Consider the following 54,554-nt stretch of genomic DNA (forward strand, 5'->3'; position numbering starts at 1 on the left):
CATCATCAATGTGCCGGTCGTCGTCATCGCACTCGTCGCCACCCTGGCCCTCGCTCCCCCGAACGACCCGGACCCCTCCAAGCACTGGGACCTCGTCTCGTCCCTCCTGGCGCTCGTCGCCCTGGTCGGCCTCGTCATGGCGATCAAGGAGACGGCGAAGACCGGCCCCGCTTTGGCCGTCATCGCCGCCGCCGTCCTCGCGGCGACGGTCGGAGGATGGGCCTTCGCCAGGCGTCAACGTCAGCTGCCTCACCCCTTGCTGGAATTCGCGATCTTCCACAACCGGGCGTTCCTCTCGGGGGTGCTGGCCGCCGGGTTCGCCCTGTTCGCCATCTCCGGCGTCCAGCTCGTCACCACTCAGCGCTTTCAGTTGGTGGAGGGGTTCACGCCGCTGCGCGCCGGGTTCCTCGTGGCGGCCGTCGCCCTCGGGGCGTTCCCCACGGCGATGCTCGGGGGCGCCGTCCTGCACCGGGTCGGACTGCTTCCGCTCATCACCGGGGGCCTCGCCCTGGGGGCGGGCGGCACCGTGCTGGTCCTGCTGAACTTCGCCACCAGCATGCCGCTCCTGGTCACCGGGCTGATCGTCACCGGTGCCGGTCTCGGCGCGGCCATGTCCGTGGCCTCCAGCGCGATCATGGGCAACGTCCCCGCCCGCAGGGCCGGTATGGCCTCGTCCGTGGAGGAGGTCTCGTACGAGTTCGGCGGCCTGATCGCGGTCGCGCTGCTCGGCAGCCTGCTGACCGCCGTCTACTCCGCGACCGTCGACCTTCCGGCCGGGGTGCCGGAGCGGGCGCGGGACAGTCTCGACAGCGCGCTCGCACTGGCCGGCGAGGGGGCCGGGGCCGACACGGCGCTGATCACCGCGGCGTCCGAGGCGTTCGACGGCGCCTACTTCGCCGTGATGACCGTGGTCGCGGCCGCGCTCGCCGTGGGCACTCTGGTGACCGGCCTGCTGCTGCGCCGCCACGGCCCCGGATCAGCACTGTCCGGCCCCGCACACCACTGACACGACGGCACGGGAGCGACCATGCGAACCAGCAAGCGGACCCAGATCCTCGACGCCGCCACCCGGGTCGTGCAGCGGGAGGGCGTCAAGAGCGTCACCTTCGACTCCGTCGCGGCGGAGGCCGGGGTGACGAAGGGCGGGCTCCTCTACCACTTCGCCTCCCGGGAGGACCTCGTCCAGGCGATCCACCAGCACCTGGCCGACCGGTGGGAGGCCGATCTCGTGGCGGCGGCCGGCAAATCCGCCGCCGAGGCCACCCCGGGCGAACGGCTCGCCGCCTACACCCGGGTCTCCGTCCAGAGCTCCACGCGCGCCGAACTGCTGCTGATGCTCGAAGGGTCGACGAACCCCGCGCACGCGGCGGTCTGGGACGCCGTGACCGAACGGTGGGCGCCGTCCGCCGCCGGGGCGGAGGGCGAGCGGGAGGCGCTGGACCGGTTCATCGTCCGGCTCGCGGCGGACGGCTTGTGGTTGTACGAGTCGCTGACGCCGGAGCGGTTGGACCCCGAGCTGCGACGGGCCGTCGCGGACCGCATCGCCGAGGCCCTGGCGCGCGACGAGCGCTGACCATCCGTTTCCAGGGCGGCTCGGACCCGTCGCCCGGAGCCGGTGGACTCGGTCCGCGGCGGCCCGGCACACGGGCGGCGGGCCCGGCGCGCCCTGCCCCGGCGCGCGGCCTGACCGGGTGCCCGAACCGCCCTGGTGCGCGGCCGGAACCGCTTGGGGCCGCCACCGCTCAGGCGGCGTCGGCGGTCTCTCCCAGGGCTGTGGTGAGGCGGCGCAGGACGTCCTGCAGCCCGAGGACCTCCTCGACCGACAGGCCGGTGGCGGCCAGTACGCTCCGTGGAACGGCCAGCGCCCTGTCGCGCAGGTCGGCGCCCTCGCCGGTCGGCTCGATCAGGACGGAGCGTTCGTCCTCGCGGCTGCGCTCGCGCCGGACCAGACCGGCCGCCTCCAGGCGCTTCAGCAGGGGCGAGAGGGTGCCGGAGTCCAGATACAGCCGTTCCCCGATGGCCTTGACGGGCTGAGGGCCGTGCTCCCACAGGACCAGCATGACGAGGTACTGCGAGTAGGTGAGTCCGAGATCCTTGAGGGCCTGCCGGTAGAAGCCGCCGAACGCCCGTGACGCGGCATGCAGCGAGAAGCAGACCTGATGGTCCAGTCGCAGCAGCTCCGCGTCGGGGACGGTGGGCAGGTCGGGCCGGTCACCCGGAGTCGTGGTCATGCCACCAGCGTACCGCCGCCCACCCAATCAAGTTGTACACAACTTAGTTGTGTGCAATCTTTATGGCAGTGGCCGCGACCACCCCGGTCGAGGCTCCGTAGGAGGGTCACCCATGGACGCGTTGTACACCGCCGCCGCCACCGCCAACGGCCGCGAGGGCCGTGCCGTGAGCTCGGACGGTCAGCTCGATCTCCCCCTGGCCATGCCCCCGGCGCTCGGCGGCAGCGGCAAGGGCACCAACCCCGAACAGCTCTTCGCGGCCGGGTACGCGGCCTGCTTCGCCAGCGCGATGGCGTCGGTCGGGCGCGAGATGAGGATCGACACCAAGGACGCCTCCGTGACCGCCGAGGTCTCCATCGGCAAGGACGGCGGCGGCTTCGGGCTCGCGGTCGTCATGCGGGTGGAGCTGCCGGACTCCCTCGCGGGCGAGACGGGACGGAAGCTGGTCGAGGCCACCCACGCCTACTGCCCGTACTCCAAGGCCACGCGCGGCAACATCGACGTCGAGCTGGTCATCGAGTAGCCGCACCGCGACCGTCCGGGAGCCGCACGACCGGTTCGGGCGGGGCCGGCCGGGGAGCACCCGCGGCCGGCCCCGCTCGTCATGACACCGCGTCCGGCCCGCGCAACCGGTCCAGGACCGCGTCGACCGCTCGCAGCACCGCCGCGCGCACCGCGTCGGTCGGGTCGAGCGTCTCGAAACCGTGGCGCCCTTCCGGCACGTCGACGATCTCGACGTTCGCCGCACACCGGGCGGCCTCCGCCACGAACTCCTCGACGGTCGCGGCGATCTCGGCGCTCTCGCGCCCCGCCCGGACCAGCACGACGGGCAGATCCCCGGCCTCGGACACCGTACGGACCGGGTGGAAGCGCGACCCCGCCAGTCCCCAGCTCGGCAGCGGCGCGAGGATCGGATAGTTGGCGGCCACGCACCGCAGCCACCGCGGAGGCTCCGCCAGCCAGTCCGCCATGATCGGGCCGCCGCCCGAGAAGAACCACAGGGCGATCCGGTCCGCGTCCACCCGGGGGTCCGCCCGCACCCGTTCCACCGCCTCGGCCACGTCGGCGGCGGCCCGCCCGTAGTCGGTCACCGCGTGCAGGCGGTGGTCGAGGGTCACGCCCGCCGCACCGTGTCCCGCCACGAGGCGCGCGTACCCCGTCAGGGTCGGCCAGTCCCGCGGGGTGGGCCTCGCCCCGGCCGGTACGGGTCCGCCGTGCACGAAGACCACGGCGGGGTGCGGCCCCGGGCCGTCCGGCAGATACAGGTCGGTGTTCCCTGTCCGCTCGCGGGGCCGTTCGGCTACGTCGAGGAGGAACGGCCGCAGATGGGCGGGCGGGTGGGCGGCGTCGGGCGTGGTCAGCCGCTGTCCTTCGCCGGACGCCGCCTCGGCCAGCACGTCCGCCAGTACGGCGGGGCAGGACAGCATCGGCCAGTGGCCCGTGGCCAGTTCGAGGAGGGCCACCCCGGCATCGGCAAGCGCCCGCAGTGCGGGGTCGCCGACGTCGGCCATCATCTGGAGCATCTCGACGCCCGGTCCGTTGCCGGTGCAGAGCACCCCGGTCACGGGTACGGCGGCCACCGCGCCGGTGAGCCGCAGCGGCTGGAGCAGGGTGCCCAGCGGCTGCGGCGCCGCGAGGGCGGTCAGCCCGTCGAGCGCCGCCGCGCTCAGGCCCGCGGTGCTCCCCCAGCGGGACCACGCGTCCCCGGCCGGGGGCGGCAGCTCCCCGCCGCTCCCCCGCTCACCGCGCGCGGTGGCCAGGTTCGCGACCTCTTCGCGCAGGAGCGGGTCGGGCACGGCGGCCAGCGCGGGAACGCCGTCCCGCACCATTCCGGCGTCCAGGTGGATGATCCGGGTGACCACCCCCGCCCGCCGGTCCGCGGCTCCGTACACCGGGTGGATTCCGTAGTCGTGGCCGACGAGCACGATCTCCCGGCCCGACTCGGCCGCCACCGCGTCGATCACCGCGAGAACGTCCGCGATGTGCGTCTCCAGGTCGACGGGCCCGTCGGACGCTCCGGGGCCGCCGCCGAGACCGGTGAGCGCCACCGCTCGCGCCTCGGCCCCGCCCGCGGCCAGCCGGGCCGCGGTGTCCCGCCACACGTGCGGTCCGGTGAACGCCCCTGCCACCAGGATGAATACGGTCATGGTCCCTCCTCGTCACGCTCTCGTCGGCGCACCGGCCCGGTCCTCCGGCAGCGCCCGCCGGTACGGTAGGAACTCCCCTTGGTGGAGGTTCAAGTGTTGTCGTCGCACGACGGGCTGTGCGCCATCGGCGAACTGGCCGAACGCGCCGGTGTCAGCGTCAGGACGGTCCGCTTCTACTCGGACCGGGGGCTGCTGCCGGAGGCATCGCGCAGCGCGGGCGGGCACCGCAGGTACGGTCCCGAAGCCGTCGAGCGGCTGGGCATGATCCGCTCGCTGCGCGGCCTCGATCTCCCGCTTCCCGAAGTGCGCCGTGTCCTCGACGAGTTGGACGGTGCCGGTGACGGTCCGGCCGCCGGTGGGGCCCTGGAGGGCGCGGTGGCGGGCCGGTTGCGGGCTCTGGGGTACGAACTGGCCGCGCTGCGTTGGCGGGAGGCGGCGCTCCGGCTGGTGCAGGAGTGCCCGCCCGCCGAGCGGGCCGCCCGGCTCCGCCTGGTCGGTGCGGTCGCCGCCCCGCCGAGCACCGACTCGCTCGCCCGCTTCTGGCGGGCGTGGCTGCCGCCGCGCATGCCGGCCCGGTCGGTCGCCGCGTTTCTGGAGGCGGCCGTGGTGCGCCCGCCCGACGACCCCGGGCCCGAGCAGGTGCTCGCCTTCGCCCGACTGCACGCGTTCGTGTCCCGGCCGTGCGGTGAAGGGGAGCGCGGTGCCACCCAGCCCCGGGCGCACGCGGTCGGCGGGGCCCGCGCCCCTGCGGTGCTGTACGCGGGGCTCGCGGAGGCGTACGGCCTGGCGGGCGGGGAGTTGCGCCGGGAGACCGCGCCCGCCCCCGGGGAGGCGCTGGACGGATTCGTGGACGCGTACGCGCGTGCGTACGGCGCCGAGGACACACCCGCCTTCCGCCGCGTACTGGCCGGACGGCTGGCGGCCGATCCCCGCATCGACCGGTACTGGGAGCTGACGGCCCAGGTGATCAGCGCTCCCGGCGGCCGCCCCGAGCCGACACCGGGGACCGCGCACGACTGGCTCCTGACGGCCCTGTCCGCTGACGTGGAGGCGTGATCGCCGGAGCACGGGCCGGCCGAGCCTCCGGGGCCGCCCCGGCTGTGGGGTCCGGGGCGGCCCGGCACACGGTTCTAGAAGGCGGTCCAGGTGAAGGCGACCTTGTCGCCCGCGTTCAGCTTGAACTGGCATCCGCCGACCGGGATCGACGTGCCGTTGACGGAGATGTTCCAGTAGGCGACGCCGCCGCCGTCGACGTTCTTTATGGTGTCGACCGTGTAGTCGTCGAACGAGGCGTACCACGTCCGTCCCAGGTGAAGTGTCTCTTGCGGGCGGCGTCGTCGAGGGCCGCGGTCGGGGTCGGTACGGCGCTCGGGTGGGCGCCGCCGTTGGTGCCGTCGCAGGCGTGCGTGCCGCCGGTGGCGGTGGTCACCTCGTGGCCCTTCGTCTTGATCCGGCCCTTGAAGAGGCGGCCGTCCGGGCCCTGTACGGTCAGGACCACCTTGACCGGGGCGTTCGTGGAGACCGCTGTGCGCGGCTGGGCGACGGCGGGGGCGGAGGCGAGCGCGAGGCCGAGGGCGGTCGTGGTGATGAGAGTGCGGCGAACGGATCGCAGGTGCACGGGGTGCCTTCCGGGTTCGGGGCGGCCCGCCGCTCGAACCGGGGACGGCCGTCCGCGAGGTGTACGCGCGACTCGGGGCGCACACACTGCGGTCCGGGACCACGGGCTTCGCGCTGCAGACCATGACAGGGGAAGCGGTACACGCGGCGCACCGGGTGGTCCGACTCGCGGCTCCGGGCCGCTCACGGTTGCAGGTCAGCGCCGGATTTCCACCGGCTTCCCCCAGTCGCGCACGCATTCTGTTGTCGCCCCGGCGGACCGGAGCCCTCGCATGCTACGGCCGACGGGGGCGGCTCCGCCGGGAAACGGGCCCATTGCCGGCCGAGACGCACCCCGGGCGACACCGTCCGGCTCCCCGCTCAGCCACCGACGTGCCGGCCGGGCCGGACCGGGCAAGGGTCGCCGGTACCCCTCCCGGAGGTCGTGATGAACCGCCCCGGCTTCCCGGAGAGATGCCCCGTTCCGGTTTCCCGGTTCCCGGAAAGCGGGCCGGCCGGCCTTTCCCGGCGCAGCCGCCGGCCCGCACTCCCGGCGCACGGACAATCCCCGGGCCGTCATTGCGGTCCGGGGATTGCCGGGCGTATATTGGAATCTTCTGCGCACACGCAGAAAGGCCCCGCTCGGGGGCCTTATGGATACGAATATATCTGGCGGGGAGCCGTTTTGTCAAACCGGGAAAGCCACGAATTGCGGGACGAGCAGGAATTCATCGACCGGCTCCACGCCCGGGTCGACGCCCTGCGCGGCGTGGCCGCCGAGGGCGTGGAGCGGGCGCTGACGCCGGTGGGCACCGGCCAGCAGGCGCGGCTGGAGCGCGACATCCTGGTCGCGGAGCGCTCGGGTCTGCTGGCAGCGCTCAACGCGGTGGACGGGTCCCTGTGTTTCGGCCGTATCGACCGCTGCGACGGAATCGCGCACCATATCGGACGTATCGGAATCCGGGAGGACGACACCGGGCACACTCCCGTTCTGATCGACTGGCGTGCTCCGGTGGCCCGTCCTTTCTATCTCGCCACGGGGCATACGCCGATGGGCCTGCGCCGACGTCGCCACATCACCACCGAGGGCCGCACGGTCACCGAACTCCACGACGAGATCCTCGATCTCGGGGACGAGGACCGCACCGGTTTCGAGGACCCGAACGGCGACGCCGTGCTGCTCGCGGCACTGAACTCCGCGCGCACCGGCCGCATGGGCGACATCGTGCGGACCATCCAGGCCGAGCAGGACGGCATCATCCGGGCCCCGCACCGCGGCGTCCTCGTCGTGGAGGGCGGGCCCGGGACCGGAAAGACGGCCGTCGCTCTGCACCGGGCCGCCTTCCTGCTGTACGAGCACCGGGAGCTGCTGGCCAAGCGCGCCGTCCTCATCGTGGGCCCGAACCCTGCGTTCCTGCGCTACATCGCGGAGGTGCTGCCGTCGCTCGGTGAGACGGGGGTGCTCCTGGCGACGCAGGCGGAGCTGTACCCGGGGGTGCGCGCCACCGGAACGGACTCCCCGCGTGCCGCCGCCGTGAAGGGCGGCGAGCCGATGGCCGAGGCCCTCGCGCTGGCCGTGCGCGACCGGCAGACACTGCCGGAGCCCGGGGCCCCCACGGTGATCCCGCACGAGGACGGCGGGGACCTGATCCTGGACTGGGAGATCGCCTACGAGGCACGTCAGGCGGCACGTGACACGCGGCTGCCGCACAACCTCGCCCGGCCGCACTTCGTCTTCCGGGTCATCGACGCGCTCACCGCACAACTCGTCGAACGCATCGGCGCGGACCCCTACGGAGGACCCAACTTCCTCGGCCCCGACGACGTGGCCCAGCTCGGTCGGGACGTGGCGCTCAGCCGGGAGGTGCACGCGGCCGTCGACGAACTGTGGCCGCCGCTGACGCCCGAGGGCTTCCTCACGGACTACCTGGCCGATCCGGTCCGCGTACCGGAGGCGGACGCCGACGCGATCCGGCGCGCGCCGGGCACAAAGACGTGGACCCCGGCCGATGTGCCGCTGCTCGACGAGGTGGCCGAACTCCTCGGCGTGGACGACAGCGCGGAGCGGGCCGCCGCCGAGGCCGCCCGGCAGGAGCGGGTCGGCTACGCGCAGGGCGTGCTGGAGCTGTCGCGCGGTTCGGAGAGCTACGAGTTCGAGGACGAGGAGTCCGAGGTGCTCGCCGCGCACGACATCATCGACGCCGAGCGGATGGCTGAGCGGCACGAGGAGGCCGATCACCGCACCGCCGCCGAGCGGGCCGCCGCCGACCGCACGTGGGCGTTCGGGCACATCATCGTGGACGAGGCGCAGGAGCTGTCACCGATGGCGTGGCGGCTGCTGATGCGGCGGTCCCCGACCCGTTCGATGACGCTGGTGGGCGACCCGGCCCAGACGTCCGAGGAGGCGGGTGTCGGGTCCTGGGAGAAGATTCTCTCCCCGTACGTGGGCGACCGCTTCGAGCACGTCACGCTGGAGGTCAACTACCGTACGCCCGCGGAGATCATGGAGCTGGCCGTCGGGGTCATGCGGGAGAACGACCCCTCGTTCGCCGCCCCGGTCTCGGTGCGGTCGACCGGCGAGAAGCCGTGGACGCGGGAGTCCGGGGCGGATCTGGCGGGTGCGGTGGCCGATGCGGTGGCGGAGCTGACACCCCGGGAGGGACGGCTCGCGGTGATCGCCCCGCGGCCCCTGCACGAGGAGATCGCCGCCGCGACGGCCGGGATCGCGGCCGGCGGGGAACCCGATCTCACGCGCACGGTGGTGCTGCTCGATCCGCGTCAGGCCAAGGGGCTCGAGTTCGACCATGTGCTGGTGGTGGAGCCGGGCCGGTTCGGTACGAGCGATCTGTACGTGGCGCTCACCCGGGCCACCCAGCGGCTGGGGATCGTCCACCGGGAGGAGCTGCCGACGGCGCTGCGCTGAACGGCCCCGCCACCCGCCCAAGCGCTTCCCGCACACCGTCGGCGTCAACGAGCCGCAGGGGTGAGCGGAAGACGGTTGCCGACCCCATAGGGTGACGCCATGTCTTCGCCATTGAGTTCGACAAAGACCGCGGCTGCCCTCCGCACATCGGCACGGGCCTCCGCCGAGGTGCTGCTGGTCCTGGTGGCGGCATGGGTCGCGCTGTGGGTGCTGGGCCGGATGTGGTCGGTCGTGTGGCCGCTGATAGTCGCTCTGTTCCTCACCACGCTGACCTGGCCGCTCGCCCGCTTCCTGCGCACGCACGGCTGGCGTCCCGCCCTCGCGGCGTCGGCGGTGACGGTGTTCGCCCTGCTCGTGGGGGCGGGCATCGTGGCCCTGATCGCGGTGCCGGTGGCGGATCAGTCCGGGGAACTGGCCGAGCGAGTGGTCGCGGGGATCGACAAGCTCCGCGAGTGGGCGGCGGGTCCACCGCTGAACATCGGCGACGACCAGATCACCGGGGCTCTCGACACCGCGACCGCCAAGCTCCAGGACAGCGTCGGCAGTGTGGTCACCACCGCCGTCACCGGGGTGAGCACCGTGGTCAACGGTCTGGTCACCGCGGTCCTCGCGGTCTTCCTGATGTTCTTCTTCCTCAAGGACGGCCCCCGCTTCCTCCCGTGGCTGACCCGTCAGCTGCCCGGCCGGCTCGCCGTGGACATCCCCGAGGTGGCGGCCCGCAGTTGGGACACCCTGGGCGCGTTCGTCCGGTCGCAGGCGGCGGTCGGTCTGCTGGACGCGGTCTTCATCGGGCTCGGCCTGTGGATCCTCGGTGTGCCGCTGGTGCTTCCGCTGGCGGTGCTGACCTTCGTGTCGGCGTTCGTTCCGATCATCGGGGCGCTGTTCGCCGGGTTCGTGGCGGTGGTGATCGCCCTCGTCTCAAACGGGCTGATGGACGCCTTGCTCGTACTCGTGATCATCGTCGTGGTGCAGCAGCTGGAGGGCAACGTCTTCCAGCCGATGATCCAGAGCCGTGGTCTGGGACTGCACGCGGCGGTCGTCCTCCTCGCGGTGACGCTGGGCGGCAGCCTGGCCGGTGTGGTGGGCAGTCTGCTCGCGGTGCCGTTGGCGGCGTTGATCGGGGTGTTCTGGAAGTACCTCCGCGAGCAGCTCGCCGAGGACACCCCGGAACCCGAGGTGGTGGACCTGTCCGACGGAACGGGCAGTTCACCCGCCCCGTCGTAGGCCGGGGCCTCCGTCGGCCCGTGACCCCGGCCTCCCCCGGTCCGGCAGCCGTGTCCTCCGGGAGGACGCGGCTGCCGGACCGGGGCGACGGTTCAGGGCGTCCGACCGCCTCGCGTGCTCAGCGGGCGGGCGGCGGGAGACCGGAGCCTGCGCTGCCCGCTCCGACTCCGTCTCGCTTCACGCCTCCGTCTCACTTCACGCCACCGTCTCACTTCACGCAGGTCTCGTCCTCCTTCGGCAGGCGGCCGCTCGCCAGATAGCGGTTGACCTTGGAGTCCACGCACGCGTTCCCGTACTCCCCGTACAGGCCGTGGCGGTTGGCGTTCTTCAGGGTGAGGAGCTTGGAACCCAGCAGTTGGCCGCGGAGCGTGGTGCTGCTCCGGTAGGTGGTGCGGGGGTCGCCGGTGGCGGCGACGAGCAGGGCCGGGGCGCGGTGGGTGATGCGGGTGGGCGCTTCGCGCGGGGTGTTCCAGAAGGCGCAGGGTCCTATGTTCTCCACGAGGGGACCGAACAGGGGGTGGGCGGCGCGACTGCGCTGGATGTCCCGCCAGTAGAGCTCGGGATCGCGCGGGGCCGGGACGTCACCGCAGATGATCGCCGTCTGGGCGCTGCCGTAGGACGACTGCGCGCCGGTGAGCGTGAAGTGCAGCGTCTCCGCGAACTCCGGTGACAACGGGGCGGGTCGCCCCTCCGCAGCCTTGGCGAGGGTCGCTGTCTGCTCGGCCAGGACCGCCCGTGACTCGCCGGTGTCGTCGGCGATGCCCATGAACAGCAGCATCGGTATGTGGGTGTCGTCGACCCGGTGGAGGTCCGGTGCGGTGCCGAGCGTCAGCGGATCGCGTGCCGCCTTGGCCATGACGCGGTCGATGGTGGCGAGGACCGCCGTACGGGAGCGGCCCAGGCCGTACGTTGTGTGCCGCTCGGCCGCCCAGGCGGCCCAGTCGGAGAGCGCCTGTTCGTTCTCCCGGACCGTGCCCTTCAGCAGGCGCGGGCTGTAGGCGTCCGGCCCCACCGCTCCGTCCAGGACCATCCTGTCGTAGCGGCCGGGGAACATCTGGGTGTAGACCGTGCCGAGGTAGGTGCCGTACGAGTAGCCCAGGTAGGAGATCTTCCGTTCGCCCAGCGCGCCCCGGATGACGTCCATGTCCCTGGCGGTGTTGCGGGTGGAGATGTGCGGGAGCACCGATGCGCCGGCGGCACGGCACTTGGCGGCGAGGCTCTTGCTCAGGGCCACCTGTCTGTCGAAGCCCGCGCGGCTCGCCCCGGCCGAGAACCAGGTGGCGCTGACGGGCCAGCCGCAGTCCAACGGGGTGCTGCGGCCGACGAAGCGCGGGTCGAATCCGACGATGTCGTACCGGGCGCCGACCTCTTTCATCGCCTTGCGGATGACCGGCGGGGAGTCCACGGCCGGGCCGCCGGGGCCGCCGTTGTTGAGAAGGATCGCGCCGATGCGGTGACGCGTGTCGGTGGCCTTCAGGCGCGAGACGGCGACCGTGATCGTCCGGCCCCGGGGATCCTCGTAGTCCAGCGGGACCGTGACGTCCGCGCACCGCACGCCCGCCCGGTCGAGGTCTCTGCCCTCCGTGTCCTGCGGGGTCCGCATGCACGTCCCCCAGGCGAGGTGCTGGTGGTAGTAGCGGTCGAGTCCCTCGGGCGCCGCCACCGGCGCGGCGGTGCGAGGCCCTTGACCGAGCGGCGTCGAGGCGAAGGACGGTGCCGCGGTGATGCCCACGGCCAGGGCGAGGGAGAGGCCGACGGCAGCGGTCCGGGCGGCGGTTCTCGCCGGAGCCGGGGCGGTCGGAGGGAGATGGACGGCAGCCGGGCGCTGGATGATCTTCTCTGCGTCAAGTGCGTAGGTCACCCGACAGACGCTAGAAGGGCGGACGTTCGGGATCACTGGTGCTGGCCCCCCAATGCGTACGGGGGCGGTCTCCCCCTTCCATCGGGGGGTGTTTCCCCTTCTCCCGGGCCATGGACCGCTGGGACGATGGTGCGGGGCGCGGTGGTCCGACCATCGAGGTCGGCAAGGCGCGGGCGGGTTGCCGGCCGCCCCGGCGATCGGCGGTGGGGTCCGATCGGCCGGGGCGGGCCGGGCCGCTCAGGCCTTGGCGGTGCGACGGGCCAGCGCGTAGCCGTACTGCTCGGGCCAGCGCGGTCCGGTGGCGAGGGCGTCGGCGGCGTGGTGGGCCCAGTGCGGGTCGCGCAGCATCTCGCGGCCGATCATCACCGCGTCGGCCCGGCCCGAGGCGACGATCTCCTCGGCCTGTCCGGCGTCCAGGATGAGGCCCACGGCGGAGGTGGGCAGGCCCGTCGTCCGGCGGACCCGGTCGGCGAAGGGCACCTGGTAGCCGGGGTGCGCGGAGATCGCCGCGTCACGGACGAGGCCGCCGGAGGAGACGTCCAGCAGGTCGACGCCGTGGGCGGCCAGCTCCGCGGCCAGGCGTACGGTGTCGTCGCCGGTCCACCCCTCGCGCGGGTCCTCGGGGTTCTCGGTCAGCCAGTCGGTCGCCGAGGTCCGGAAGAGGACCGGCAGTTCGTCGGGCCACACCGCCCGGACGGCGTCCACCACCTGGAGCGGGAAGCGCAGCCGGTTCTCCCAGCTGCCGCCGTAGGAGTCGGTGCGGTGGTTGGCGGCCGGGGAGAGGAAGGAGTTGATCAGGTAGCCGTGCGCCCCGTGGATCTCGACGACCCGGAAGCCTGCGGCGAGGGCGCGTTCGGCGGTCGCGGCGAAGTCGCGGACCAGCTGCCGGATCTCGTCCTCGGTCAGCTCGTGCGGCACGGGCAGACCGTCGAACGCGGCGGCGCTGGGGGCGACGGCGGTCCAGCCGCCCTCGCTCTCCGGCACGTAGCGGTCGGCGAGCCAGGGCCGGTCGGTGGACGCCTTCCGCCCGGCATGGGCGATCTGGATCGCCGGAACCGATCCGTGGGAGGCGATCGCCGCCGCGATGCGGGTGAACGCCTCCTGCTGGCGGTCGTTCCACAGGCCCAGGTCCCACGGGCTGATCCGGCCGTCCGGGCGCACCCCGGTCGCCTCCGCCATCACGAGCCCCGCGCCGCCGGCGGCGCGGCCCGCGAGATGGGTGAGGTGGAAGTCGGTCGGAACGCCTGCCTCCGGCCCCTCGTGGGCAGCGGAGTACATGCACATCGGAGACATCCACACGCGGTTGGGGATCTCCAGGGACCGCAGGGTCAGGGGGGTGAACAGGGCACTCACCGGTGGAACTCCTCGGGTCGGGGGGTCGCCGCAGGCGAGCGGCGCCGAGGAAACAACGATAAACATCGTAGTACGGCGGTTGTCAAACTACGTCGATATTCGTACTTTGGAGGCCGGACCCGAGGAGGCCCCATGTCCACCCCTGAGCTGTCCACCCCCGAGCGCGCCGCAGCGTCCGGACGTCGGATCGCCCATCCGCGCCCGGAGGAGATCCGTCTGGAGGCGGTCCTGCACGCGCTGGCCGACCCGGTACGGCTGCGCATCGCGCGGGAGTTGGCGAACGGACACGAGGACATGGCCTGTATCGCGTTCGACCTGCCGGTGAGCAAGTCCACCAGCACGCACCACTTCAAGGTGCTGCGCGAGGCGGGCGTCATCCGCCAGCACTACGACGGGACCTCCCGGATGAGCCGGCTGCGCGAGGACGATCTGGAGGCGCTCTTCCCGGGGCTGCTGGCGGCCGTGCTGGAAGGGGCGCGCCGCTCGGCCGCCCCGCCGGATCCCGCCTGACGACGCGCCCCTCTACGAGCCGGACCGCGCCCGAGCCCTCAACCCGTACGCCCCGAGCCGGTCGACGGCTCGGGGCGTACGGGTGTGGCACTCCGCGGCCACCGCCTCAGATGGTCGCGGCGTCGATCACGAAGCGGTAGCGGACATCGCTCGCGAGCACGCGCTCGTACGCCTCGTTCACCCGGCTCGCCTCGATCACCTCGATCTCCGCGCCGAGCCCGTGCGCGGCGCAGAAGTCCAGCATCTCCTGGGTCTCCCCGATCCCGCCGATCATGGAGCCGGCGATCGCCTTGTCACCGCCGATGAGCGAGAAGAGGTTGAGCGAGATCGGCTCCTCCGGGGCGCCGACGTTCACCAGGGTCCCGTCGGTCCGCAGCAGGCCGAGGTAGGCGCCGAAGTCCAGCGGGGCCGAGACCGTGGAGAGGATGACGTCGAAGGTCCCGGCCAGTTCCTCGAAGGTCGCCGGGTCGCCGGTCGCGTAGTAGTGGTCGGCGCCGAGCTTGAGCCCGTCCTCCTTCTTCCGCAGCGTCTGGGAGAGGACGGTGACCTCGGCGCCGAGCGTGTGCGCGATCTTGACGGCCATGTGGCCGAGGCCGCCCAGACCGACGACAGCCACCTTCTTGCCGGGGCCGACGCCCCAGCGCTTGAGCGGGGAGTACGTGGTGATGCCCGCGCACAGCAGGGGCGCGGCCTCGTCGAGGGCGATGCCCTCGGGGATCGAGACGACGAACGCGTCGCGCACGACGATGTGCGTCGAGTAGCCGCCGTACGTGGGCTCGCCGCTGCGGTCGAGCGCGTTGTACGTCTGGGTGTTCCCCTCGGCGCAGTGCTGCTCCCGGCCCGCGCGGCAGGCGTCGCACTGTCCGCAGGAGTCGACCATGCATCCGACGCCGACGCGGTCGCCGACCTTGAACGCGGTCACTCCGGGCCCGGTCTCGGCGACGATCCCGGCGATCTCGTGTCCGGGCACCATCGGGAAGATGCCCTCGCCCCAGCCGTCGCGGGCCTGGTGGATGTCGGAATGGCAGATACCGGCGAACTTGATGTCGATCAGGACGTCGAACTCGCCCACCGGGCGGCGCTCGATCGTGGTGCGCTCCAGCGGGGCCTTGGCACGGGGAGCGGCGTAGGCGGCAACGGTGGTCATGCCGGAGGTTCTCCTCTGGGTGGTGCGGTGGGTACGTCTTCGAGCGTCACACCCTGAGCGCCGTTCACCCAGGCCACCGCTCTGCCTACGTCCGGCGGTCCTACCACTGACGGGGACAGGCTCACCGGTCCGCGGCCGGGAATCGGCGGAATAATGGAGGGTATGGACGATCAGCCGGAGGCCGCCTCCCCCGAGCCGCTGGACCGGCGCGCCGAGCTCAGCGAGTTCCTGCGCACCCGGAGGGCCAAGCTCCAGCCGCAGGACGTGGGACTGCCGGAGTTCGGGCGGCATCGCCGGGTACCGGGTCTGCGCCGGGAGGAGCTGGCGCAGCTGGCCGGGGTGTCCGTGGCGTACTACACGCGTCTGGAGCAGGGCAACGGACGCAACGTGTCGGCGGAGGTGCTGGACGCGATCGCCCGCGCGCTGCGGCTCACCGACGCCGAGCACGCGCATCTGACACATCTGGCGAGGCCGGCGCGGCACAAGAAGAAGCGCCGCCCGGCGAGGGCGCAGCGGGTGCGGACCGGGCTGCTGTACCTCCTGGAGAGCATGGAGGGCGTTCCCGCGTACGTGACCGGGGCGCGCTCCGACATCCTCGCCTGGAATCCGATGGCGGCCGCGGTGTTCGGCGACTGGGGAGCGCTGCCGCCCGGCGAACGCAACTGGGCGCGTCTGGTGTTCCTCTCGCCCGCCTACCGGGACCTGTTCGTGAACTGGGACTCCAAGGCGTCGGACATGGTCAGCTACCTGCGGCTGTACGCGGGCTGCCACCCCGACGACCCGGAGCTGTCGGCGCTCGTGGGCGAGCTCTCGGTCAAGAGCGAGGAGTTCCGACGGCTGTGGGCGACGCACAACGTCAAGGAGAAGGGCCACGGCACGAAGCTCGTCCGGCATCCCCTGGCCGGGGACCTGACGCTGTCGTACGAGACGCTGAACCTCCCCGACGACGAGGAGCAGCATCTGGTGACGTACCACGCGGAGCCCGGCTCGGCGTCGGCCGAGGGTCTGCGTCTGCTGGCGAGCTGGGGTGCCGACGCGGGCCGGAGGGATCTGTTCGACGATGCGGGCCGGGGCCCGGCGGGCGGGCGCTGAGGGGCGGGCTCCCTGTCGGAGCCGCCGGTCAGTTCACCCTCGCGGCCGGCTCCACCGCGCCCCTGGCGGGCCTCGCGAGGGCGGGGCCGGGCACGCGGAGCGCCGGTTCCGCCGCGCGGGCGCCCGACGGGTCCACGTGGGCCACGGTCTCGGCGGCGGCGATCCGGGGCAGCAGTAAGCTCCAGAATCCGGTCAGCATGGGCGGGGCCAGCCACGCGGAGTCGTTCCGGCCGAGCGCCTCGAACCCTGCCGTCACCGCGACGGTGGCGGCGGCCGTGTCCTCACGGGAGACGCCCTCGGCGAGCGCGCCCGTGGCGGCGGCCTCGTCCAGCAGCTCCCGTACCCTCTGGTGCCACTCCAGCCTCAGGTCGGGGACGGCGGCCTCGTCGCCGTCGCAGCTCAGCCGGAACCCGGCCCGGCTCACCGGGTCGTCCCGCAGCCTTTCCAGCAGGGCGTGCGAGGTGTCGACCAGGGCTTGCAGCGCGTTGTCCGTCCCTCGGCGGACCGCGGCAGACAACTCGCGCAGCCTCCGGGACGCCTCCGCCACCACCGCCTGCGCCACGGCGGCCTTGTTGTCGAAGTGGAAGTGCAACGCGCCCGTGCTGACGCCCGCGCCGGAGCTGATCTGCGCCAACCGGGCCTGCGCGTAACCGTGCTGCTCGAAGACGGCGGCGGCGGAGCGGATCAGCGCCTGGCGGGTGCGGGCGGCGCGCTCCTGCTTGGTCACCGGAACCCTCCCCGGAGAGGGGCGGGGCCGGGCCCGGCGGAGGGCTCCACGCCGGAGCGGTGGGAGGGCGACATGGAGTCATCCAACCAACGGACCGGTCGGTTTTCCAGGGAACAGGAGAATTCGACGTGCACACCCGGACACTTTCCGGCCACATCCGCCCCGCTCGCCAGAAGCGGAACGTGAGCGGAGCTCAGACGAAGCGGAAAAGGTAAATGCGCATCATCAGACTTTTCCGCTCGGTCTGTGATGCCACGTCAGCGGGCGTCCGGATGATGCGTCATTGGGCGCCCGCGTCCCACTCCCCCGGCTATCGGTCGTCTCGCCCGGTGAACGCGTCCGCGTGGTCGGCCGACCAGACGCTGTAGGGCCGGGCCGAGCGACCCGTCAGCTGCCGCACCGTGGAGACGACCCCCGCCTTGGCCCCTGCCCGCTGCCGCTCCGCGCTCTCCAGGAACGCCTCGGCGACGGGACGCGGGTACTTCGCGAGCAGCGCGGTACGCGCGGCGGCCACGCCCAACTCCTCGAAGCGCAGAGGCCGCCCCAGCACCCGGGAGAGCTGGGCGGTCTGCTCCCGCGCCGTGATCGCCTCCGGCCCTGACACGGCGTACGCCCTGCCCTCGTGGCCCGTGCCGGTGAGGGCGGCCACGGCGACCGCGGCGACATCGCGCGGGTCCACGCAGGCGACCGGCGCGTCGCCGTGGAGCGCGCGCACCACCCCATCGGAGCGTATGCCGGCCGCCCAGGACAGCGTGTTGGACATGAACGTTCGGGGGCGGACGAACGTCCAGGGGACCCCCGATTCCCGGATCGTCCGCTCGTTCTCCCGCTGGAGCCGGGTGATGAGGTCGGCCGCGTCCGGCTCCTCCACCGCCATCATGGACAGCTTGACCAGGTGGCGCACGCCCGCCTCGGCCGCCGCCGCGGCGACCCGCTCGTCGTCGGGCTCGGTGGGGCTGTTGGTGACCAGGAAGACCGAGGTGACACCCCGCAGCGCCCAGTCGAGGGCCTGCCGGTCCGCGTACGCCCCCGCCACGACCTCGGCCCTGTTCCCGACCGCCCCGAGGCGCTCGGGACGGCGCGCGAGAATCCGGACGGGGCCCGCCGCGGCGAGCTGCGCGGCGACCTCTCGGCCCACCGCTCCGGTCGCGCCTGTCACGAGAATCACCTGCGTGCCGCCCTCTCAGCCGTGGACCCGCGGGCCGGTGAGAACCGCGGTGAAGACGAGTTCGCCGTTCTGGCGCCCGGACACCCGGGCCGTCACCGTACCCTCGGCAGGCCCCGGCCGGACCACCGCGCCGATCAGGCACGGGCTGTCGAACTCGGCGTAGCGGTGGAACCGGCTGGCCACCTCCGCGGGAACGATTCCTCCGGGCCCCGCCGCCAGGCAGGCGGCCTGCCGCGCCGCCTCCAGGAGGAACATGCCCGGGACGTGGTCGTTGGGGCGCTGGAACAGCGTCGGGTGCCGGGTGTCCACCCTCAGCTCCCACCACCCGTCCCGGTCCGTCTCCGACAGCACCACGTCCTCGGTCCTGGCTCGGCCCGCCAGGTCGGCGCGGACCGGGGCCGCGCGCGGTATCGATATGCCTTCGGCGGGGGCGTCTCCGCGCATCCGCCGGTAGACCTCGGGGCTGATGAAGCGTGTCACTCCTATGCCCGTCGCCGCCAGCCCGCCGTCGCGGTGCACCGCCCAGGTCACGCGCCCCGCCACCGGCAGCCCGGCACGCCACCTGAGGTCGGAGCAGTACACCTCGACACCGATTTCGGCGGGGCCGCCACCGACGCCCAGATGCTCCAGGTGGCACACGAAGTCCAGGCCCGACAGCAGGAAGTGATGTCCCATCGGTACGCCGTACCCGGCGTGGAAGGCGAGCATGGCCGCCTGCCGCATCGCTTCCGCGACCAGGAGCGGGTCGTGGCGATCGCCGGCCAGGGGGGCGAAGAACGCGTGATCGTGCGGAAGGACCGCGGTCACCGAGAAACGGTCGTGCTCCAGGCGCATCCAGTCACGCGGAAAGGCATCCTGCGACCTGGTTCGATGCACCATGTCGATCCCCACGGGATGCGTCACGTCGGCCTCGGTATCCATCGCCCGCACCGGATCGATCAAAACTGCTGCTTCTGGCACAACTCCCCCCAGGGGTCATGTGAATGGCAAGCCGTTCCTGCGATGCACGTGCGTTGATAAGATACAGACGACGCGGTTTTTTTTCTATCCTCGACAGGCTCGCCCCCCGGGTCCGGAGACCCCCTTCCAGGCCCCTGCCCTGCGACGGAGACGAGATGACCGGCCTGGAGCGGGGGCCCGACGGCCGGCAAAGAAACGCGACCACAGCCGCCGAGCAAGAAAAGCGAATGGCGGCGCCCGGCATTCACCGGGAATATCGAAAAAAGCGAGCGCGGAGAAAAGAAACACCCTTCACTTTTCCCTTTCCGAGGAATACCCCGCGCTACGCGGTGCCCCGGTCCGGGAAAAGGGGACCGGACCCGGCGGGCCCGCCGGGTCCGGCATGCCGTCCGAAACCCGACGCCGGGTCGGCTTTCTCCCGCGTACGGGCCATCACGTGAGCGATGGCCCTCGGTCCCCGGCCGGGTCCGTTCGCGCCGGACGGACCGCCTAGGATGGCCGGTCTCCCCCGCCCGCCCCGGCGCGGGGTTTGTCCCGGACCACGAATCGGAGGCGTCCTCCCCGTGCGAGTGCTGCTGGTGGAGGACGACGAGGATCTGCGGGAGATGACCGCGGCCGGGCTGCGGGACGGCGGCTTCGCCGTGGACTGCGCGGCGGACTGGCCGGAGGCGGACGTGCTGCTGCACGTCAACGCCTACGACTGCGTGGTGCTGGACCGGATGGTGCCCTCCGGCGACACCCTCGCCCCGTTGGAGGCGGGCCGGCGGGCCGGGTGGTCGGTGCCGGTGCTCTGCCTCACCGCTCTGGACTCCCTGGACGAGCGGGTGCGGGGGCTGGAGAGCGGGGCGGACGACTACCTGGCCAAGCCGTTCGCGATGCGCGAGCTGGTACTGCGCGTACGCGGCCTGAGCCGCCGGGCTCCCGTCCGGCTCCCGTCGTTCCTGCGCTGCGCGGACGTGGTCATGGACGTGGCTCGCCACGAGGTGCGGCGCGGTGGGGTGCTGCTGTCGCTGAGCCCGAAGGAGTACGCCGTCCTCCAGCAGCTCCTCGTCCACCGGGACGCCGTCGTCACCCGTACCGTCCTGCTGGAGCACTGCTGGGACGAGATGGCGGACCCGGTCTCCAATGTGGTGGACGCCGTCATCGCGGGCCTGCGGCGCAAACTCGGGTCGCCCGCTCTGGTCCACACGGTGCGCGGGCAGGGCTTCCTGCTGTCGGCGCGCACGGAACCCTCCTGATGGCAGGGCCCGTCACGCGCCGCTCCCCGGCCAGGCGGCGGCTGCGCCGGCTCCAGCTGCGGCTGACCGCCGCCTACACCCTGATCACCGTCGTCGGGCTCGCCTGCCTGTCCTGGCTGGTGATCCGTACCGACGACCGCGCGCGCCAGGACGCCGAATACGACGAGATGCGCCGCCGGGCCTCCGTCGCCGCCTCGCTCGTCTACTACGAGGACGGCCGGATCCGGCTGGACGGCCTCCACGACGACGAGGCGACCGCGGGCACTCCGCAGATCCTGGTGCTGGAGGGGCGGCCCGGCGCCGACCCGGTCACCGTCTTCCGGGGGCGGGCCGCCCCGTTCGCCGTACCGGCCGGGCCGGTGGCGGCGGTCGCCCGCGCGGCGATGGCCGACGAGGGCCCGGCGCGGGCCGATGCGCGCGACCGCTCGGGACGGCCGGTGCGCCTCCTGGGCGTGCCCTTCCACCACGACGCCACCGACGAGGTGGCGGGCGCGGCCGTCGCCGTCGGCGACCCGGAACGCGGCGCGGACGAGCACCGGAGTCTGGTCCTCTCCCTGGCCGTCGGGGCCGGTGCGCTGACGGCGCTGGCGGCGCTGACCGGCCACGTCCTGTCGGGACGCAGCATGCGGCCGGCCTGGGAGGCGTTGGAGCAGCAGGAGAGGCTGCTGGCGGACGCGGCGCACGAGTTGCGGACCCCGGTCGCGGTGATGCGCGGTTCGGTGGAGCTGGCGGCCGGCGCTCCGGGCGGTCCCGACGCCCATCTGCCACGGATCCGGAGGGCGGCCGAGCGGATGTCCGACGTCGTGGAGAACCTGCTGACCCGGGGGCGGCTGGAGGCAGCGGTGGACGCGGTGCGGGCTGAGCCGCTGCGGCTGGACCAGCTCGTCGAGGAGGTCTGCGCGGAGCTGCCGGAGAGCGCGCCCCGCCCTCGGCTGCGGCTGGCGGAGTCCGTGGTGGAGGCCGACGCGGCCCTGGTGCGGGTCGCCGTGCGGAACCTGCTGGACAACGCCGTGCGGCACGGCCGCGCGGCGGAGGCACCGGAGGGGGACGGGCTGCTGGTGACCGTGCGGGGGCCCGAGGTCGCGGTGGCCGACCGAGGGCCCGGGGTGGATCCGGCCCGGCTGCCGGAACTGACGGAACGGTTCCGTTCGCCGGGCGGAGGAACGGGGATCGGCCTCTCGCTGGTACGCCGCGTGGCGGAGGCGCACCGGGGGATGCTCGCCGTCCGGCCCCGCCCCGGCGGCGGCGCGGAGTTCGTGCTGCGCCTCGCGCCCGCCCGCCCGCGGCGCGGAAGCAGGGGCGGCCCTCACGATTCGCTCATGATCGGCCGGTCATGATGCGGGGGAAGGTCCGACGTCCACGCCCGGGAGTACGCATGCCCCACCACGCCGCCCGCCCCCTGCTCCGCCGCAGGCGCACCCTCGCCGCCCTCGCCTGCGGAATCGCGGTCGCGACGGGAGCGGGTGTGCTCCTGTCCCACGCGTCCGCCACGGGGACCACGGCCGGGGCGGTGCCCGAGGTCGTGCCGCCCACGGCGCATGTGCGCTTCGACTACCAGCTCGGTGGCGCCTATCCCCCGCCCGCCGGGGTCGGGGCCGTCTCCCGCGACCGCGGCGCCAGGCCGGCCGACGGCCACTACAACGTCTGCTACGTCAACGCGTTCCAGACCCAGCCCGACGCCCTGGACTGGTGGGAGACGAACGAGCCCGACCTGCTGCTGCGCGACGGCGACGGCGAGCCGGTCGAGGACGACGCGTGGGGGGAGGCGCTCCTCGACACCTCCACCGCGACCAAGCGCTCCCGGCTCGCGAAGATCGTCGGCGGCTGGATCGACGGCTGCGCCACGTCCGGCTTCCAGGCGGTGGAGCCGGACAACCTGGACTCCCACGAGCGGTCCGACGGCCTGCTGACCCCGGAGCACAACGCGGCGTTCGCGAAGCTGCTGGCCGACCGCGCACACGCGGCCGGGCTGGCGATCGGCCAGAAGAACACCACCGATCTGCTGGAGCGGCGGAAGGAGATCGGGTTCGACTTCGCCGTCGTGGAGGAGTGCGGCCGGTACGACGAGTGCGGCGACTTCGCCGACGCGTACGACGACCGGGTGTTCGTCGTCGAGTACGCCGACCGCGATTTCGCACGGGCGTGCGCGTCCGTGGGGACGCAGGCGTCCGTGGTCCGCCGGGACCTCGACGTGGTTCCGGCCGGGCGTCCCGGGTACGTCCACCGCACCTGCTGAGCCCCGTCGCGGGGCGTGGCGCTATCCCGGATGGGCGCAGACCGTGAAGATGCCGCCTTCGGGGTCCCTGATCACCGCTTCGGTCCCGTCGGCGGGCGAGTCCACCGACGGGCCGGCGGAGCCGCCGGCCGCTCGGGCCGCCTCGCCGGCCGCTTCCGCGTCCGCGACCCGGAAACGGACGTGCCAGCGCGGCCGCAGCCGGGGGTCGGCGGACGAGGCGTCACCACCGCCTCGCAGGGTGGCCACCGTGCGGCCGCCCTGGCGGACCACGACCGCGTCCTGGAGGCAGGCATAGCCGACGTCGCACCCACCTGGCTCCCGGGAGGCCCAGCCGAACACCTCGGCGTAGAAGATCGCGGAGTCGAAGGCGTGGCTCGTCCGCAGTTCGAGGGAGGCCGGGGCGTCGTCGCGGCCGAGCGACCAGGGTGGCGTGCGTCCCTCCCAGAAGCCGAATCCGGCTCCTTCCCGGTCGGCGGCCACCGCTCCCCGTCCGGGGCCAAGCCGGATCGGGCCGACGGCGATCGTGCCGCCCCGTTCGCGGACCCGGGCGGCGGCGGTGTCGACGTCCGCGACCGCGAAGTAGGGGGTCCAGGAGACGGTGGTGGGCAGGCCGGGGGCGATCTGCCCGAGCCCGGCGACGGGCAGGGCGCCGAGGTGGGCCACGGAGAACCCCTCGCCGAGCGAGCCGGAGCGGAAGGTCCACCCGAGAACGGCCCCGTAGAAGTCCTGGGCCGCCCGCAGATCCCGGGTCATGAGGCTGACCCAGCACGGAGTGCCGTGCACCGGGGTGGTCCGCTCTGACGCGGTCATCGGGAATCCGTCTCCTCGTTCCCACAGGTCGGCCGCCGGGGGGCCCGGCCACGGCCCGGCGGGTGGGTCTGGTGGTCACCGGCCGTCACCGGATCGGGGCGCTCCAAGGCGTCGCACGCCGTCGGGAACGGCACGCCTCCATACCTACGCCGCCCGGGTCGCCGCCGCCACCCGGGCGGCGCGCCCGAACGGCCGGGTACGCGGTCGGCCGTACCCGCGCGGCCCCGGCGGCCACGCTCCGTGACGCCGCGGCCGGTGTCAGTGGCCGCTGACAGACTTCCCCGTATGAACCCCGCGCAGCCGAAGGCTGATCTCCAGCGCTATCTGCGGTCCGCCCGCGACACTCTGCTGTGGAAGCTCGAAGGGCTTTCCGAGTACGACGTCCGCCGCCCTCTGACGCCGACCGGGACCAACCTCCTCGGGCTGGTCAAGCACGCGGCGGGGGTGGAGCTCGGGTATTTCGGCGAGACGTTCGACCGGCCGTTCACCGGGACGCCGCACGCGTTCTCGGACGACGCCGAGGCCAACGAGGACATGTGGGCGAGGGCCGACGAGTCGCGCGAGGACGTCATCGACCTCTACCGCCGGATCGCGCGGCACGCGGACGCCACCATCGCCGACCTGCCCCTCGACGCGGTGGGCCGGGTGCGGTGGTGGCCCGAGGAGCGGGCGCGGGTGACCCTGCACCAGATCCTGGTGCACGTGATCACGGACCTCCAGCGCCACGCGGGGCACGCCGATGTCGTACGGGAGCTCATCGACGGGTCGGTCGGGCTGCAGGCGGGCAACGGCAACATGCCGCCGGAGGACGCCGCCTGGTGGGAGGCGTACCGGCAGCGTCTGGAGCGGGCGGCGCGGGAGGCGGAGACCCGCTGAGCGCTGTCGCCCCGATCAGGCCGATGCCGCCGGCTCGCCGATCCGGTGCGCGGCCGTGCGCCAGGCGGCGGTGACGGCCGCCCTGGCCGCGGCGGTCGCCTCGCCGATCTCCGGGGGCAGGTGCAGCGGGGCCCCGATGTGGACGTGGAGCCGGGGGCGGCGGGCCGGAGCGGTGAGGAAGCCGGAGATCTGCTTGACGCACGAGCCCGAGCTGACCCGGCGGGCCCCTGCCTGGCCGAGTGGGACGACGGGCGCTCCGGAGACGTGCGCGAGCCGGGCGAGCCCGCTGCGGAAGCTCTCCGGCGGCGCCTCCGCCGCGTCGGTGCGGCAGGGCAGTCGGCCCTCGCCGTAGATCAGCAGGTGGCGGCCGGCGCCGAGCGCGAGCGCCGCCGCGTCGAGCGCGCCCGCCGCCCGGTCGGTGTTGCGGTGCACGGGCACATGGCCGCCGCGTTCCAGGAGACGGCCGAGGACCGGGATGCGCCAGAGTCCGGCGGTGGCCATGACGACGGGCTCGACACCGAGGCGTCGCAGGGCGGCGAGGACGACGCCCGGGTCGACCAGGGAGGTGTGGTTGGCGACGATGATGCTGCCGGCGGCCGGGGCCGTGGCGTGGTCGGTCGTGACCGTGAGGTGTCCGAGCGAGGGGACGACGGTGGCTGCGATGCGGCTGAGCACGGTTCTCCCGAGGTTTGGCGGGCAGGGCCGCCGGGCGGCGGCGGTGGGGGCGGGCCCGTCGCCTGTTGCTCGGCGCGCCCTGCCCTCATCGTCGCGGCGGCCCCGCCACGGGGCCTGAGTTCGGCTACTCAGACGCCGTGGGGGCGATCCCCCGGGCGCTCGCCGGGCGCTCCGGTCATCGCACGGCGGGCCCGGGCAGCCGGTTCGGTCCGGGGCAGCCGCGGGCGCCTCCCCCGGACCACCAGGGGCCCCGGGCGCTCGGGGCGGGTGAGCAGCCGGGAGGGCGGGCGGTCCGGACCACTCACCCGGGGCCGCGAGGGCTTACCGCCCGGACGGCGGCCGGCTGGGAGCGCTCTCCACGCAGGTGCGCGGACCGCTCGCCGAGGCACGGCCGCCGGATCGGTCGCGGCGGGCCGGCCGGGCGCGGGGCCGCGGCGGCGGGCGTCGTCGGACGCCCTGCCTCCCGCGGCCTCACTCGCCACCGCCGGCACCGGTCGCTCAGCAGACCGGTACGCCACGCAAGAATTCGGCAGTGATTGCAGGGTGCTCATCATCCGGTGACGAGCGGGTTCGCCGTCGGACACGCTGCGAACCGGTGTTCGGGACTTTTCCAGGAGTCGTCCCGTCGGGCCCGGCCGGGGTCGAGCCGGTCGGCCACGATACGCAGGACGCTCCGGTCCGTGGGGCGCTCAGCGCTCCTAGCGGGACGCGGCGGTCGTTCTGGCGGTGCCGAAGTCGATGGCGCGGCCTGCTTCACGCAGGACCTCCTCGGCCACCCTGCGCACTTCGGCGGGCACGTCGCCCTGTTCCTCCACGAGGCCGGCGTAGATCGGTGCTTCGGTGCTGTCAGCGGAGCTCATGCGGTTCGTTTCCCCGTCAGTCGGGTGCGGAAAGCCTCTGCCGGTCGGCGGAGGCGGGGGCGAGTGTACGTGGTGGGCGGTGGCCGTCGCGATTCGGTTCCGGTGCTCGGGCCCCCGCCGCACCTGCTGGAACGGCGGCCGGCCCCGCCTCGCCGGGTCGGTGCGACGGAGGCGCGTCATGTTCCGGGATCGGCGGCTCCCAGGTGCTCCACGGGGAAGCCGGCACGGTCGGCGAGCAGGGTCAGCTCGTCGGCGCGTGCGGCCGGCAGGCCCACCACGGGGTAGCAGTCGGAGTCGATGTCGAGTACGGCCAGGGCCTCGCCGACCTCGCGGTAGCGGCGGCCGCAGGCATGCAGGAAATCGTGGGTCGGCAGGGCCGTCTCCGCTGCCGCGAGGAGCGCCCACGGGTCGGCGGAGGGCCGCGATTCGAGCGCCTCCAGCCGGGCCCGGATCTGCGCCGCGTCCTCCTTCCAGTCGAACTCCGCGAGCAGCCCGCGGTCGCTGAGCGCGTCGATCAGGGCGATCCAGGGGAGGTCGTCCACGGGCTCGTCGACGCCCCGGTCGTCCAGCCGGTCCGCGAAGGCGCTCACATAGCCCTCCGGATCGTCGTGGGCGCGGAGCACCTCCTCGGCGACCTCGGGGTGCGCCGGCGCGAGCAGGGCGGCGATCTCGGCCAGCGACGCGCGGGCGGTCCCGGCGTCGTGCGGGTCGGACATGGTGTGCTCTTCTCCGCGGCCGGGCGGCCGCCGGGTGGTCGGACGTGGTTCGGTGCCGTTCACCGCGCCCCGGGGCGCGGTCGAGCGGTGAGGGGCGGAGCGCACACCGGTCTCGGAAGCCGACGAGCCGGGCGTGCGGAAGAGATGCCGGGATCAGGCGCCGCGTCCGCGGTCCCCGGGCAGCGGCCGGTAGCCCTCGGTCCATTCGTTGACCCAGCCGCAGCCCGAACAGGCGTAGCGCCCGTCGAGGCCGGCGATGAGGGTCCCGCACCGTGCGCATCCGATGTAGGTGATCTCCGGGTGCTCCGTCGCCGCTTCGTCCGCGGCGCACCGCTCCCGACCGGGTGAGGTCGACATGCCGTCACACGTCCTTTTCCGCGACGTCCAGCAGGATCCGGGCCAGCTCACGCGGACGCGAGAACATCGGCCAGTGACCGGTGTCGAGGGTGACCAGCTCCCACCGGTCGCTCGTCAGCAGTCCGGCCACGGCGGGGCTCGGCTCCGGCCAGTCGAGCAGGCACTTGACGTACGTCGCCGGCAGCAGGTTCAACGGGCGCTTCAGCGCGGCCGGTTCGGTGAGTGTGGCGCCGGGGTGCGGTGTCGCGCCGGCGAGCATCCGCGCGATCTGTTCGTCGTCGAGGCCCTGGTCCGCGCAGTCGGCGGCGGCAGGCGGCGGCCAGAACCCGCCGTGGTCGGCGACGGCCGCCTCCACGGCCGCCCTGCCGTCCGGCCACCCGGAGACGAAGGATTCGCCGTCGGCCGGGACATTGGAGTCGACGAACACCACGCGGGCCAGCCGGTCGCCGATGCGCTCGGCCGCCTGCCCGACCGGGATGCCGGCGTAGCTGTGTCCGACCAGGACCACGTCGCGCAGATCCAGGCGTTCGACCACGTCGACGACGTCCTGGACGTGCGTACGCTGTCCCGCCGCCACGCCCTGCTTCTCCGCGAGGCCGGACAGCGTCAGCGGGTGGACCCCGTGCCCGGCCGCGCGCAGCCCGGGCTCCACGTCGCGCCAGGCCCACGCGCCGAGCCAGGCCCCCGCCACGAGTACGTATTGCGTCATGCCAGCAACGTAGCGCAGGGGTACGACAACGCCCGCCCGAACGCCGCACACCCGATCCCGGGACGGGGGCCGGATGTCCGGCGGTGTCCGGCGTCCGGCCTACCCCCGCGGCCTCGGCTCCTTCGCCGCACAGGCGCCGAGCGGCGGGTGCCATCATGTCCGTCACCCGCCCCGCCCGCCGAAGGAGAGCACCTGTGCGTTCCCCCGCCGCCGACACCGCCGAGGCTCCCGCTCCGGCCGTGGGCGTCCTGCTGCCGCGCGATCTGCCCGCAGGCCGGATCCTCCCGTACGCGCGCCGGGCCGAAGCTCTGGGATTCGACGCCGTGTGGGTGGTCGAGGATCTCGGTTTCCGCGGCGGCGTAGCGCAGGCGGCCGCCGTCCTGGCATCCACCGACCGGATCCGGGTCGGAATCGGGCTGCTGCCCGCAGGGGCACGCAACGTGGCGTTCGCGGCTCTGGAGATCGCGTCGCTGGCCCAGCTCTTCCCCGGTCGGGTCGACGTCGCGATCGGTCACGGCATGCCCCACTGGATGCGCAGCGTCGGCCAGTGGCCCGGCAGCCCGCTCACCCTCCTCCGCGAGTACGTCGACGCCCTGCGGGCCCTGCTGCACGGCGAACTCACTCGGCGGCACGGCCGGTACGTCCGCCTCGACGACGTGCGGCTCGACCCGAGCGCGCTGCCCGGCGTCGTTCCCGACATCCTGGCCGGTGTCCGCGGCCCCAGGTCTCTCGCCGTCTCCGGCGAGGTGGCCGACGGGACGGTCCTCGCGGAGCCGGTCACCCCCGAATACGCGCGGGTGGCGCTCGGGCACATCGCCCCCGGCCGCCGTCACCGCCTGGTCGCGTACAACGTCGCCTCCGTGGCACCCGACCGGGCGACCGCCCTCGCCGCCGTCCGTCCGGGGCTGGAGTGGATCGGTGAGCCCGACTGGCACCCGCACATCGCCCCGCTCCCGTTCGCCGACGAGCTGGTCGCCCTGCGGGCCGCGAGCGCGAGCCGGGAGGAGTTCGTCCGGCGCATGCCCGACACCTGGGTGGCCCGGCTCGCGGTGGCCGGGACCACCGGGGATGCCCGCGCCCGGCTCGCGGAGCTGCGGGCGGCAGGCGTCACCGACGCCGTCCTCGCCCCGGTCGGCCCCGATCCGGTGGGGGCCCTGGAGTCGCTGGCCACGCTGCTCGGAGCCGGGCCCGTCGGGGGCATCGGGGGCGTCCATGGGCCGGAGGGCGCCGGCACGCCGTAGGCGCCGGAGACACCATGAGCATCGTGAGCGACACCGGCACCTCATGTACGTCACACACCTGCCGCATCACCGGCGCCATCACCCCCACCCGCCCCGGAGAGAAAGCGACCGCTCCACCACCAACTGTCCGCTTGACGCAACTTCACGACCGACCGGGATGCATTGTCGGCCGTTTCTGACTGCTTTTCGCTATGAACGGAGGCGCGGGGCCACCGCGAGGCAGGATGTCCCCCGTGATGGGCAACCTCCCCGTCGTGACGACCAGTTTCGTCGGCCGCGACAGCGAACTGGTCCGCGTCGAACGGGCACTTCGAGATCATCGGCTGGTCACGCTGACCGGCAGCGGCGGGGTCGGCAAGAGCCGGCTGGCCCTGCGTACCGCCGAGCGCGCCCGGGAGCGCTACGCGCACGGCGTCTGGTGGGCCGACCTCTCCCATCTGCACGACGAGGAACTGCTGGCCACCACGGTCTGCGACGGCGTCGGGCTCCTGGACCACAGCCACCGCCGCCCGGTGGCCGCGCTGGCCGACTGGCTGTCCGACCGGACCCTGCTCCTCGTTCTCGACTGCTGCGAGCGGATCGTCGGCCCCTGCGCACAGCTCGTGGCCGAACTGCTCGCCGCGGCACCGGGGCTGACGGTGCTGGCCACCAGCCGGGAGCCGCTGGGGGCGGTCGGCGAGCTGTGCGTCGAGGTGCCCCCGCTCTCCGCGGGGGACGACGGCGACGACGCCGTACGGCTCTTCCGCGAACGCGCCGCCGCCGTCGCCCCGGACCTCGCTCTCGACGATCCCCTGAACGCGGCCGCCGCCGCCGAGATCTGCCGGCGGCTCGACGGCATACCGCTCGCGGTCGAGCTGGCCTGCGTCCAACTGCGCGGAAGCAGCCCCCAGGAGATCACCGCGCGGCTCACCTCCCGGATGGAGAACCTCACCGACGACACCGTGTGGCCGCGCCGCCACCGCGCGCTGCGCACCACGATCGGCTGGAGCCACGAACTGTGCGCCCCGCTGGAGCGGTTGCTGTGGGCGCGCCTCTCGGTCTTCCGCGGCGTCGTCATGGTCCCGGACGCGGAGGCGGTCTGCGCGGGCGGTCCGCTGGAGCCCGCGGCCGTCGCCCCGGCACTGGAGCGCCTGGCCGACCAGTCGGTGCTCCGGCGGACGGGGGACGGCTACCGGATGCTGGACACACTGCGCGAGTACGGCGCGATGTGGCTGACCGAGCTGGGCGAGGACGTGCTCATCTCGGACCGGCACGCCCGGCACTTCGCCCACGTCGCCGTCCAGGCGTACGCGGGCTGGCTCGGGCCGTCGCAGGTCCTCTGGTACCACCGCATCGCCGACACCCACGCGGACCTGTGCGCGGCCCTGGACCATCTGCTGTCCGAGGACCCGGAGATGGCGATGGAGATGGCCGGATGCGCCGGGCTCTTCTGGAGCTGCTGCGGCCATCTGCACCAGGCCCGTTCGTATCTGGAGCGGGTGCTCGCCCTGCCGCTGTCCACCGGACCCCACCGCACCCGGGCGCTCTGGGCGCTGGGCATCACCCTGACCCTCCAGGGCGACCACGAATCGGCGAGCCGCGTCGGTGAGGAGTGCCGTGTCTCGGCCGAAGGCGACGGCGACCCCGAAACGGTGCTCCTGGCGACCCACTCCGTGAGCTTCACCTACCTGATGATGGGCCGGCCGCTCGCCGCCTACTCCGTCAGCGACCGCGCCCTGCTCGACCACCCGGGCGACCCCGCCGACGCGCCCTCGCAGCTGCGCTGCCGGGTGATACGCCTCTTCGCGCTGTCCGCGCTGGGCCGGCTCGACGAGGCGTACGAGGAGGCCATGCGGCTCCAGCGGATCAGCCTGCGCTTCGGCGAGCACTGGGCACGTGCCTACGCCGACCATCAACTCGCCCTCATCCACCTGCTCCAGGGCCGCCCCCGCCACGCGGAGAGCCACGCGCGCGCGATGCTGGCCGGCAAGCACGAGCTGCACGACAGCCTCGGCATAGCGCTCGGCCTCGACCTGCTGGCGGGGGCCATCGCCGCCCAGGGGAACGGGGTCGCCGCGGCCCGGGCCTCCGGAACGGGGCACACGTTCTGGCGCATGGTCGGCCACCCCCACCGGGGCACTCCGGAGCTGGGGGCGATCCGCGAGCAGTGGGAGCTGAGGGCTCGGCAGGCGGCGGGTGACTCGGCGTACGAACTGGCCTACCGGCGGGCCTCGGCGGGTGACGCCGAACGCGGTCTGGCCCACGCGCTGGAGCGCGGGCTGCCCGGCTGAGGTCCGGCCGTCGGACCGGGAGCGGGCCCCACGGCAGCCCGCCGTCGGATTCGTCCCGCGCTCCCCGGCGGCACCCTAGGATCCCGGCATGACGTCCATCAGCCGGCTCCGTGCCGATCACGCCGAGGCCGTGCTCGCCTTCGAGCGCGAGAACCGCGCCTACTTCGCCGCGTCCGTTCCCGACCGGGGCGACGACTACTTCGCCGAGTTCGCCGTACGCCATCGCGCCCTGCTCGACGAGCAGGAGGCGGGGCTGCACCACTTCCACCTCGTCGAGGGCGACGACGGCCGCGTCATCGGCCGGATCAACCTCGTCGGGGTACGGGACGGTTCGGCCGAACTGGGCTACCGGATGGCGGAGAAGGCCGCGGGGCGGGGGCTGGCCACCTGGGCGGTCCAGCGGATCCGCGTCCTGGCGGCCCGGGACTACGGGCTCACGGCGTTGCGCGCCGAGACGACGCTCGACAACACGGGCTCCCGCGCGGTGCTGGCGCGCACCGGGTTCGAGCCGGTGGAGGACGTCATGTTCGGCGACCGTCCGGGCCGGCGGTACGTCCTGGACCTGAGCGGGGGCGTTCCCCCGGCCCTCTGAACGGAGCCGGGCCCGCGAGCCCGGAGAACGAGCGGGTCTCGCGAACGAGGGGCACGCCGGGTGTCCGGCGTGCCCCTGCGCAGGTCGGGCGGGACCGAGGTCAGTCCTCGTCGGTCTCCTCGCGGACGATGGTGTCGTTCTTGGCGTCGACGTCGAACGTCGTCTTCTTCCAGTCGGAGCCGACCACGTCGACCTTCCAGACGACGCCCTTGCCGTCGTTGTCGTCGAGGCTGACGGAGGTGACCGTCCCCTTCTTCTTCTCGGTGGCGACCTTGGCCGCCTGCTGCGGGGTCTGGGTCGCCTGCGCGAGCCGGTCGGCCGTCTTCTTCTTGTCGTCGGCGTCCTGGTCGGCGTCGACGCGGGCTTCGATCACCTTGCCGTCGACCGCGTTGATCCGGACGGTGTGGATCGTGCCGTCCTTCTCCGCGACGTCCGCGACCCAGACCGGTCCTTCGGCCTCGGCGCTCGCGCTGGGCGAACCGGTTCCGCTCGGGCTCGCGGAGCCGGACGGGCTGGCCGATCCGGAGGGACTCGCCGAGCCGGTGGGGCTGCCGGAACCGGACGGGCTGGGGCTCTGACCGTTGTCGTCGTCGTCCACCCCCTCCAGGTCCAGCTCGACCAGCTTTCCGCCGGCGACCTCTCCAGTGGCCGTGTTGGCGGCGTCCTCGAAGCCGACCTTCGTTTCGTCGAGGACCTTCTTGCGCTCCCGCTGGTCCTCGGTCATCTTCGCGCTGGCCGAGGGCGAGGTCGTCTGCTTCTGCGGAACGATCTTCGCGGCCTCGGAGGTGGCCGCGCTGGTGGCGCTGTCCGAGCTCTGGCCGCATCCGGTCATCAGGACAGCCGTGGCGGCGGCCAGGGAGAGGGCGCCGACCGCCTTCAGAGTGCGGGAACGGGAGGAGGCACTGTTCGTTCGTCGAGGCTCAAGTCTCATGCACGCATGACTACCGCCCGGGCCACTGGTCATATTGTCCTCCCGGCCGGAGTCACCCGATCGACCGGGCGGCTCCGCCCGTTGGCCGTCGCTCCCCGGGCGGCGAGCACCGGGGTGCGAAACAATGGCGGCAGGGCCGTATTCTCTCGCGCCCGGCCGGGAGGCCGTCATGAACAGCATGGTGCACACCGAACGCTATGAGCTGATCTTCCAGATGTCCGGCGCCGCGGACGACGTGGTCTCCGTCCGGCTCACCGACCGGCTGGGGGCGGGCGGCTTCCCGGTGTACGAGGACGAGTCGGGGATCGTCCGCGCCGAGATCAGCGACCGGGGCGAGGTCCGCATGCTCGCCAGCGGCGGCCACCAGGCTCCCGGGGCTCCCCTGCTCGCCCGCCCGCTCGGCGAGGACACCCCCGGGACGCCGTGACCTCGCCGGGCCCGGTGGGCCGCACCCTCCGCGGCTGACCCGCCCGCCCTACCCGCACCCCTACCTCCGGCGCGCTCCGCACCTGCCCCGCCCATGCCCGCTCTCTGCCCGATTCTGTTTACATTTCCGCGTGCCCGACGTAACGTGACCGCAAAACCAAGTATTCGGGCATCGAACGGAAGCAAACCCACATGTACGCACCGGAGCGACAGCAGGAGATCCTGCGTCTCGCCCAGGAGAGCGGCCGGGTCGACGTGCTGTCGCTGGCCGAGGAGTTCCAGGTGACGGCCGAGACCGTCCGGCGCGACCTCAAGGCTCTGGACCGGGCCGGCCTGCTGCGCCGCGTGCACGGCGGAGCGATCCCGGCCGGGCGGCTCGGCTTCGAGCCGGACCTCGCCGAGCGCGACGCCGTCGCCGCCGACGAGAAGGACCGCATCGCGCGGGCCGCCCTCGCCGAACTGCCCGCCGACGGCAACGTGATCGTCGACGCCGGGACCACCACCGCACGGCTCGCCGCCGCCCTCCCCGTGGAGACGGCGCTGACCGTGGTGACCCACGCGCTGCCGGTGGCCGCCCGGCTGGCCGACCATCCCGGGGTGGCGCTGCACCTGGTGGGCGGCCGGGTCCGTCCGCGTACCCGTGCGGCGGTCGACGCCTGGGCCCTGGGCGCGTACGCCGAGGTCAACGCGGACGTGGTCTTCCTCGCCACCAACGGCTTCTCCCCCGGCTCCGGGCTGACCACCCCCGACCTGGCCGAGGCAGCGGTGAAGCGGGCCGTGATCAAGGCGGCCCGCCGGGTCGTGCTGCTCGCCGACTCCGGGAAGTTCGGGCAGGAGCATTTCGCCCGCTTCGGGGATCTCACCGATGTGGACCTGCTCATCACCGACACGGGCCTCGGCCCCGACGACGCCCGCTCCATCGAGAGCCGGGGCACGGAAGTGGTACGCGCATGATCCTCACCGTCACTCCCAACCCCAGCCTGGACCGCACCTACGAGCTGCCCGGCCTGACCCGCGGCGCCGTTCTGCGCGCCGCCGCCGACCGCGTCGATCCGGGCGGCAAGGGCGTCAACGTCTCCCGTGCGGTCGCCGCCGCCGGCCACCGCACGGTGGCCGTCGCCCCGACCGGTGGTCCGGAGGGGGCCCTGCTCACCCGGCTGCTCGGTGATCTGGGCATCGAGGTCGCCGGTGTTCCGGTCGCCGGGAACACCCGGGTCAACGTCACGCTCGTCGAGCCCGACGGGACGCTCACCAAGGTCAACGCGGCGGGCCCCGAACTGAGTCCGACCGAGGCGGAGGACGTCCTGGAAGCGGTCCGGGCCCACGCCCCGGCAGCCGACTGGATCGCCTGCTGCGGGAGCCTGCCGCGCGGGCTGCCGCCCCGGTGGTACGCGGAGCTGGTCGAGCGGAGCCACCGGGCCGGTGCGCGGATCGCGCTGGACACCTCCGGCGCGGCCCTCATCGCCGCGCTGGAGCAGGGGCCGGACGTGGTCAAGCCCAACGTCCAGGAGCTGGCCGAGGCGGTCGGCCGGCCGCTCTCCACGGTCGGCGACGCGCTCAAGGCGGCCGAGGAGCTGCGGGGGCGCGGCGCCCAATCCGTGCTGGCGAGTCTCGGCGCGGACGGGCAGTTGCTGGTGGAGGCGTCGGGCGCGTACTTCGCCACCGCGCCGGTCGCCGTCGTACGCAGCAACGTGGGCGCCGGGGACGCCTCTCTCGCCGGGTTCCTCGCGGCGGGCGGCCGTGGGCCGAAGGCGCTGGCCTCGGCCGTCGCCCACGGGGCCGCCGCCGTCCAGCTCGCCGGAAGCCTGATGCCGGCCCCGGCCGACCTGGATCCCGCCTCGGTCGTGCTCTCCGGCGACGTACCGCTGGACCGGGCGCTGACCGAGCCCGCCTTGTGACCCCTCTCTCGCACCGAAACCCGTGCGGGCCCCACCCGTACGCGTCGTCCGCCACCCCGTCCCCCCGCTACCGCCGCACGGCGGTCCCCGAGCAAGGAGCACCGCGATGAGTGAGCTGATCACCGCGGACCTGGTCGACCTCGATCTGTCCGCCACGACGAAGGACGCCGCCGCGCGGTCGCTGGCCGAGCGGATGGTGGCCGCGCACCGCGTCACCGACCTCGACGGCTTCCTGGCCGACGTCGCCGCCCGCGAGGCCCAGATGCCGACCGGCCTCGACGGCGGCATCGGCATCCCGCACTGCCGCAGCGAGCACGTGAGCGCCCCGACGCTGGCCTTCGGACGCAGTGCGGCGGGGATCGACTTCGGTGCGGCCGACGGCCCGGCCGATCTGATCTTCCTGATCGCCGCCCCGGCGGGGGCGGACGACGACCACCTCACCATCCTGTCGGGGCTGGCCCGCAGGCTGATGGATCCGGAGTTCACCGCCGCCCTGCGCGCCGGAACGGAACCGGCGGCCGCGGCCGCCCTGATCCGCGGCGAGGAGCCGGCAGAGCCCGCGGCCGAACAGGAGCCCGAGCACGCGGAGCCCGGGCGGGACGCGGGGGCGGCCGCCGCCGAGCCGGCCGCCGACGCCCCCTTCCGTGTCGTCGCCGTCACCTCCTGTCCCACCGGCATCGCGCACACCTACATGGCGGCCGAGTCCCTGGCAGCGGCCGGACGTGACCAGGGCGTCGAGATCACGGTGGAGACCCAGGGGTCGGCCGGTTTCACGAAGCTGGACCCCGCGGTGATCGCCGCCGCCGACGCGGTCATCTGGGCGCACGACGTGGAGGTCCGCGAGAAGGGCCGCTTCCGGGGCAAGCCGCTGGTGGACGTCGGGGTGAAGGCGGGCATCAACCGTCCCGCCGAGCTGATCGCCGAGGCACGCCGCAAGGCGGAGCGCGGAGAGGTCGCCGCCATGGCCGAGGGCGACGGCGGGACGGACTCCGGGGACGGCGACGGCCTGGGCACGGACCGTGCCCACTTCGGCGTCCGGCTCCGCACGTACCTGATGTCCGGCGTGAGCTACATGGTGCCGTTCGTCGCGGCGGGCGGTCTGCTGATCGCCCTGTCGTTCGCCATCGGCGGCTACGAGATAGCCGACGCCAAATCGGTGGCCGACCACTTCGTGTGGGGCGAGGCGGACAGCTGGGCCGCGCTGCTCAACCTGATCGGCTCCGCCGCCTTCGGCTTCCTGGTTCCGGTGCTGGCCGGGTACATCGCGTACGGGATGGCGGACCGTCCGGCGCTGGTGCCCGGGTTCGTGGGCGGGGCCATCGCGCTCACGGTGAACGCCGGGTTCCTCGGGGGCCTGGTCGCCGGTCTGCTGGCCGGTGCGGTGGTGATGGCGATCCAGCGGGTCCCGGTCCATGCGACGCTGCGGGGCATCATGCCGGTGCTGGTGATCCCGCTGATCGCGTCGGCGGTCGTGGGCTTCCTGATGTTCATCGTGGTGGGCAAGCCGATCGCCTCGCTGCAGAACGCCCTGACGGACTGGCTGAACGGGCTCTCGGGCTCCAACGCGGTGATCCTGGGCGTCGTGCTCGGGCTGATGATGTGCTTCGACATGGGCGGCCCGCTCAACAAGGTGGCGTACGCCTTCGCGGTCGGCGGTCTCGCCGACCCGACGCCGGGAAGCCTGAAGGTGATGGCGGCGGTCATGGCGGCCGGGATGGTGCCGCCGCTGGCGATGGCCCTCGCCACCACCGTACGCAAGAAGCTGTTCACGAAGACCGAGCGGGAGAACGGCCGGGCGGCCTGGGTGCTGGGCGCCTCCTTCATCACCGAGGGCGCGATCCCGTTCGCGGCCGCCGATCCGCTGCGGGTCATCCCGTCGGTCATGGCGGGCGGCGCGGTCACCGGGGCGCTGTCGATGGCGTTCGGCGCGACCCTCCGGGCTCCGCACGGAGGCGTCTTCGTCGTCCCGCTCATCGGCGAGCCGTTCCTCTACCTCCTCGCCGTCGCCGCCGGGACGCTGGTCGCGGCCGCCCTCGTCGTGCTGCTCAAGGGGGCGCGCCGGACGACGTCCGCCCCGGCCGGTGACCCCGCCGCATCCGGCGAGACCCGGGTCGCCGTCACCGCCTGACACCGCGCCACTTCCCCGGGCAACGGCTCCCCGGCCGCTGCCCGGGTCCCTTAGGTTGGAGCCGTGACCGAACACTGGAACGTTTCCGGGCCCGGCGTCCTGGCCCTCCCCTCCGGGCGGCTGGTGCGGGGCAGGGGCCTGCGCAAGCCCCTCCCGCCCGGCCCCGCCCCGGACTTCGCCGTCCATCTGCTGGGCCGTACCCCGCCCCCGGTCGACTGGGAGTCCCGGTGGCTGCGGTGGCCGGACTTCCGGCTCCCCGCGGACCGGGCCGAGGCGCGGGAGGTGTTCCGCGAGGTGTGGGAACGGGCCGCCGGTGAACGGGTCGAGGTGGCCTGCGGAGGCGGGATGGGCCGTACCGGGACGGCGCTCGCCTGCCTGGCGGTCCTCGACGGGGTCCCGGCCGACGAGGCGGTGGCGTTCGTCCGCGCCGGCTATCACCCCCGGGCGGTGGAGACACCGTGGCAGCGACGCTACGTACGGAACTTCGCGCCCCGCTGAGCGCCCCGCCCGCACGGAAGCGCCGAGCGGCGTCCTACGGCTTGTCCGGGACGTTCTTGAAGGTGTCGGGGACCGGCAGGGTGCTCCAGCGGCCGACCGGCCAGGCGACGACGACGGCACGGCCCACGACCTCGTCGACCGGAACCATGCCCCGGGTCGCGTCGTCCTGGTGGTAGCGGGAGTCGGAGGACGCCTGGCGGTGGTCGCCCATCACCCAGATCTTGCCCTTGGGCACGGTGACCTTGAACCGGCCGCCGTCCTCGTCGTCGCTGCACGGGGTGTTGCCGGGGAAGACGTACGGCTCGTTCAGCGCGGCGCCGTTGACCTTGACCGGCCCCTCACCCGCGCATTCGACGGTGTCGCCCGCGACGCCGATGACCCGCTTGATGAGGTCCTTCTCCTCGGCGGAGGGCATCACGCCGATGAAACTCAGCACCTTCTGCACGGTGTTCGGCTCGTCCACGGGCACATCGCCGAGCCAGTCGGCCGGATCGTGGAAGACGACCACCTCGCCGCGCTCCGGCTCCGACCCGAACCAGGGGGTCAGCTTGTCGACGAGGACGCGGTCGCCCTTCTGCAGGGTGTTCTGCATGGAGTCCGAGGGGATGGAGAACGCCTGCAGGAGGAAGGTCTTGATGAGCAGGGCCAGCACCAGCGCGATCCCGACCAGGAGCGGAAGCTCCACCCAGAACGGCCGGTTCTTCCGCGCCTTCGACCGCCGTGTACTCGCACGCCCCATCGCACCGCTCCTCGCCCCGCGTACCACTCGCCCGTTCCTGGGGGAACGGATCCGGTGATCCACTCTATGGGGCGGCCGATGTCCGGACGGACGCTATGCCGGTTCCGCGCCGACCGGCGGGACCGTCGCTCCCTCGCCGGCGCGGACGGCTTCGACCACGCTCTGGTGGAAGGAGCGGCTCTCCTCCTCGGAGGGGCACGGCACGGGGCTGCCGGTGAGGGTGAACCAGTCCGACGAGCCGCTGTACTGGACGGCCACCGACGCCTGTCCGTCGGACCAGGTCGTATGGACCGTGAGGTCGCCGCTGAGGATGCCCGCTTCTTCGGTGCGTACGCCGCCCGTTCCCGCGTAGACGCCGCTGGTCGTCCACGATGCCCAGTTCATGACGGTCACCTCTCGGACGATGACAAGCCTGTCCAGCCCGCTGACTTCTTCCGAGTATGGCACCGCCGATCGGACTACGCACGGGTGTGCGAAACGGGGGCCGTGCCCCCCCGAGCCTCAGGCGCGTTCCAGCATTCCGCGCACGTAGGCGGCCTGGCCCGCGTGCTGCAGGTCCTCGGCGACGACGCTGATCAGCCGGACACCCAGCGTCACCGGAGGTGACCAGTTCTCGTCGACGATCCGGTCCAGAGCGTGGCCCTCCAGACCGGCGACGAAGTCGAGCGTCCGCTCCTGCACGGCGTCGAAGTAGCCGAGGAGCAGTTCGGCGGATTCCACGCGTACGGCGGCGACCTCCTCGGCGCTCTGTCCGTAGCCGGTCGCCGAGGCGTCGAACGGGAGCGCGAAGCGGTCGGCCCAGCCGTCGGTGAGCCAGATCTGGTCGGTTCCGGCGGCGTCGGCGATGTGGTCGTCCTGGACGCGGGTGAGGTGCCAGACGAGCCAGGAGATCGAGTTGGCCCCGGGGTCGACGCGTGCGTCGAGGTCCTCGGGCCCGAGCCCTTCGACGGCGGCGTGAACCGCTTCCCCGACCCGGTCGAACGCTTCGGCGAGCATGCCTGCGGTATTCATCCGCCCACCTTCGCCCCGGACGCCGGGGCCGCCCGGTTGCGACACACCCGCTCAGCCGCGAAGGCCCCGCAGCCAGTCGGTCAGGAGGCGGTTGACCTCCGCGGGGCGTTCCTGCTGGATCCAGTGGCCGCAGCCGTCGAGGACATGGGCCGCGGTGAGGCCGGGGAGCGTCTTCGGGTAGGCCTCGACGGCATCGGACATCCAGGTGGTGGAGGCGTCCCGGGAGCCGCCGATGAAGATCGAGGGCTGGGTGACGGGCGCGCCGTCCCAGGCGGCGAGGTCCTCCCAGTCCCGGTCGACGTTGCGGTAGCGGTTGAGCGCACCGGTCAGGCCGGTCCGTTCGAACTCCTCCGCGTAGACGTCGAGGTCCCGCTCGTCCAGCCAGTCGGGGAGCTCTCCGGCGGGGAACCGGTCGGCCATGCGCGCGCCCGGCGGTACGAAGAAGAGGCCGGGGTGGCCGTCGGGAACGGGGGCGTCGCCCGACAGTCCGGCGTAGAAGCCGGCGAGCCAGCCCCGTACGTCCGGTTCGATCTCCGCCTCGGCGCGGTCGGGGGTCTGGAAGTAGCTGACGTAGAACTCCTCGTCGCCGCCGACGGCCGCGAAGCCGTCGGTGGGCCGGGGGCCGCCCCGGGGCGCGTAGGGGACGCTGAGGAGGCCGACGGCGGTGAAGACGTCGGGGCGGAGCAGTGCGCTGTTGGCGGCGATGGGCGAGCCCCAGTCGTGGCCGACGACGGTGGCGGTCTCCTCGCCGAGGGCGTGCACGACGGCGGTGTTGTCGGCGACGTGGGCGAGCATGCGGTAGGCGTCGGTGGCGGCGGGCGCGGAGGAGCGCCCGTAGCCGCGTACGTCGATGGCGACGGCCCGGTTTCCGGCGGCGGCCAGGGCGGGGAGCTGGTGGCGCCAGGAGTACCAGGACTCGGGGAAGCCGTGGACGAGCAGGACGAGGGGGCCCTCGCCCTGCTCGACGCAGTGGATCCGGCCGCCGGGGACGCCGACCGTACGGTGGGTGGCGCCGGGCAGCAGGGCGGAGGGGCGTCCGGCGGACGGTGCGGGTACGGGGGCGGGCATGGGTCCTCCTCGGGCACGGGCGTCATCGTTCGGCGGGCGGCCGGTCCAGGTGGCCGGGCCGCCCGATGCCGATCATTCGGCCGGGGCGGCCCGGTGGACAAGCTTCTTTGCCGGTCCGGCAAAAGGCGGGGGAAGGCCGTTCACACGAGGAGTTCCAGCAGGTGGCCGCAGGCGGCGGCCTCGTCGGGGTGGCGGGTGAGGACGTCGTACGCGCCGCGTTCGAACGCCCCGGTCTCCCAGCCGCCGTCCGGACCCCGCCGGACGAAGAGGAAGTCCGTCGGGGTCGGACTGGGCTCGTGGACGCCCTCGATCCAGTAGTAGCCGCCGGGGATGTGCGCCTCGACGAGTGCGGTGTGCAGGGCCCGGCGGTCCATCGGCTACGCCCCCGCGGGCGTCAGGTAGGCGTGGTCCAGCAGCCATTTCACGTTGAGCCGCTGCCCCGCGCCCGGGTCCAGGAAGACGGCGTCCAGCTTGATCTGCTGACCGCCGCCCGGCTGCTCGAACCACGGGGCGATGGACCCCTGCCAGACCCAGAAGGGCTTGGCGACCTTGTAGACGCGGTAGTCGCACGGGGTGTCCGCGTCCCGGGTGTTGAGGTTCTGCGGCGGCAGGGCGCGTTCGGCGTAGGCGTCGCCCGCCGGAGCCAGGTAGCCGCCGTACTCGGAGCCGAAGCGGTCGAGTCGCTGGCCGGTGCGGAGCTTCACGGGCTCCTTGTCGATCTCGCCGTTCACCTCGCCGAAGCCGTCGTTGGGCGGGTACTTCCAGCTGCCGGTGTCCGCGGGGCCCTCCCAGTACTTCTTGAGGAAGTCCTTCGGCGTGAGCCCGCCGGTGCGCTGGTAGCCCTTCAGCAGCGGGCCGACCGGCGCGAGCCGCTTGCCGGGCAGCCACTTGGGGCCGAGGCGGGCGTCGCCGCGGAACTCGCCGGTGCAGGGGTCGTGGCGTTCGGCGGCGGGCGCGGGCCGGGCGGACGCGGGTGCGGCGCTCGCCGCCGGGGCGGAGAGCAGTCCGGCGGTGATGCCGAGCGTGGCGAGCACGGTGCTGACGCGGTTCATGCGGGGGCCTCCCGAGGCGCTGACGATCGATCGGAATCGCTGGCGTAGGGTAACCGCTCGATCACGCACTGGGGTTGCGCCGTGCCGCTTTCCGGCCACCGGGGGCAGCGGTACGCCCCGGTCGCGAGGTGCGACCGGGGCGTGGGGGCGGCCGGCGGGCGCGGAGCCGGGTCCGCCCGTGTCCGCTAGCCGACGTTGACGTCGATGCAGGCGTAGAAGGCGTTCGGGGTGTCCGCGACGTTCCAGACGGCCAGCACCTTCTGCTTGCCGGTCTTGTCGCCGAAGTCGACCTGGTGGGTCACGGTCGCCCCGGGCTGTGCGCCGCCGTCGTCGAACTCGGCGATCTTCTCGCCGCCCACGAAGTACTGCCAGGTGCTCGTGGCGTGACGCGCGGTCAGCTTCCACTCGAACTGCTGGGAGCGGTTCACCGGGGTGACCGCCCAGCCCTTGGAGTCGTCGTCCAGTTCGGCGAAGCCGCTGTTGCCGCCACTGCAGCTGGTGAGCCCCTTGGGCCCCTCGACGCTCTGGGGCTCGTAGGTGATGGAACCGCAGCTCACGGTCCCGGCGGCGCACTGCGCCTGGCGGCTGGGCGGGTTGGAGATATAGCCGTGGGCGCTTGCGGAGCTCGCCGGGAGGCTCAGCGCGAGGACCGGGGCGAGCATGGCGCCGACGGCGAGGGCGGTCTTCCTTTTCGCGTGCATGTTTCTCCTTCACAGGAGACCGCACCGCGCGGTGGCGGGCCGTGGGGGCCCGGCTTCGACGGCGTGGCCTCGCGAGTGTGGGGCCAAGTGGCGCGAAGGCCGCAAGTCCTTTGCCGGACAAGGGTGATGACGGATGTCCGGAAAGGCCCTGCACTTGGACTAGACCATACCTAGCGACGCGTCCACGTCAAGGGTGGTGGGTGCGGGGCCGCCTCCCCCCGGAACGTGGACGGGCGGCCGCGCGGGGTTCGCGCGGCCGCCCGTGCGGAGCGATCATCCCTGGTCGTCGGCGTACCGGACCGTGACCCGTTCGAAGCCGAGGGAGGTGAGCAATCCCTTGAGCATGTCGGCGGTGTTCTTCTCGGCGCGGGTGGTCAGACCGCTCTCCTTCGCCGCCTCCGCTATGTGCCGGGAGGCGAGCTTGTTGACCGCCTGCTCGCTGCCGGGGTTGTCGGAGAAGAAGTCGCCCAGCCGGTCCAGGAGACCGCGCTGCTTGGACACCGCGTACGAGCGGTCGGGGTCGAGGGCCGGCTTGCCCAGTACGGCGCGGGGCAGGCGGATCTCGGCCTCGGTGCGCTCCTCGTTCACCACGACGCCGTCCTCGGTGAGCCTGCCGAGGTCCACCGAGGCGTCGACCGTGCCGGCCCCGACGAAGAGCGTGCGGGTGCCGCGCAGGACGTCGGGGACGAACTTCGTGTCCTTCTCCAGGTCGACGACGACCTGGAAGTTGCCCGAGGCCGCCTCGTAGGCGCTCATGTCCTGGATCGACTTCAGTACGGCGGGGCCCGACCGGTCGTGGGTCTCCTCGCCGAAGAAGTCGTCGAGCCCCGGCAGCAGGCTGAGTCGGCTCCCGGCGAACAGCAGGGCCAGGACGGCCGCGCCGACGCCGAGGACCTTCAGCCACCCCCGGGAGGAGCGGGCGTCGCGCTTTCCGCCGTCGTGCGGCGCGGGCTCTGTGGTTACGTCGTTGGACGTCATGGAGTGCGTTTGACCCGAACCCGGTGCTTTCAGTCCGCCTCCCACGGCATGTCGGCCAAACTCCCGTACCAAATGGGCCCGTTCCGGTACGGACCGGCAGACGCCGGGGGTTGCGGAGGCCGAACGACCCTAGGGCCTGTCTGACAATTCCCGTCTGCCTCACGACGCCATGCACGCACTCTCGCCGCACTGGCCCCAGGCCCAAGTACGTCCAGTACGAGGGCCTGGAGCCGGCACGCCGAGAGCCACGGCGGCGCGGTCGGCCCCGGAGAGGGGACGCAACGGCTCCACCGTGACCGCGCCCTCGACCACCCGCCAGGTGGCGGAGACCCGGCCGTCGACCAGGACCACGCGCTCGCCGGCGACCGAGAGGCCGCGGTGTCCGTCGTCGATGATCCGCCCGCGCTCCTGGTAGCCGAGGATCGCGTTGTCGAAGGCCGGCAGGAAGCGCACCGGCGCGGGGGTGTCCGGATCCGGGCGCGGCGCGTCCGGGAGGTCGAGCAGCTCCCGGCCCCGCTCGTCGCGGAAGCGGACCAGTTCGTCGCGGACCGCGGCCACCGCTGCGGGCAGCCCGGCCAGTCCGGACCAGGCGCGCAGGTCCGCCGTGGCGGCCGGTCCGTGGGCGGCCAGATAGCGGCGGACCAGCTCCCGGCCCACGGGGTCGGCCCCGTCGGGCGCGGGCGGGTCGACCGGCCGGCCGAGCCAGGAGGAGAGGGCGACGTTGCGCACGCCCCCCTTGGTCCGCCACAGCCCCCGGGGCGGGGCCTGGGCCATCGGGACGAGGGCGGCGACCACCATCTCGCCCAGGGCGCGGGGGCCGGGGCCGGGCCACCGTCCGGCGAGCTCCCGGACGATCTCTGCCGCCGTACGAGGCTCCCCGTCCGCCATCAGCTCTTCCGCGTCGGCGGCGAGTCCGTCCAGATCGACGTCTCTCAGCTCGTCCCGGTAGACCCCGAGCACACGCTGGCGCAGCATCGCGTCGTGGCGGGACCGCCAGGCGAGGGCGTCCTCGGCGGCGACGAGGTGGACCGTGCGGCGCATCAGATGGGTGCGCACCACGTTCCGCGAGGTCAGCGAGCCGGACAGGGCGGCCGGGTCGAAGGCGGCGAGCCGGGACCACATCCCGACGAAGGGCTCCTGCGGTTCCTGCGCCTGGAGGCCGCAGAGGTGGGCCACCGCGTCGACGACGGGCAGTTTTGCCCGGTCGAGCAGCAGTTGCCGGGCGAGCGTGGCGCGGTTGAGCGCCCGGTCGTCGAGAACGGTCACCCTGTCGTCTCCCTCTTCCCGTCCGTCCGGTGTCCTGTTCTCAGGTCGCCTGCCGTCCGTCGAGCGTCTCGCGCAGGATATCGGCGTGCCCGGCGTGCTGGGCGGTCTCGGCGAGGACGTGGGCCAGCACCCGCCGTACGCTCCATTCGCCGCCGGGCTCGTGCCAGGGCGCCTCGGGGAGCGGGTGGGCCGCCGAGAGGTCGGGAACGGCGAGGACGATCTTCTCGGTGCGGGCGGCCACCTCTTCGTAGGCCCGGAGGATCGCGGCCAGCGTCTCGCCCGGCTGCATCCGGAACTCCTTCTCGCGGTCGATCGCCCACTGCGGGTACGCGCGTGCCGTGCCGGCCATGAGGTCGTCCCAGGTGACGCCGTCGGGCAGGGCGAAGCTCATCGCGGAGGGCCCATCGGTGACGAAGTTCAGCCAGTTCTCCTCCACCGCCGTGACGTGCTTGACGAGGCCGCCCAGGCACAGGGAACTGGCCGTCGGGGTCCGGCCCGCGCTCTCGTCGTCGAGGCCCTCGACCGAGCCGACGAGGGCGGCCCGCGCGGCGGCCAGGGCGGCGAGCAGGTCGGTGCGCTCGGCGTCGGTGAAGGAGGCGGTCGTGGTCATGGTCGTCAGAGCCCTTCGGAGGTCCTCGTCGTGCGGTACGGCTCCACCTTCGCAAGAGAAGCGGCCAGGATGTGTCCTCTTCTCCGCTCATACTGACCGCATGCCGAAGACCTCCGCGCGACTGCTGGCCCTGCTCTCCCTGCTCCAGGCACGCCGGGACTGGCCGGGGGCCCTGCTGGCCGAGCGGCTGGAGGTCAGTCCGCGCACGGTGCGGCGGGACGTGGACCGGCTGCGGGAGTTGGGCTACCCCGTCGTGGCGTTCAAGGGGCCCGAGGGCGGCTACCGGCTCGACGCGGGCGCCAGCCTGCCGCCGCTGCTGTTCGACGACGACCAGGCCGTGGCCCTCACGGTCGCCCTGCGGACCGCCGCCGCCACCGGGGCGGGGATCGGGGAGTCGGCGGCCCGCGCGCTCACCACCGTCCGGCAGGTGATGCCCGCCCGGTTGCGCCACCGGGTGGACGCGTTGCGGATCACCGCCGTCGAGCGCACCGGAGTTCCGCCTCGGCCGCAGGCCGACCCGCGCGTGCTGCTGGCCCTCAGCTCGGCCGTGCACGCGGGCGAGGTGCTGCGTTTCGGCTACTCCCCCGCGTACGCCCCGGCGGCCGGGGACGGCGGGGACGCGCCCCCGGTGCGACGGGTGGAGCCGCACCGCCTGGTGACCTGGGGCGGGCGCTGGTATCTCGTCGCCTGGGACCTGGACCGGGAGGACTGGCGCATCTTCCGCGCGGACCGGATCGAGCCGCGTACTCCCACGGGTCCCCGCTTCCCGCCGCGTGAGGTGCCGGGCGGCGATGTGGCCGCCTTCGTCGCCGCCCGCTTCCAGGGCTCCGAGGGGCCCGGCGCGTGGCCGTGCCGGGGCGAGGTGATCCTCGACGCCCCGGCCGGCGAGGTGGCGGTGCACGTTCGCGACGGGATCGTCGAGGAGGACGGACCGGGGCGCTGCCGGGTGGTTCTGGGGGCCTGGTCCTGGGCGGGGCTGGCCGCGGATCTCGGCCGGTTCGACGTGGACATCGAGGTCGTCGGACCCGCCGAGCTCCGGGACGCCTTCGCCCGGCTCGCCCGGCGCTACGCGGCCGCGGCGTCGGAGGCGCCGTGAGGAGTCGCCACGTGCTCAGGGCCCGAGGAGACGGGTGGCGGGGGTGTCGTCGGTCGTCGAGGCGGTCACGGACGACGTGACGTGTCCCGCGAGGCCGAGCACCAGGAAGAGCACCACGAGCCACTTGGCGGCGCTGCTCAGGACCAGCGGCCGGGCGCCCGGGTGCGGGGCCCGCGTGGCTCCGGCGAACGCGTCGTCGCCGAACAGGCCCTTGGGGTAGGCGGGAGTGAGCATCATGACGTACGCGGTGAACCGCATCCGGTAGCGCAGGGTGGCGGTCGTCGCCTCGAACAGCGGCCGGGGCATGCGGCCGAGGACCAGTGTGATCAGCCACCAGACGAAGGCGAGCGCCCACCAGCCGTACACGGCGAGGCTCTGCACGATCGCCGCCGGGATCATCAGGAAGACGCGGAAGAGCACCGCGAGCCGGTTGAGCGGCGTGGGGCGCACCTCGATCCGCGCCGGGTAGTCGGCGGGCGGGGTCAGCGCGAAGGGCGGGTAGCGGTCGATGAGCAGCATGTCGCTGGCCGAGACGCGCATGTCGTAGCCGAGGACGCCGCTCAGGAAGCGGAAGACGGGGTCCGGCAGCCTGCCCAGGGCCAGGGCCGCGAACCAGCCGACGATCACGGTGAAGAACGCGGCGATGTGCAGGACGAACAGCACGATGAAGTGCGGGATCAGCAGCAGGAGTCGCAGGAGCACGGTCAGCCGCCGCTGCCGTGCCGGTTGGACGATCTCCAGGACGGGCCGGAACTCGTCGGCGTCCGTCTCCGTGCGGCCCGGGCTCCATCGGCCTTCGGGTTCGGCCATGGCGCTCCTCCTCGGCAGGGGCTCCGTACGCCCGTCCGGGCGCACGGCGTGTCCCCACCGTGCGGCCGGGCCCCGCCGCCCGCAAACGGCCCGGCCCGAACGGGTGCCGGGCCGCCTGCGGGCCGGTGCGGTGGGGCCGACGCCCCGGGGAGTCCGCTCAGTGGCGGCGGAAGCGGTCGAGCAGAGCACGGGGGCTCTTGCTCGGCGCGGGGGCGGTGCCGCCCTGCGGGCCGCCGGTCCCGCGGACCCGGGAGGGGCGCTGCCCGGCTGGTGCCGGTCCCTGATCCTTGGGCGCGGGCCTCAGCCGGGCCAGCGGTCCGGTCCGGGTGCGGGCGGTCGCCGGCGTGTGCTCCGGCCCGGCGCTCGGCTTCGGAGGAATCCGGCGCCCGGCCGGCCCGTCGGTTTCCCGCTCCGTCCCGGCGTCACGCTCGGCCTCCGGCTTCGCGGACGTGTCGGGGACGGCGGTGTCGTCGGTGTAGACGTAGTAGCGGTGGCTGATGCGGCGGCCGAGCAGGAAGTACCCGAGCACCGCGCCCGTCGTGTTGAGGATGACGTCGTCGATGTCGAAGGCGCGGCCCGTGACGAGGGCACCCTGGATCAGTTCGACGACGGTCATGACGACCGCCGCGAGCAGCGTCGTACGGATCATCCGCAGCCGGCGCGGTACGAAGAACGGCAGCAGGAGCCCGAACGGGACGCCCAGGAGCAGATTTCCGCCCGCCTGCTTGCACGCGGCGAGGAAGGTGTAGTCCTCGGCGTACTGGCGCAGCGACCTCCCGGGCCGGAGGTTCGAGGTGACCAGGTCCTCGGAGGCCGGCGACGGGGTGAGCGTCACCTTGGCCAGCAGGACGGAGAACGCCACCAGACCCAGCAGTGCCACCACCAGGACCGCCCCGCGCACCAGTACTCGTACCCATGTCCCCTGGCGTACAGGGGGATTCACCTCTGCTGTCATGGGCGACGGATGCCCCCGCCCGGCCGGAACACACCCCGGCCGGCCCGTGGAGCGGAAACTCGTCCGCCCCTCTGTCCTCGCCTGCGACGATGTGCGCATGAGTACCGATGGGCAGATGAGTGACAAAAAGAAGAGGGACCTGCTGGCGGAGGCCGACCGATTGCGCGAGGACGGCCGGCCCGAGGAGGCGCGCGAGCGGCTGCTCGCCCTCACCGCGGCGCTTCCGGACGACGCCGAGGTGGCCTACCGAACGGCGTGGGTCCACGACATCCTCGGCCTGGAGTCGGAGGCGGTGCCGTACTACGAGCGCGCTCTGGGCAACCCGGGGCTCGGGGCGGAGGACCGGCGCGGGGCGCTTCTGGGGCTGGGCAGCACGTACCGGGTCCTGGGCAGGTACGGGCAGGCGGTCGAGACGTTGCGCCGGGGCGTCGAGGAGTTCCCGGACGACGGCGCGCTGCGGACGTTCCTGGCGATGGCCCTGTTCAACACGGACGAGCACCATGAGGCGATGCGGCTGCTGCTGGAGGTGACGGCGGCGACCAGTCAGGACCCGTACGTCCAGCGCTACCGGCGGGCGATCGAGCACTACGCGAAGGATCTCGACGAGACCGTGTGAGGCCTCCGGCCGTGGGGCGCTTCGCGCGGGTCGGGACAGCCTCAGGGCGTGTCCGGCCTGTCCGATCCTGATCCGCCGGGCACGCCCCGGGGCGCGGAACAGGGGGAAGCCCCGGCCGGATCGGGGGAATCCGGCCGGGGCGGCTCTGGTGCGGGCGCAAGGGGCGGTCGCCTCTCGGCGGGGTGCTCCACGGGGTTCCGGCGGTGCGGTCTTCCCGACGGGCCGGAGGTGAGGCCCGGGGACACCGTCCTCCTCACTCCCACATATAGATGAACGATAAACCACTCGGGAGTGTTCCCGGAAACGCGGTCGCTGTGATCCACAGCACGCGCGCCCCGGGGCCGCTCCCCGGCCGGAACCCGTCCGGTCAACCGGCGGACGGACCGCCGTCGCCGTAGCGGCGGTGGAACCGCTCCACGCGGCCCGCCACGTCGAGCACCTGGCGGCCGCCGGTGTAGAACGGGTGGCTCGCCGAGGAGGTCTCCACGTCGATGACGGGGTAGCTGTCGCCGTCCTCCCACACCACGTGCTCGCCGGAATCGGCGGTCGAACGGGTCAGGAAAGCGGTGCCGGCGGCGCGGTCGCGGAAGACCACGGGGCGGGACACGGGGTGGATACGAGGCTTCATGGATGGGTTCCTTCCTCGCCGCGGGCCGGTCGGCCGACGGTGGCGCGTCGATCGGAGGGGTGGGACTTCTCCGTGTGATCAGCGGACCTCACGGAACAGCACGTGCCGGCCGGTGGCGGAGTCGAACTTGCGGAGCTCCAGCCGGTCGGGGTCGTTGCGGCGGTTCTTGCGTGTCACATAGCTGCGGCCCGTCCCCGCGGTGGACCGGAGGGTGACGACGGGCCTGGTCTCGCTGCGCGCCATGGGCGCCTCCCGATGTCTCGCACGACCCCGCCCCCATGATGGGGATGGGATTCGTTTTCGTTCTGGTGGGGTAACACGGCCTCCACGCTCGGCATTCCCGATCCCGCCCACCCTCCGGACGCCGGTCAACTCGCCGCATACGTAAGCCTGTTCGGAAAACAATGCCGATCGAGGGCCGCTGGCATATGCCAGAAGCAACATCGCCCCGAGTGTCGCCGAATCCCTTACGGTCCGTCGCGCGCTGTGCCAAAGTCGGTACCGGCCCACCTGTCGGAACCGGCTAGGCCGCGCCTGTATCGGAGTACGAGATGCCGTCCCCCCTCTTCGCGGACCGCCCCGCACCACGACCTCCCGCGCGTGACGCCGTCAACGCCCTGATCCAGCGCACACGGCGGCTGCGCGGCGATGTCGACGCCGTACGGCGCGACGCCCTCCTGTTCGACGAGGACGACGCCGGTCGGCGCCGGCAGCGCGCCCTGTACGAGCTGGCCGTGCAGTACCTGGACGGTCTGGACGAGAACCTGGGCCGGCTGAGATCGGGGCTGACCGGGCAGGACACCGAGGGGCGGGAGGCCGAGGACGGCCCGGCTCCGGAGGCCCCGGGCCGCGGCGCCCCGTCGTACGGCGTGGGCAGCGCCGAGTGGAACCTCCTCACCGACGAGTGCGCCTGGTCGGACGAGTTGTACGAGATCTTCGGCAGGCCGCCCGGGTCCGCGCCCCTGTCCCTCGACGATCTGCCGTCCGTCCTGCTGCCCGAGGACCAGCCGCTGCTGACCGCCATGGTCACCGGCTGCCTCGTCGACGGCCGGGCGATGGACGGGGAGTTCCGCATCGTGCGCGCCGACGGCCGCACCCGCACCCTGCACATGACGGGCGAGCCGGTCCTCGACGCCGACGGCTGCACCGCCTCGATGTGGGCGGTGCTGCGGGACGTCACCGAGCGGCGGCGCGACGAGCCCTCCGTACGGCGCACCGGTGCGGCGGTGCGCCGCGCGGACCACGGTGAGCGCACCGAACACCGCATGGCCGTGGAACTCCAGGAGAGCGTCCTGCCCCTCTGGCGCGGATCACCGCCCCTCCCCCGGCAGGGACCGGGCGCCCTCGACGTCGCCGCGCACTACCTCCGCTCCGGGCCGGGCGGGCTCATCGGCGGCGACTGGTACGACGCGATGGAACTCCCGGACGGACGCACCCTGCTCACCGTCGGCGACCTCACCGGGAGCGGCGTCCCCGCCACCTCGGCCATGGCGATGATGCTGGGGGCGCTGCGCGGCATGGCCGTCGCCGGCATCGAACCGGGCGCGCTGATGGGGCACCTGAACCAGGTGCTGGAGACGTCGGTGCAGCCGACGCTCGGCAGTGCCCTGTGCTGTCGCTTCGACCCCGCGACCTCCCTTCTCTCCTGGGCGCAGGCCGGTCACCCCGCTCCCCTGCTCTTCCGCCACGGTTCGGGACGGCCGCTGCCGCCGCCGGACGGCGTGCTGCTCGGCGCCGCGTCCCACGTCCCGTACGAGCAGGACGAGGTACGGCTCTTCCCCGGTGACGTGCTCGTCCTGCACACGGCCGGCCTGATGCGGCACGACGCCCGGGGTGCGGGCCCGGAGGCGCTGCTCGCCCTCGCCCCCCGGTTCGCACGGGCCCGTACGGCACAGGAGTGCGTCCGGAGCGTCGTCGAGGTCTTCGGCGGGGCCGAACGCCAGGACGACGCGTGTGTGCTGGTCGCCCGCGTCGGGGCGTGAGGGAGCGCGGAAGCGGCTCGATGTGAGGGAAGAAGTCCGGGGGCGCCGGGTCAGGTCTCGGCGCCCCCGGACTTCTTCCCGGCCGGCGGCATCACGTGTTCGATCTCCGCGCGCAGGTCCTGGACACCGGCGTGCCCGGCGAACTGGCCGGTGAGCCGGTACATCTCGCGGAGCCGGTCCCAGGTGCGGTGGGAGGAGGTCTCCCCCATCGACACCAGCGCGAGCCGGGCGTAGCGGTCGGCCTGTTCGGGGTCGTTGGCGATGAAGCAGGCCGAGGCGAGCGAGATGTAGTCGAAGATCTTCGACCGCCGACGGTCGCCGTCCCGCAGTTCCAGGGCCTGCTTGGCGTGGCGCTGGGCGATGACCGCGGCGCTGCGGTCGTGCTCGGCCAGCGTGCGGAAGGCGAGCGCCTGCATGCCGTGCAGGTCCGCCTCGTCGAACATCTGCATCCAACTGGGGGCGGGCACATCGCCCTTGTCCGAGGTGAAGAGTTCCTCGGCCTCTCCGAGGGTCCGCCGCATCGCCTGCCCCCGGCCCATGGACGCCTGCGCCCACGCCTCGATGGTGCGCAGCATCGCCTGGGTGCGGGGCAGGGTCTCGTCGCCCGAGCCGGACTTGGCGAGCTTCATCAGGTCCAGCGCGTCGTCCGGCCGGCCCAGGTGCACCATCTGGCGTGCCGCGCGGGAGAGCGCCTCTCCGGCGCGCGGCCGGTCGCCTCCCTCGCGCGCCGCGTGGGCGGCGATGACGAAGTACTTCTGGGCGGTGGGTTCGAGGCCGACGTCGTGGGACATCCAGCCCGCGAGGACGGCGAGGTTGGCGGCGACGCCCCACAGGCGGCGCTGGAGATGATCGGGGTGGCGGTAGGCCAGCATGCCGCCCACCTCGTTGAGCTGGCCCACGACGGCCTTGCGCTGCAGCCCGCCGCCCCGGGAGGCGTCCCAGCGACGGAACACCTCGACGGAGTACTCCAGGGCCTCGATCTCCTCGGAGCCGACCGGCGCCGCCTCGTACCGGTCGAAACCGGCGGGATCGGCGTGTGCGGGCGTGTTGGCGCGTGGTGCTTCGGCCGCCGGAGCGGGGGCGTTGCGAAGCCATTCGTACATGGGGCCGGCGATGGTTGATCCGGCGGTGAGCGCGGCGCCCGCACTCACCAAGCCGCGTCGGTTGAGCATGAGGTCCATTCCCGTGAATTCGGTGAGAACCGCTGCCGTCCGTTCGGGCGCCCACGGCAGTCGATCCGGATCGTCGTCCGTCCCGGAGTCACGCCGTTTCCCCACACGCCCGCGTCGGCCGAACCCGAGGTCCTCGATGGTCACGACACGGCCGAGCCGCTCGGTGAACAGAGCCGCCAGCACTTCGGGCACGGGATCACGGGGGGACTCCCCCATGTCGATCCAGCGCCTGACGCGCGAGGTGTCGGTGGCCAGCTGCGGGTGGCCCATGGCCGCCGCCTGCCGGTTCACCAGTCTCGCGAGTTCGCCCTTGGACCAGCCGGCCAGGCCGAACAGGTCAGAAAGGCGGGTGTTGGGTTCTCCGGTCACGTCAAGCCCCCAGGTTCTCGGCTGACTTGACACTAACCCCTGGTCAGATGCTCGGTGACTATTCGCCAGGGTTCGCCAGGGTCCGCCAGATGGTCTGCCACCCGTCATCCGTTGTCAGGTAGGAGTGCGCCACCCCGCCCGGCAGCCCTCGGTACTCCCCAGGGTGCCGACCGGCCGTCGGCCGGGTTGGCGCACGTACCTTGTCGGCGCACGAAGGGATCTGTCTCGCCCATGTACACAGCATCGTCCTCCGTGTCCGCCCCGCCCCGACCGCTCCGCCCGATGGGCGCGAGCGCCGGGCCCTATCTGGCTCCTCACGCCGGCGCACCGGCGCAGGGTCCGGGCCGGGCCCGACGGGCCCCGGGACCGGACGCCGGACCGCTCAGCGGAAGGATCGACCTGTCCGGGCCGCAGGGCGCGCAGGTGCGGATGGCGATCGCCTCCGTGCAGCGCGTCTGCCCCGAGTTCAACCCGGTCCAGGTGCTGCGGCGCAGCGGCCGCTCCGTCCTGATCGTCGGCACGACCGGGCGGGCCACCGCCGTGGCGAAGTGTTTACTGGACCACTCGCCGGCGTGGACCGAGCGGTTCCGGCACGAGATAGCGGCGTACCGCGCGTTCGTCCGGCACCGCCCCCCCGTGCGGGCGCCCCGGCTGATCGCGGCGGACCCGGAGAACTGCACGCTGGTGATCGAGCGGATGCCCGGCCGGGTCGCCGCCCTCACCCGGCATCCGGCGGAGGCGCCGCCGCGGGCCGACATCCGTGCCGCGCTGGGCGCGATCAGCCGGGTGAACGCCTGGCGGCCGCCGCCCGGGCTGTTCGAGGCGCCGCTCGACTACGCCTCGCGGATCACGCGCTACCACGAGCTGGGGCTGTTCACCGACCGCGACTTCGACGATCTGCAGAAGCTGCTGCACGGCCTGGCCCAGGCGAGTGGCCGACAGGGGATGGGGCAGTTCTGCCACGGGGACGCGCTGCTCTCCAACATCCTGCTGTCGCCGACCGGTCCCGTCCTCGTGGACTGGGAGCACGCGGGCTGGTATCTCCCCGGCTACGACCTGGCGACGCTGTGGGCGGTGCTGGGTGACGCCCCAGTGGCGCGGCGCCAGATCAGTCAGCTGGCCCAGGCCAGGGGGCCGGCCGCGCGGGACGCGTTCCTGGTGAACCTGATGCTGGTGCTGACCCGCGAGATCCGCAACTACGAGACGGCGGTCCAGCGCACCATGCGTGAGGCCCCCCCGGTGGCCGCCGGGTCCGAGCGCCCCGGCCTGATCTCCTCGGGCGAGGAGCAGCGGCTGCTGCTGCGCAGGCTCCACGACGACTGCGCGATGGCGCGGCGGGCAGTGCGGGCGGCGGTCGGCACCCGCTGAGGCGGGGTGTACGAGCGGATGGGCGAGGCCGCCGAGGGCCGAGGCGGGAGAAGGGTGCGGGCCGCGGGCCCGCACCCCTCGACGAGGACCACAGTGACCTGACCACTGTGAGGACGCAGCGCGCTGCGGGGACCGGTGCCGACACACCGGACACCGCGGCGCGCTGCCGTGCGTACGGTGACCGCGTGCTGACCCTGTGCCGTTCCGGGGTCCCCCACGGGTGAGGCCCGCCACGAGACCCACGTCACCTACGACTGCGGATAGTAGCCGCCTGTGCCCCCGCCCGGCGTAATGAACCATCCTTTCGGCCCATGAATTGGACATATCACGATGAAAGATAGTAATGACGGTCATTGCTTCCTATGCCGGTGCCCGCTAACCATGGATTCCGGCAAGCACCGAGTACGAGCCCTCAGCGATCGCCCATCGGCGGACGCGGCCCGTACGGACCGGTTGCGGCCGACGCGGCGCGAAGGCCGCCAAGCCCGTCCCCCATAGGAAGAGCTCACGCATGCCCCGCATCTCCACCCTGCGCATCACCCGCTCGCACCAGATCGCCGCCGCCGTACTCGTCGCGGCCGGCTCGGTCACCGCCATAGCCGCCACCGGCGGCACGAGCGAAGCGCAGACCTCCGCCGCCCGGTCCTCCGTATCCGTGGAGCCGGTCGCCGCGGCGGGCATCCCCACCGCGAAGGACGCCGCCGAGAAGGCCGCGGAGCAGAAGGCCGCCGAG

The 54,554-nt window shown here is 73.3% G+C and carries 55 protein-coding genes, 1 pseudogene and 1 riboswitch (2 of these 57 cut by a window edge); of the genes and pseudogenes, 25 read left to right on the forward strand and 31 right to left on the reverse strand.

Annotation, left to right across the window (positions count from 1 at the left end; all coding sequences use genetic code 11):
* Together IF19_RS0120695 and IF19_RS0120700 are read left to right on the forward strand one after the other, a co-directional pair.
* Positions 1-1,006 carry the 3' portion of an MFS transporter gene (locus tag IF19_RS0120695; protein ID WP_030117019.1) on the forward strand. The gene continues 503 nt to the left of window position 1, outside the view, so the window shows 1,006 of its 1,509 coding nt (coding positions 504-1,509); the start codon falls outside the window, past its left edge; its stop codon occupies positions 1,004-1,006.
* Between the two features lie 21 nt (positions 1,007-1,027).
* Positions 1,028-1,573, forward strand: coding sequence for a TetR/AcrR family transcriptional regulator (locus IF19_RS0120700; protein WP_030117018.1), 546 nt, complete (start codon positions 1,028-1,030; stop codon positions 1,571-1,573).
* A gap of 169 nt (positions 1,574-1,742) precedes the next feature.
* On the opposite strand, the gene IF19_RS0120705 is transcribed toward IF19_RS0120700, so the two are convergent.
* A complete protein-coding gene (locus IF19_RS0120705; protein WP_030117017.1) occupies positions 1,743-2,231 on the reverse strand; it encodes a MarR family winged helix-turn-helix transcriptional regulator in 489 nt (162 codons plus the stop codon).
* A gap of 112 nt (positions 2,232-2,343) precedes the next feature.
* Here IF19_RS0120705 and IF19_RS0120710 point away from each other — a divergent pair, with 112 nt between their 5' ends.
* Positions 2,344-2,754 carry an organic hydroperoxide resistance protein gene (locus IF19_RS0120710; RefSeq protein ID WP_030117016.1) on the forward strand — a complete coding sequence of 137 codons (411 nt, stop codon included), beginning with the start codon at positions 2,344-2,346 and terminating at the stop codon, positions 2,752-2,754.
* Positions 2,755-2,833: 79 nt separating this feature from the next.
* Here IF19_RS0120710 and IF19_RS0120715 read toward each other — a convergent pair whose 3' ends face one another.
* Positions 2,834-4,378, reverse strand: coding sequence for an alpha/beta hydrolase (locus tag IF19_RS0120715; RefSeq protein ID WP_030276679.1), 1,545 nt, complete (start codon positions 4,376-4,378; stop codon positions 2,834-2,836).
* 93 nt (positions 4,379-4,471) lie between these two features.
* Here IF19_RS0120715 and IF19_RS0120720 point away from each other — a divergent pair, with 93 nt between their 5' ends.
* Complete coding sequence (locus IF19_RS0120720) at positions 4,472-5,434, forward strand: MerR family transcriptional regulator (protein ID WP_030276680.1); 963 nt, start codon at positions 4,472-4,474, stop codon at positions 5,432-5,434.
* Positions 5,435-5,508: 74 nt separating this feature from the next.
* Here IF19_RS0120720 and IF19_RS01000000134880 read toward each other — a convergent pair.
* Positions 5,509-5,996 (reverse strand): annotated as a pseudogene (locus IF19_RS01000000134880) (DUF4430 domain-containing protein).
* Positions 5,997-6,149: 153 nt separating this feature from the next.
* A riboswitch (cobalamin riboswitch) is annotated at positions 6,150-6,219 on the reverse strand.
* A gap of 464 nt (positions 6,220-6,683) precedes the next feature.
* On the opposite strand from IF19_RS01000000134880, the gene IF19_RS0120730 reads away from it, so the two are divergent.
* Both IF19_RS0120730 and IF19_RS0120735 read left to right on the forward strand, forming a co-directional pair.
* Entirely contained in the window at positions 6,684-8,897 is a 2,214-nt protein-coding gene (locus tag IF19_RS0120730; RefSeq protein WP_030117011.1) for a HelD family protein, read from the forward strand.
* 99 nt (positions 8,898-8,996) lie between these two features.
* A complete protein-coding gene (locus IF19_RS0120735; RefSeq protein ID WP_030117010.1) occupies positions 8,997-10,121 on the forward strand; it encodes an AI-2E family transporter in 1,125 nt (374 codons plus the stop codon).
* 208 nt (positions 10,122-10,329) lie between these two features.
* Here IF19_RS0120735 and IF19_RS0120740 read toward each other — a convergent pair whose 3' ends face one another.
* Together IF19_RS0120740 and IF19_RS0120745 are read right to left on the reverse strand one after the other, a co-directional pair.
* Positions 10,330-11,982, reverse strand: coding sequence for an alpha/beta fold hydrolase (locus IF19_RS0120740; RefSeq protein WP_172674283.1), 1,653 nt, complete (start codon positions 11,980-11,982; stop codon positions 10,330-10,332).
* A 237-nt stretch (positions 11,983-12,219) separates the two neighbouring features.
* The gene (locus tag IF19_RS0120745) at positions 12,220-13,335 is read right to left on the reverse strand and encodes an NADH:flavin oxidoreductase/NADH oxidase (protein ID WP_030117007.1); all 1,116 of its coding nucleotides are present in this window, start codon (positions 13,333-13,335) and stop codon (positions 12,220-12,222) included.
* A 132-nt stretch (positions 13,336-13,467) separates the two neighbouring features.
* Between IF19_RS0120745 and IF19_RS0120750 the strand changes: the two genes are divergently transcribed.
* Positions 13,468-13,845, forward strand: coding sequence for an ArsR/SmtB family transcription factor (locus tag IF19_RS0120750; RefSeq protein WP_199807297.1), 378 nt, complete (start codon positions 13,468-13,470; stop codon positions 13,843-13,845).
* A 106-nt stretch (positions 13,846-13,951) separates the two neighbouring features.
* On the opposite strand, the gene IF19_RS0120755 is transcribed toward IF19_RS0120750, so the two are convergent.
* On the reverse strand, positions 13,952-14,992 hold the full coding sequence (locus IF19_RS0120755; protein WP_030117005.1) for an NAD(P)-dependent alcohol dehydrogenase: 1,041 nt from the start codon (positions 14,990-14,992) through the stop codon (positions 13,952-13,954).
* A gap of 162 nt (positions 14,993-15,154) precedes the next feature.
* On the opposite strand from IF19_RS0120755, the gene IF19_RS0120760 reads away from it, so the two are divergent.
* Positions 15,155-16,084, forward strand: a complete 930-nt coding sequence (locus IF19_RS0120760; protein WP_032745765.1) for a helix-turn-helix domain-containing protein — start codon at positions 15,155-15,157, stop codon at positions 16,082-16,084.
* Positions 16,085-16,112: 28 nt separating this feature from the next.
* On the opposite strand, the gene IF19_RS0120765 is transcribed toward IF19_RS0120760, so the two are convergent.
* From IF19_RS0120765 to afsA, 3 genes are all read right to left on the reverse strand, one after another.
* On the reverse strand, positions 16,113-16,811 hold the full coding sequence (locus IF19_RS0120765) for a ScbR family autoregulator-binding transcription factor (RefSeq protein ID WP_078580765.1): 699 nt from the start codon (positions 16,809-16,811) through the stop codon (positions 16,113-16,115).
* Positions 16,812-17,121: 310 nt separating this feature from the next.
* Positions 17,122-17,979: an NmrA family NAD(P)-binding protein gene (locus IF19_RS0120770; protein ID WP_030117002.1), complete on the reverse strand. Its 858-nt coding sequence runs from the start codon at positions 17,977-17,979 to the stop codon at positions 17,122-17,124.
* 15 nt (positions 17,980-17,994) lie between these two features.
* On the reverse strand, positions 17,995-18,900 hold the full coding sequence (gene afsA, locus IF19_RS0120775) for a 2-oxo-3-(phosphooxy)propyl 3-oxoalkanoate synthase (protein ID WP_106973646.1): 906 nt from the start codon (positions 18,898-18,900) through the stop codon (positions 17,995-17,997).
* Positions 18,901-19,502: 602 nt separating this feature from the next.
* On the opposite strand from afsA, the gene IF19_RS0120780 reads away from it, so the two are divergent.
* The 3 genes from IF19_RS0120780 to IF19_RS0120790 are packed head-to-tail and all read left to right on the forward strand — an operon-like array spanning position 19,503 to position 22,413.
* A complete protein-coding gene (locus tag IF19_RS0120780) occupies positions 19,503-20,177 on the forward strand; it encodes a winged helix-turn-helix domain-containing protein (protein WP_030117000.1) in 675 nt (224 codons plus the stop codon).
* A complete protein-coding gene (locus IF19_RS0120785; RefSeq protein ID WP_030116999.1) occupies positions 20,177-21,514 on the forward strand; it encodes a sensor histidine kinase in 1,338 nt (445 codons plus the stop codon). The genes IF19_RS0120780 and IF19_RS0120785 overlap by 1 nt, the downstream gene beginning before the upstream one ends.
* Positions 21,515-21,552: 38 nt before the next feature.
* On the forward strand, positions 21,553-22,413 hold the full coding sequence (locus tag IF19_RS0120790) for an endo alpha-1,4 polygalactosaminidase (protein ID WP_030116998.1): 861 nt from the start codon (positions 21,553-21,555) through the stop codon (positions 22,411-22,413).
* Positions 22,414-22,434: 21 nt separating this feature from the next.
* On the opposite strand, the gene IF19_RS0120795 is transcribed toward IF19_RS0120790, so the two are convergent.
* The gene (locus IF19_RS0120795) at positions 22,435-23,223 is read right to left on the reverse strand and encodes a VOC family protein (RefSeq protein ID WP_030116997.1); all 789 of its coding nucleotides are present in this window, start codon (positions 23,221-23,223) and stop codon (positions 22,435-22,437) included.
* 285 nt (positions 23,224-23,508) lie between these two features.
* Between IF19_RS0120795 and IF19_RS0120800 the strand changes: the two genes are divergently transcribed.
* Positions 23,509-24,099 (forward strand): DinB family protein, encoded by a 591-nt coding sequence (locus tag IF19_RS0120800; protein ID WP_030116996.1) that lies wholly within the window; start codon positions 23,509-23,511, stop codon positions 24,097-24,099.
* 15 nt (positions 24,100-24,114) lie between these two features.
* Here IF19_RS0120800 and IF19_RS0120805 read toward each other — a convergent pair whose 3' ends face one another.
* The 5 genes from IF19_RS0120805 to IF19_RS0120825 all read right to left on the reverse strand — a co-directional run bounded on the left by IF19_RS0120805 (position 24,115) and on the right by IF19_RS0120825 (position 27,416).
* Positions 24,115-24,774 carry a lysophospholipid acyltransferase family protein gene (locus tag IF19_RS0120805; protein ID WP_030116995.1) on the reverse strand — a complete coding sequence of 220 codons (660 nt, stop codon included), beginning with the start codon at positions 24,772-24,774 and terminating at the stop codon, positions 24,115-24,117.
* Between the two features lie 698 nt (positions 24,775-25,472).
* A complete protein-coding gene (locus IF19_RS1000000137750) occupies positions 25,473-25,634 on the reverse strand; it encodes a hypothetical protein (RefSeq protein WP_167345046.1) in 162 nt (53 codons plus the stop codon).
* Between the two features lie 176 nt (positions 25,635-25,810).
* Complete coding sequence (locus IF19_RS0120815) at positions 25,811-26,350, reverse strand: DUF6630 family protein (RefSeq protein WP_030121692.1); 540 nt, start codon at positions 26,348-26,350, stop codon at positions 25,811-25,813.
* A gap of 153 nt (positions 26,351-26,503) precedes the next feature.
* Complete coding sequence (locus tag IF19_RS0120820; RefSeq protein ID WP_030116993.1) at positions 26,504-26,707, reverse strand: hypothetical protein; 204 nt, start codon at positions 26,705-26,707, stop codon at positions 26,504-26,506.
* 4 nt (positions 26,708-26,711) lie between these two features.
* Positions 26,712-27,416, reverse strand: coding sequence for an alpha/beta fold hydrolase (locus IF19_RS0120825; RefSeq protein WP_030276686.1), 705 nt, complete (start codon positions 27,414-27,416; stop codon positions 26,712-26,714).
* A 194-nt stretch (positions 27,417-27,610) separates the two neighbouring features.
* On the opposite strand from IF19_RS0120825, the gene IF19_RS0120830 reads away from it, so the two are divergent.
* From IF19_RS0120830 to IF19_RS0120840, 3 genes are all read left to right on the forward strand, one after another.
* Positions 27,611-28,657: an LLM class flavin-dependent oxidoreductase gene (locus tag IF19_RS0120830; RefSeq protein ID WP_050493848.1), complete on the forward strand. Its 1,047-nt coding sequence runs from the start codon at positions 27,611-27,613 to the stop codon at positions 28,655-28,657.
* A 236-nt stretch (positions 28,658-28,893) separates the two neighbouring features.
* Positions 28,894-30,927 (forward strand): ATP-binding protein, encoded by a 2,034-nt coding sequence (locus IF19_RS0120835; protein WP_030121691.1) that lies wholly within the window; start codon positions 28,894-28,896, stop codon positions 30,925-30,927.
* An 88-nt stretch (positions 30,928-31,015) separates the two neighbouring features.
* The gene (locus IF19_RS0120840) at positions 31,016-31,519 is read left to right on the forward strand and encodes a GNAT family N-acetyltransferase (protein ID WP_030116987.1); all 504 of its coding nucleotides are present in this window, start codon (positions 31,016-31,018) and stop codon (positions 31,517-31,519) included.
* Positions 31,520-31,619: 100 nt separating this feature from the next.
* On the opposite strand, the gene IF19_RS0120845 is transcribed toward IF19_RS0120840, so the two are convergent.
* Positions 31,620-32,450, reverse strand: coding sequence for a PepSY domain-containing protein (locus IF19_RS0120845; protein WP_030116986.1), 831 nt, complete (start codon positions 32,448-32,450; stop codon positions 31,620-31,622).
* A gap of 178 nt (positions 32,451-32,628) precedes the next feature.
* On the opposite strand from IF19_RS0120845, the gene IF19_RS0120850 reads away from it, so the two are divergent.
* The 5 genes from IF19_RS0120850 to IF19_RS0120870 all read left to right on the forward strand — a co-directional run bounded on the left by IF19_RS0120850 (position 32,629) and on the right by IF19_RS0120870 (position 37,400).
* On the forward strand, positions 32,629-32,877 hold the full coding sequence (locus tag IF19_RS0120850; protein ID WP_030116985.1) for a DUF6296 family protein: 249 nt from the start codon (positions 32,629-32,631) through the stop codon (positions 32,875-32,877).
* Positions 32,878-33,068: 191 nt separating this feature from the next.
* On the forward strand, positions 33,069-33,830 hold the full coding sequence (locus IF19_RS0120855; RefSeq protein ID WP_030116984.1) for a DeoR/GlpR family DNA-binding transcription regulator: 762 nt from the start codon (positions 33,069-33,071) through the stop codon (positions 33,828-33,830).
* The gene (gene pfkB / locus IF19_RS0120860; RefSeq protein WP_030116983.1) at positions 33,827-34,774 is read left to right on the forward strand and encodes a 1-phosphofructokinase; all 948 of its coding nucleotides are present in this window, start codon (positions 33,827-33,829) and stop codon (positions 34,772-34,774) included. Before IF19_RS0120855 ends, pfkB begins: the two co-directional genes overlap by 4 nt.
* A 106-nt stretch (positions 34,775-34,880) precedes the next feature.
* On the forward strand, positions 34,881-36,902 hold the full coding sequence (locus tag IF19_RS0120865; RefSeq protein ID WP_030276688.1) for a PTS fructose transporter subunit IIABC: 2,022 nt from the start codon (positions 34,881-34,883) through the stop codon (positions 36,900-36,902).
* A 63-nt stretch (positions 36,903-36,965) separates the two neighbouring features.
* Entirely contained in the window at positions 36,966-37,400 is a 435-nt protein-coding gene (locus tag IF19_RS0120870; protein WP_030116980.1) for a protein-tyrosine phosphatase family protein, read from the forward strand.
* Positions 37,401-37,434: 34 nt separating this feature from the next.
* Here the strand turns inward: IF19_RS0120870 and lepB are convergent, their stop codons facing one another.
* The 10 genes from lepB to IF19_RS0120920 all read right to left on the reverse strand — a co-directional run bounded on the left by lepB (position 37,435) and on the right by IF19_RS0120920 (position 44,825).
* On the reverse strand, positions 37,435-38,139 hold the full coding sequence (gene lepB, locus IF19_RS0120875; protein WP_030116979.1) for a signal peptidase I: 705 nt from the start codon (positions 38,137-38,139) through the stop codon (positions 37,435-37,437).
* A gap of 93 nt (positions 38,140-38,232) precedes the next feature.
* Complete coding sequence (locus tag IF19_RS0120880) at positions 38,233-38,523, reverse strand: hypothetical protein (RefSeq protein WP_030116978.1); 291 nt, start codon at positions 38,521-38,523, stop codon at positions 38,233-38,235.
* Positions 38,524-38,640: 117 nt separating this feature from the next.
* Positions 38,641-39,150 (reverse strand): mycothiol transferase, encoded by a 510-nt coding sequence (locus IF19_RS0120885; protein ID WP_030116977.1) that lies wholly within the window; start codon positions 39,148-39,150, stop codon positions 38,641-38,643.
* Between the two features lie 51 nt (positions 39,151-39,201).
* The gene (locus IF19_RS0120890; RefSeq protein WP_030116976.1) at positions 39,202-40,218 is read right to left on the reverse strand and encodes an alpha/beta fold hydrolase; all 1,017 of its coding nucleotides are present in this window, start codon (positions 40,216-40,218) and stop codon (positions 39,202-39,204) included.
* A gap of 140 nt (positions 40,219-40,358) precedes the next feature.
* On the reverse strand, positions 40,359-40,592 hold the full coding sequence (locus IF19_RS0120895; RefSeq protein ID WP_030116975.1) for a hypothetical protein: 234 nt from the start codon (positions 40,590-40,592) through the stop codon (positions 40,359-40,361).
* Positions 40,593-40,595: 3 nt separating this feature from the next.
* A complete protein-coding gene (locus IF19_RS0120900) occupies positions 40,596-41,270 on the reverse strand; it encodes a TNT domain-containing protein (protein ID WP_030116974.1) in 675 nt (224 codons plus the stop codon).
* A gap of 185 nt (positions 41,271-41,455) precedes the next feature.
* Positions 41,456-41,971, reverse strand: a complete 516-nt coding sequence (locus IF19_RS0120905) for a lytic polysaccharide monooxygenase auxiliary activity family 9 protein (protein WP_030116973.1) — start codon at positions 41,969-41,971, stop codon at positions 41,456-41,458.
* A gap of 273 nt (positions 41,972-42,244) precedes the next feature.
* On the reverse strand, positions 42,245-42,949 hold the full coding sequence (locus tag IF19_RS0120910) for a DUF4230 domain-containing protein (protein ID WP_030116972.1): 705 nt from the start codon (positions 42,947-42,949) through the stop codon (positions 42,245-42,247).
* Between the two features lie 159 nt (positions 42,950-43,108).
* Entirely contained in the window at positions 43,109-44,215 is a 1,107-nt protein-coding gene (locus IF19_RS0120915) for a winged helix DNA-binding domain-containing protein (RefSeq protein ID WP_078625094.1), read from the reverse strand.
* Between the two features lie 40 nt (positions 44,216-44,255).
* Complete coding sequence (locus IF19_RS0120920; RefSeq protein WP_030116970.1) at positions 44,256-44,825, reverse strand: DinB family protein; 570 nt, start codon at positions 44,823-44,825, stop codon at positions 44,256-44,258.
* Between the two features lie 100 nt (positions 44,826-44,925).
* On the opposite strand from IF19_RS0120920, the gene IF19_RS0120925 reads away from it, so the two are divergent.
* On the forward strand, positions 44,926-45,921 hold the full coding sequence (locus tag IF19_RS0120925) for a helix-turn-helix transcriptional regulator (protein ID WP_030190205.1): 996 nt from the start codon (positions 44,926-44,928) through the stop codon (positions 45,919-45,921).
* A gap of 15 nt (positions 45,922-45,936) precedes the next feature.
* Here IF19_RS0120925 and IF19_RS0120930 read toward each other — a convergent pair whose 3' ends face one another.
* Positions 45,937-46,731 (reverse strand): DUF4389 domain-containing protein, encoded by a 795-nt coding sequence (locus IF19_RS0120930; protein WP_030116968.1) that lies wholly within the window; start codon positions 46,729-46,731, stop codon positions 45,937-45,939.
* Positions 46,732-46,888: 157 nt separating this feature from the next.
* Complete coding sequence (locus IF19_RS0120935; RefSeq protein WP_050493849.1) at positions 46,889-47,686, reverse strand: VanZ family protein; 798 nt, start codon at positions 47,684-47,686, stop codon at positions 46,889-46,891.
* A 115-nt stretch (positions 47,687-47,801) separates the two neighbouring features.
* Here IF19_RS0120935 and IF19_RS0120940 point away from each other — a divergent pair, with 115 nt between their 5' ends.
* Entirely contained in the window at positions 47,802-48,302 is a 501-nt protein-coding gene (locus IF19_RS0120940; RefSeq protein WP_030116966.1) for a tetratricopeptide repeat protein, read from the forward strand.
* A gap of 367 nt (positions 48,303-48,669) precedes the next feature.
* Here the strand turns inward: IF19_RS0120940 and IF19_RS0120945 are convergent, their stop codons facing one another.
* Together IF19_RS0120945 and rpmG are read right to left on the reverse strand one after the other, a co-directional pair.
* Positions 48,670-48,930, reverse strand: coding sequence for a type B 50S ribosomal protein L31 (locus tag IF19_RS0120945; protein ID WP_030276689.1), 261 nt, complete (start codon positions 48,928-48,930; stop codon positions 48,670-48,672).
* A gap of 78 nt (positions 48,931-49,008) precedes the next feature.
* Positions 49,009-49,173 carry a 50S ribosomal protein L33 gene (gene rpmG / locus IF19_RS0120950; protein WP_030116964.1) on the reverse strand — a complete coding sequence of 55 codons (165 nt, stop codon included), beginning with the start codon at positions 49,171-49,173 and terminating at the stop codon, positions 49,009-49,011.
* A gap of 308 nt (positions 49,174-49,481) precedes the next feature.
* Here rpmG and IF19_RS0120955 point away from each other — a divergent pair, with 308 nt between their 5' ends.
* On the forward strand, positions 49,482-50,912 hold the full coding sequence (locus tag IF19_RS0120955; RefSeq protein WP_030116963.1) for a PP2C family protein-serine/threonine phosphatase: 1,431 nt from the start codon (positions 49,482-49,484) through the stop codon (positions 50,910-50,912).
* 50 nt (positions 50,913-50,962) lie between these two features.
* Here the strand turns inward: IF19_RS0120955 and IF19_RS0120960 are convergent, their stop codons facing one another.
* Positions 50,963-52,453, reverse strand: a complete 1,491-nt coding sequence (locus tag IF19_RS0120960; RefSeq protein WP_030121530.1) for a DNA-binding protein NsdB — start codon at positions 52,451-52,453, stop codon at positions 50,963-50,965.
* 231 nt (positions 52,454-52,684) lie between these two features.
* Here IF19_RS0120960 and IF19_RS0120965 point away from each other — a divergent pair, with 231 nt between their 5' ends.
* The gene (locus tag IF19_RS0120965) at positions 52,685-53,821 is read left to right on the forward strand and encodes an aminoglycoside phosphotransferase family protein (RefSeq protein ID WP_030116961.1); all 1,137 of its coding nucleotides are present in this window, start codon (positions 52,685-52,687) and stop codon (positions 53,819-53,821) included.
* A 511-nt stretch (positions 53,822-54,332) separates the two neighbouring features.
* Positions 54,333-54,554: the start of a transglycosylase SLT domain-containing protein gene (locus IF19_RS0120970; RefSeq protein ID WP_030276690.1), read on the forward strand. Its footprint extends 414 nt past the window's final position; 222 of the gene's 636 nt are visible here — the first part of the coding sequence; the start codon lies at positions 54,333-54,335; the stop codon falls past the right edge of the window.

It is taken from the genome of Streptomyces californicus (genome assembly GCF_000717645.1).
Lineage (GTDB): Bacteria > Actinomycetota > Actinomycetes > Streptomycetales > Streptomycetaceae > Streptomyces > Streptomyces californicus.

Excerpts from the sequence above, each read along its gene's own strand:
- IF19_RS0120820 (WP_030116993.1), bottom strand. The coding sequence starts at position 26,707 with ATGTCGACCTCACCCGGTCGGGAGCGGTGCGCCGCGGACGAAGCGGCG.
- IF19_RS0120920 (WP_030116970.1), bottom strand. The coding sequence starts at position 44,825 with ATGACCACGACCGCCTCCTTCACCGACGCCGAGCGCACCGACCTGCTC.
- IF19_RS0120905 (WP_030116973.1), bottom strand. The coding sequence starts at position 41,971 with ATGCACGCGAAAAGGAAGACCGCCCTCGCCGTCGGCGCCATGCTCGCC.
- IF19_RS0120785 (WP_030116999.1), top strand. The coding sequence starts at position 20,177 with ATGGCAGGGCCCGTCACGCGCCGCTCCCCGGCCAGGCGGCGGCTGCGC.
- IF19_RS0120715 (WP_030276679.1), bottom strand. The coding sequence starts at position 4,378 with ATGACCGTATTCATCCTGGTGGCAGGGGCGTTCACCGGACCGCACGTG.
- IF19_RS0120935 (WP_050493849.1), bottom strand. The coding sequence starts at position 47,686 with ATGACAGCAGAGGTGAATCCCCCTGTACGCCAGGGGACATGGGTACGA.
- IF19_RS0120790 (WP_030116998.1), top strand. The coding sequence starts at position 21,553 with ATGCCCCACCACGCCGCCCGCCCCCTGCTCCGCCGCAGGCGCACCCTC.
- IF19_RS1000000137750 (WP_167345046.1), bottom strand. The coding sequence starts at position 25,634 with ATGAGCTCCGCTGACAGCACCGAAGCACCGATCTACGCCGGCCTCGTG.
- IF19_RS0120850 (WP_030116985.1), top strand. The coding sequence starts at position 32,629 with ATGGTGCACACCGAACGCTATGAGCTGATCTTCCAGATGTCCGGCGCC.
- rpmG (WP_030116964.1), bottom strand. The coding sequence starts at position 49,173 with ATGGCGCGCAGCGAGACCAGGCCCGTCGTCACCCTCCGGTCCACCGCG.
- IF19_RS0120940 (WP_030116966.1), top strand. The coding sequence starts at position 47,802 with ATGAGTGACAAAAAGAAGAGGGACCTGCTGGCGGAGGCCGACCGATTG.
- IF19_RS0120825 (WP_030276686.1), bottom strand. The coding sequence starts at position 27,416 with ATGACGCAATACGTACTCGTGGCGGGGGCCTGGCTCGGCGCGTGGGCC.
- pfkB (WP_030116983.1), top strand. The coding sequence starts at position 33,827 with ATGATCCTCACCGTCACTCCCAACCCCAGCCTGGACCGCACCTACGAG.
- IF19_RS0120895 (WP_030116975.1), bottom strand. The coding sequence starts at position 40,592 with ATGGACCGCCGGGCCCTGCACACCGCACTCGTCGAGGCGCACATCCCC.
- IF19_RS0120910 (WP_030116972.1), bottom strand. The coding sequence starts at position 42,949 with ATGACGTCCAACGACGTAACCACAGAGCCCGCGCCGCACGACGGCGGA.
- IF19_RS0120795 (WP_030116997.1), bottom strand. The coding sequence starts at position 23,223 with ATGACCGCGTCAGAGCGGACCACCCCGGTGCACGGCACTCCGTGCTGG.
- IF19_RS0120865 (WP_030276688.1), top strand. The coding sequence starts at position 34,881 with ATGAGTGAGCTGATCACCGCGGACCTGGTCGACCTCGATCTGTCCGCC.
- IF19_RS0120965 (WP_030116961.1), top strand. The coding sequence starts at position 52,685 with ATGTACACAGCATCGTCCTCCGTGTCCGCCCCGCCCCGACCGCTCCGC.
- IF19_RS0120800 (WP_030116996.1), top strand. The coding sequence starts at position 23,509 with ATGAACCCCGCGCAGCCGAAGGCTGATCTCCAGCGCTATCTGCGGTCC.
- IF19_RS0120890 (WP_030116976.1), bottom strand. The coding sequence starts at position 40,218 with ATGCCCGCCCCCGTACCCGCACCGTCCGCCGGACGCCCCTCCGCCCTG.
- IF19_RS0120735 (WP_030117010.1), top strand. The coding sequence starts at position 8,997 with ATGTCTTCGCCATTGAGTTCGACAAAGACCGCGGCTGCCCTCCGCACA.
- IF19_RS0120760 (WP_032745765.1), top strand. The coding sequence starts at position 15,155 with ATGGACGATCAGCCGGAGGCCGCCTCCCCCGAGCCGCTGGACCGGCGC.
- IF19_RS0120855 (WP_030116984.1), top strand. The coding sequence starts at position 33,069 with ATGTACGCACCGGAGCGACAGCAGGAGATCCTGCGTCTCGCCCAGGAG.
- IF19_RS0120815 (WP_030121692.1), bottom strand. The coding sequence starts at position 26,350 with ATGTCCGACCCGCACGACGCCGGGACCGCCCGCGCGTCGCTGGCCGAG.
- afsA (WP_106973646.1), bottom strand. The coding sequence starts at position 18,900 with ATGGATACCGAGGCCGACGTGACGCATCCCGTGGGGATCGACATGGTG.
- IF19_RS0120705 (WP_030117017.1), bottom strand. The coding sequence starts at position 2,231 with ATGACCACGACTCCGGGTGACCGGCCCGACCTGCCCACCGTCCCCGAC.
- IF19_RS0120835 (WP_030121691.1), top strand. The coding sequence starts at position 28,894 with ATGGGCAACCTCCCCGTCGTGACGACCAGTTTCGTCGGCCGCGACAGC.
- IF19_RS0120700 (WP_030117018.1), top strand. The coding sequence starts at position 1,028 with ATGCGAACCAGCAAGCGGACCCAGATCCTCGACGCCGCCACCCGGGTC.
- IF19_RS0120840 (WP_030116987.1), top strand. The coding sequence starts at position 31,016 with ATGACGTCCATCAGCCGGCTCCGTGCCGATCACGCCGAGGCCGTGCTC.
- IF19_RS0120710 (WP_030117016.1), top strand. The coding sequence starts at position 2,344 with ATGGACGCGTTGTACACCGCCGCCGCCACCGCCAACGGCCGCGAGGGC.
- IF19_RS0120885 (WP_030116977.1), bottom strand. The coding sequence starts at position 39,150 with ATGAATACCGCAGGCATGCTCGCCGAAGCGTTCGACCGGGTCGGGGAA.
- IF19_RS0120925 (WP_030190205.1), top strand. The coding sequence starts at position 44,926 with ATGCCGAAGACCTCCGCGCGACTGCTGGCCCTGCTCTCCCTGCTCCAG.
- IF19_RS0120880 (WP_030116978.1), bottom strand. The coding sequence starts at position 38,523 with ATGAACTGGGCATCGTGGACGACCAGCGGCGTCTACGCGGGAACGGGC.
- IF19_RS0120750 (WP_199807297.1), top strand. The coding sequence starts at position 13,468 with ATGTCCACCCCTGAGCTGTCCACCCCCGAGCGCGCCGCAGCGTCCGGA.
- lepB (WP_030116979.1), bottom strand. The coding sequence starts at position 38,139 with ATGGGGCGTGCGAGTACACGGCGGTCGAAGGCGCGGAAGAACCGGCCG.
- IF19_RS0120945 (WP_030276689.1), bottom strand. The coding sequence starts at position 48,930 with ATGAAGCCTCGTATCCACCCCGTGTCCCGCCCCGTGGTCTTCCGCGAC.
- IF19_RS0120955 (WP_030116963.1), top strand. The coding sequence starts at position 49,482 with ATGCCGTCCCCCCTCTTCGCGGACCGCCCCGCACCACGACCTCCCGCG.
- IF19_RS0120930 (WP_030116968.1), bottom strand. The coding sequence starts at position 46,731 with ATGGCCGAACCCGAAGGCCGATGGAGCCCGGGCCGCACGGAGACGGAC.
- IF19_RS0120845 (WP_030116986.1), bottom strand. The coding sequence starts at position 32,450 with ATGAGACTTGAGCCTCGACGAACGAACAGTGCCTCCTCCCGTTCCCGC.
- IF19_RS0120900 (WP_030116974.1), bottom strand. The coding sequence starts at position 41,270 with ATGAACCGCGTCAGCACCGTGCTCGCCACGCTCGGCATCACCGCCGGA.
- IF19_RS0120755 (WP_030117005.1), bottom strand. The coding sequence starts at position 14,992 with ATGACCACCGTTGCCGCCTACGCCGCTCCCCGTGCCAAGGCCCCGCTG.